The following is a 55,226-nucleotide window of genomic DNA, read 5'->3' as shown; positions in this document are numbered from 1 at the left end:
GCATCCGCATCCGCCTGGCCGAAGCCGCGCGCTTTTTCCGTGACGAAATCGAGCAGCCTGATGCGCTGATTGCCGACCTGCGTGAGCAATATGAACCGCAGCAATGGCCCGCCTGCGCTAACCGGCTGGACATCGCCGCCCAATGGATGGATGAAGCCGCCGTCTCGACGATCCACAGTTGGTGCCAGCGCATGCTGCGCGAACATGCGTTCGACAGCGGCAGCCTGTTCACCCAGACCCTGGAAACTGACCATAGCGACCTGCTGGGCGAAGTGCTGCGCGACTACTGGCGATTGTTCTGCTACCCAATGCACGACGATGCCCTCAACTGGGTGCGCAACCATTGGGGCGGCCCCGCGGCGCTGATGCCACGGGTGCGTGCGTTGTTCGGCAGCGAGCGGCCCACCGACGAAACCCGCGAGCCAGCCGAACTGATCACCGCCTGCCTGCAAGAACGTCGTGCCGCGCTGGTTGCTCTCAAGGCACCCTGGCAACAATGGGCCGCCGAGCTGCGGGATATCTGCCTGCAAGCCGTGGCCGCCAAGGCGGTCGATGGGCGCAAGATGCAAGCGCGCTACTTCGAGCCCTGGTTCGAAAAGATCAGCGCCTGGGCCGCTGACGAAACCCTGGAACAACTGGACATCGGCACCGGCTTCACCCGCCTGACGCCTGACGGCATGGCCGAAGCGTGGAAAGGCGAGCCGCCGCAGCACCCTGGCATCGAGGCCATGGCCAGCCTCAAAGCCAGCCTCGACGCCTTGCCAACGCCCGACGCGGCGGTGCTGCAACACGCTGCCGGCTGGGTCGGCAAACGCTTCGAGGAAGAGAAACGTCGCCGCGCCGAGATGGGGTTTGACGACATGCTGATCCGCCTCAACGCCGCCCTCCAGGCAGACGGTGGCGAGCGCCTGGCCAGCGTGATCCGCGAGCAATTCCCGGTGGCCCTGATCGATGAATTCCAGGACACCGACCCGGTGCAATACAGCATCTTCGACAGCATCTACCGCATCGAAGAAAACCACCTCGACAGCGGCCTGTTCCTGATCGGCGACCCCAAGCAGGCGATCTACGCCTTTCGCGGCGCCGACATCTACACCTACCTGCGCGCCCGGCAATCCACCACCGGCCGTCATCACACCCTGGGCACCAACTTCCGCTCCAGCCATGCGATGGTCGAGGCGGTGAATCACGTGTTCCAGCGTGCGGAAACCGGTCGTGGTGCGTTCCTGTTCCGTGAGCCCAATGGGGATAACCCGGTGCCGTTTCACCCGGTGCTGTCCCAAGGCCGCAGCGAACACCTGCAGGTCGACGGCCAACCAATGCCGGCCATGAACCTTTGGCACCTGCCCACCGACCAGCCGATTTCCAACGTGGTTTACCGTCAACACCTGGCCGCCGCCTGCGCCACGCAAATCGTTGCGCTGCTCAACGGTGGGCAGCAAGGCACGGCGGGCTTTGTAATAGAGGGTAACCTCAAGGGCGTGTTGCCGTCAGACATCGCCATCCTCGTGCGCGATGGCAAGGAAGCCCAGGCCGTGCGTGCCGAACTGGCCAGCCGTGGCGTGCGCAGTGTGTACCTGTCGGATAAAGACTCGGTGTTTGCCGCCCAGGAAGCCCATGACCTGTTGGCCTGGTTGAAGGCTTGCGCCGAACCCGATGTCGAACGCCCGCTGCGTGCCGCCCTGGCCTGCGTCACCCTGAATTTGTCCCTATCGGAGCTGGAGCGTCTGAATCAGGACGAACTGGCGTGGGAATCACGGGTGATGCAGTTCCGTGGCTACCGTGCCATCTGGCGTACCCAAGGCGTGTTGCCGATGCTGCGTCGCCTGCTCCACGACTTCAAGCTGCCGCAAACCCTCATCGCCCGCAGTAATGGCGAGCGGGTGCTGACCAACCTGTTGCACCTCAGTGAATTGTTGCAACAGGCCGCCTCGGAACAGGATGGCGAGCAGGCGTTGATCCGTCATTTGGCCGAGCATCTGGCGCTGTCGGGACAGGCCGGTGAAGAGCAGATCCTGCGCCTGGAAAGCGACGAGCAACTGGTCAAAGTGGTGACCATCCACAAATCCAAGGGCCTGGAATACGACCTGGTGTTCTTGCCGTTCATCTGTTCGGCCAAGCCTGTGGACGGCAGTCGCTTGCCGCTGCATTACCACGATGGACAGGGCAAGTCCCACGTCAGCCTGCGACCCACGGCCGAGCTGATCGCCCAAGCCGACGATGAGCGCCTGGCCGAAGACCTGCGTTTGTTCTATGTGGCCTTGACCCGCGCCAAACACGCCTGCTGGCTAGGCATCGCCGACCTCAAGCGCGGCAATAACAGCAGCTCGGTCTTGCACCTGTCGGCGTTGGGCTATTTGCTTGGTGCTGGCGCGTCGTTAGGCGAATCAGCGGGTCTGGCGCGCTGGTTGCTGGACTTGCAGCAAGGCTGCGCGGCCATCGGTTATGACCATGTGCCGGACGCCCAAGACATCCTGTTCCACCCGCCGCGCAATCAAGCGACCCTGCTCGCACCATTGCTGCCTGAACGTAAGGCCACGGAAAACTGGTGGATTGCTTCCTACAGTGCCTTGCGCATTGGCGACAGCATGAGCGCCGCCAGTCTTGAAGCACCGGAAAGCCCCCAGGCCCAGAAACTGTTCGATGACGAACGCCTCGACCCCGATGCGCCACGGGAAGTGGTGGCGTCCGGCGGTGATATTCATCGTTTCCCACGCGGTCCTAATCCAGGCACCTTCCTCCACGGCTTGTTGGAGTGGGCCGGTGAAGAGGGTTTCAACGTGACGCCCGAGGCCATCGAAAAAGCCGTGGGCGCACGTTGTAACCGCCGCAACTGGGAAGGCTGGATCGTCACCCTCAGCGGCTGGCTGGGTCATCTGTTGCAAACGCCGTTGCCGCTGTACAACGACCACGTGACCTTAAGCGGCCTTCAGCAGTACCAGATCGAAATGGAGTTCTGGTTCGCCAGTCACACAGTCGATGTGCTGGCCCTCGACAAACTGGTGTGCCAGCACACCCACGGCGGTGTTTCCCGTGTGGCCGCTGAGCCGGTGCTGCTCAACGGCATGTTCAAGGGGTTTATCGACCTGACGTTCGAACACGATGGCCGCTACTACGTGGCGGACTACAAATCCAATTGGCTCGGCCCCGACGATTCGGCCTACACCCAGCAAGCCATGGAGCACTCGATTCTTGAGCATCGGTACGACCTGCAATACGTACTTTACCTGCTGGCCCTGCACCGCCAGCTCAAGGCGCGCCTGCCTGATTATGACTACGACCAGCACGTCGGCGGCGCCCTGTACCTGTTTCTGCGTGGCACCCAGTCGGTGAGCCAGGGGGCGTATTTTACCCGGCCGCCCCGCGAGCTGATCGAAAGTCTGGATCTGCTGTTCCAGGGCAAGCCTATCCCGCCCAAGGTCGAGCCCGTCTGGGAACAAGGAGTGTTGCTATGAGCCTGTCGCCGTTACCGCTAGAGGAGCTGGCACCGCTGAGTCGCGCCACCGACCTGGTGCAGTTGCTTGAGCGTTGGGTCGAGCGTGGCTGGTTGCGGGCCCTGGACAAAGCCTTCGTCGGCTTCCTGCATGAGCTTGACGCCCAGGCCGACCCCTTGGTCTTGTTGGCGGCCGCCTTGACCAGCCATCAACTGGGCCATGGTCACGTCTGCCTTGACCTGTTCGAAACCCTCAAGGCGCCGGACTTCGCCCTGTCATTGCCGCCCGAAGGCGACCTGCACACTGGCGCCATGCTGCTGCCGTCGCAATTGCTGCACGACCTGGACGGTGCCCATTGGTGCCATGCCCTGGCGTGCAGCCCATTGGTAGCGCTGGCGGTCGATGGCAGCGACGCGGCCCAGAGTCGTCCGTTGGTGTTGTCTGGCAAGCGCCTGTACCTGCGCCGCTACTGGACCTACGAGCGACGTATCGACCGCGCCCTGCGCCTGCGCCTTGCGAACGTGGAGCCCGCAGCTGCCGATTTGCCACAACGCCTCAACCGCCTGTTCGACCAACCGGCGCCCGACGGTGTAATTGACTGGCAAAAGCTTGCCTGTGCCCTGGCAACCCGCGGCGCCTTCAGTATCGTCACCGGCGGCCCCGGCACCGGCAAGACCACCACCGTGGTGCGCCTGCTCGCGTTGTTGCAGGCACCCGCTGTGGAGTCCGGCAGCCCGTTGCGTATTCGCCTGGCTGCGCCCACCGGTAAAGCCGCTGCGCGCCTGACCGAATCCATCAGCCAGCAAGTGCTGTCACTGACAGTGCCCGACGACGTGCGGGAAAAAATCCCGACCCAGGTCACCACGGTTCATCGCCTGTTGGGCAGCCGTCCGGGCACCCGCCACTTCCGGCATCACTTGGGTAATCCATTGCCGCTGGACGTGCTGGTGGTGGATGAAGCCTCGATGATTGACCTGGAAATGATGGCCAACCTGCTCGATGCCTTGCCGCCCCATGCGCGTCTGGTATTGCTGGGCGACAAGGACCAGTTGGCGTCGGTGGAGGCCGGTGCGGTACTCGGCGATTTGTGCCGTGACGCCGAAGCCGGCTGGTACAGCCCGCAGACTCGGCAATGGCTGCAAGCGGTCAGCGGCGAAGACCTCAGTGCCAGCGGCCTGCAAGAAGACCTCGACGCCCGTCATCCCCTGGCCCAGCAGGTGGTGATGCTGCGCTATTCGCGTCGTTTCGGCGAAGGCAGCGGCATCGGCCAGCTGGCGCGCCGGGTCAACCAGCAGAATGCCGAAGAGGCACGTCAGTTGCTGGCCGCGCGCCGTCATGACGACCTGTTTTGCCTAAGCCTCAAGGGCGAGCATGACCACGCCCTTGAGCGCTTGGTGCTGGACGGGCAGGGCGACGGCGCCCAGGGTTATCGCTACTACCTGAACCTGCTGCAATCGGCACGTCCACCTCTGGATACGCCGCGCGATGACCCGGCCTGGACCTATTGGGCGCAACAATTGTTGCAAGCCTTTGATGCGTTCCAATTGCTCTGTGCCGTGCGCAAAGGGCCCTGGGGGGTTGAAGGGCTGAACCAGCGCATCACCGCGGCCCTGCGCAAAGTCCGCCTGATCGAAGGCGACGAGCAGTGGTACGAGGGCCGTCCGGTCTTGATGACCCGTAACGACTATGGCTTGGGCCTGATGAACGGGGACATCGGCATCGCGCTGAAACTGCCCGAAAGCGATGGCGGCCCCCACGTGCTACGCGTGGCCTTCCCACGTAACGATGGCCAGGGTGGCGTACGTTTCGTGCTGCCCAGCCGCTTGAATGATGTCGAAACCGTGTATGCGATGACCGTACACAAATCCCAGGGCTCGGAGTTCATCCATACGGCGCTGATCCTGCCGGATGCTTTGAACCCGGTGCTGACCAAAGAATTGATCTATACCGGTATTACCCGCGCCAAGCGCTGGTTCAGCTTGATCGAGCCCCGGGGTGGCGTGTTTGAAGAGGCGGTACGGCGCAAGGTCAAGCGTTTGAGCGGGTTGATGCTGGAGTTGGACGCCGCACCGGAAAAAACTGACTGATAGGTCATGAAATATTTCTGATTCAGATGTCTGATTTTTCTGAAAAAATAGTAGGCCCCGTGCCAGCCGTGCTGCGCGGGGGGTCCCGCCGCTGTGCTATCGTTGCGGCATCACCCTGGAAAATACCTGAGAGAAGTGCTGCATGAACGTGGCTGTCTCGCCCACAGAGCGCAGTTTGAGCTGGAGACGCATGTTGCGGGTGGCGGTTCTGTGCCTGCTCGCGCCGCAGGTATGGGCGCAGACGCCCAGCCTCGCCGAGCAGCGCGCCCAGGCGGTCACCCAGGTCGTGCTGGGTATTCTCAGCTACGCGCGGTGGCCGGTGGAGCCTGCGCAATTGCGGCTGTGCATTGTCGGGCCGACTCAGTACACCGATGACCTGGTCAAAGGCACTACCCAGGCCACCGGTCGTCCGGTGCGGGTGCGGCGCCTGCTGGTCGATCATCCGGATATCGTCAATGCCTGCGACGCCATCTACATCGGCAAAATCACGCCTGACGAACGCAACCGCCTGTTTACTTCGTTGATTGGCCACCCTGTGCTCAGCATCAGCGAAGGGGGCGACCAATGCACGGTGGGCAGCCTGTTCTGCCTGCGGGTCAGCGATGAGCAGGTGTCATTCGAGGTCAATCTGGATTCCGTCGCCCGCAGCGGCGTGCGTATCCATCCCAGTGTGTTGCAGTTGTCTCGCCGTCGAGCGCCTGGCTCATGAGCCGCGATAAAGTGCGGCCGACCCTGCGTTCGGTGATTGCCCGCGGGCATATGATCCTGGCGCTGGTAGCGGTGACCCTGGCCAGTGTTTCCCTGACCCTGCTCGGCGTGCTGGCCCTGCGGGTTTACGCCGAGCACAACCTGCACCTGATCGCCCGCTCCATCAACTACACCGTGGAAGCGGCCGTGGTGTTCAACGATAGCGCGGCGGCCACCGAAGCCCTGAGCCTGATTGCCTCCACCGAAGAAGTGGCCCAGGCAGAAGTATTTGATATCAACGGCAAGCTGCTGGCGCGCTGGGTTCGCCCGGAAACCGGCATGTTGTCACGGGTCGAGCTGCAAATAGCGCACGCCCTGCTCGAACAGCCCATCAGCCAGCCGATTCTGCGCCAGGGGCAAACTGTCGGCAGCATCCACCTGGTCGGCCACGGTGGCAGCCTGTTGCGCTTTTTGCTCAGCGGTCTGGTCGGGATTTTGATCTGCACAGCGCTCAGCGCCTGGGTGGCATTGCACCTGTCGCGGCGTCTATTGAATGGCATCACCGTGCCATTGCAACGCTTGGCCGCCGTCGCCCACGCCGCCCGCAGCGAACGAGACTTCGACCGCCGCGTACCCTCGGCGCAGATCGCCGAGCTCGACAGCCTGGGCAGCGACTTCAATGCCCTGCTCGGTGAGATGGAGGCTTGGCAAAGCCACCTGCAAAGCGAAAACGAAACCCTGGCCCACCAGGCCAGCCACGACAGCCTCACCGGCCTGCCCAACCGCGCGTTCTTCGAAGGCCGGCTGATCCGCGCCTTGCGCAGCGCCGCCAAGGTCAACGAGCGGGTGGCGGTGTTGTTCCTCGACAGCGACCGCTTCAAAGACATCAACGACAGCTTCGGTCACGCCGCTGGCGATGCCGTGCTGGTGGCCGTTGCCGACCGCGTGCGGGCGCAACTGCGCGAGGACGACCTGGTGGCGCGCCTGGGCGGTGATGAATTCGCGGTATTACTGGCGCCCCTGCACAAGGCCGAAGACGCCCATCGCATCGCCGACAAAATCATTGCCAGCATGGACATGCCGATCCCCCTGCCAGGTGATACCCAGGTGTTGACCTCCCTCAGCATCGGTATTGCCATTTATCCCGAGCATGGCGCCACTCCCGGCACCTTGCTCAACGCCGCCGACGCGGCGATGTACCAGGCCAAACGATTGTCCTCGGGCGGCCAGCAAACGGCGGAGTCGGAGCATCCCGTCGTCAACGTTCAACACAGGAGTTGATTCCCTTGTTCGCTAACACACGCATTTTATTTGTTTCTTTACTCGTCGCTTTCCTGGCCCTCAGCGGCTGCCAGACGCCACCCAAAGGCCTGACCCCGGCGCAAGTCGCCGTGCTCAAACAACAAGGCTTCGAGCTGACCGATGAAGGCTGGGCCTTCGGCCTGTCCGGCAAAGTGCTGTTTGGCAGTGACGTCGAAACCCTCAACAAACCCAGCACCGACATCGTCGAACGCATCGGCCAGGCCCTGGTAGGCGCGGGTATCGAGCGTGTGCGTGTCGACGGCCACACCGACGCCTCCGGCAAAGAACCCTACAACGTGGCCCTGTCCCTGCGCCGCGCCAAAAGCGTGGGCAAGGTGCTGACCCGCGTGGGCATGAAAGAAGAAAACATCCAACTGCGCGGCCTGGGCAGCAGCGAGCCGGTGGCGCCGAATACGACCACAGCAGGCCGCACCGAGAATCGCCGGGTGTCAATTGTAGTAATCGCAGACTAAGCGGGTTCTGCTTCCCCCAGCTGAAATGCATTCAATATGTGGGAGCTGGCTTGCCTGCGATGGCGGTTGATCGGTAGATATAGCTTTTGCTGATGCACCGCTATCGCAGGCAAGCCAGCTCCCACATTCAGTCTGCAAACCTGATCTCCCGCGTCTCCCCCATCAACAACCCCTGATTCTGCTCCGTCACTTCCCGGATGTAATCCCACAACAACGTAATCCGCTTCAACTTCCTCAAATCCTCCCGGCAATACATCCAGAACTGTCGCGTAATCGCGATCTGCTCCCCCAGCACCGGCAACAACCGCGGGTCCTGCGCTGCCAGAAAGCACGGCAATATCGCCATCGACCGGCCTTGCTGCGCCGCCACGTACTGCGCGATCACGCTGGTGCTGCGCAAACTCGCGCTGGCGCCGGGCACGACGTTGGCCAGGTACAGCAGCTCCGAGCTGAACGCCAGGTCATCCACGTAGCTGATAAATGGATGCTCGGCCAAATCCGCAGGTTTGCGGATCGGCGGGTGTTGGTCGAGGTAGTCCTGGGTCGCATACAACTGCAATTTGTAGTCGCACAGTTTGCAGCACACATACGGTCCGTGTTCCGGGCGTTCCAGGGCGATGACGATGTCGGCTTCGCGCTTGGACAGGCTGATGAAGTGGGGCAGGGGCAGGATGTCCACCGAGATCGCGGGATAAGTGTCGACGAAATGGCTCAGTTGCGGGGTGACGAAGAAGCTGCCGAAGCCTTCGGTGCAACCCATGCGCACATGGCCCGACAGTGCCACGCCCGACCCGGACACCTGTTCGCAGGCCATGTGCAGTGTGCTTTCGATGGATTCGGCATAACCCAGCAACCGCTGGCCTTCGCTGGTGAGCACGAAGCCGTTGGTCCGGGATTTTTCGAACAGCAGCGTGCCGAGGGACACTTCCAGTGAACTGATGCGTCGCGACACGGTGGTGTAGTCCACCGCCAGGCGCTTGGCGGCCACGCTGGCCTTGCGGGTGCGCGCCACTTCGAGGAAAAACTTCAGGTCATCCCAGTTCAGGGCGCCCAGGGAGGTGATGTTTTTTTGCATATTGGACCGGATTTTATGTGCGTTCTTATTAGAGATTTGCACATCTATACTCCAAAAACAGTCCGAACGCCTCATTCTTCAAGGCGATTCAACGCCTTGGTTCTCTGCATAACGATAAGATTCTGGAGACCACATGAACGCATCTGCCGATATTTCCGTGCAACAGGTCAAGTTGCTGATCAACGGCGAGTGGGTCGAGTCCAAAACCACCGAGTGGCAAGACATCGTCAACCCGGCCACCCAGCAAGTGCTGGCCAAAGTCCCGTTCGCCACTGCCGATGAAGTCAACGCCGCCATTGACGCTGCCCATCGCGCTTTCCAGACCTGGAAGCTGACACCGATCGGCGCGCGCATGCGCATCATGCTCAAGCTGCAAGCCTTGATCCGCGAACATTCCAAGCGCATTGCTGTAGTCCTCAGCGCCGAGCAGGGCAAGACCATTGCCGATGCCGAGGGCGATATTTTCCGTGGCCTGGAAGTGGTCGAGCACGCCTGTTCCATCGGCACCCTGCAAATGGGCGAGTTCGCCGAGAACGTGGCCGGCGGCGTGGATACCTACACCCTGCGCCAGCCTATCGGCGTGTGCGCCGGCATCACCCCGTTCAACTTCCCGGCGATGATTCCGCTGTGGATGTTCCCGATGGCGATTGCCTGCGGTAACACCTTCGTACTCAAGCCTTCCGAGCAAGACCCGTTGTCGACCATGCTCCTGGTGGAGCTGGCGCTGGAAGCCGGCGTACCGGCGGGCGTGCTCAACGTGGTGCACGGCGGCAAGAGCGTGGTGGATGCACTGTGCACCCACAAAGACATCAAGGCGGTGTCCTTCGTCGGCTCGACGGCCGTCGGCACCCATGTCTATGACCTGGCAGGCAAGCACGGCAAACGCGTCCAATCGATGATGGGCGCCAAGAACCACGCGGTGGTGCTGCCGGATGCCAACCGCGAGCACACCCTCAACGCCCTGGTCGGCGCCGGTTTCGGCGCGGCGGGCCAGCGTTGCATGGCCACCTCGGTGGTGGTGCTGGTGGGGGCGGCCAAGCAGTGGCTGCCAGATCTCAAGGCGTTGGCACAAAAGCTCAAGGTCAATGCAGGCAGCGAAGCCGGCACGGATGTCGGCCCGGTGATTTCCAAGCGCGCCAAGGCACGCATCCTTGAACTGATCGAAAGCGGCGTGAAAGAAGGCGCCAAGCTGGAGCTGGATGGCCGCGATATCAAGGTGCCGGGCTTCGAACAAGGTAACTTTGTCGGCCCGACTCTTTTTTCGGGCGTGACCACCGACATGCGCATCTACACCGAGGAAATCTTCGGCCCGGTGCTGGTGGTGCTGGAAGTCGACACCCTCGATCAAGCCATCGCCCTGGTCAACGCCAACCCGTTCGGCAACGGCACAGGTCTGTTCACCCAGAGCGGTGCGGCGGCGCGTAAATTCCAGAGCGAAATCGATGTGGGCCAGGTCGGCATCAACATCCCCATCCCGGTGCCAGTGCCGTTCTTCAGCTTCACCGGCTCCCGCGGTTCCAAGCTCGGCGACCTGGGCCCTTACGGCAAGCAAGTGGTGCAGTTCTACACTCAGACCAAAACCGTCACCAGCCGCTGGTTTGATGACGACACGGTCAACGATGGCGTCAACACCACCATTAACCTGCGCTGAACCTGGGAGACGATCATGAAGATTGCATTTATCGGCCTGGGCAACATGGGTGCGCCCATGGCCCGCAACCTGATCAAGGCTGGGCACGCGCTTAACCTGTTCGACCTGAACCAGGCGGTACTCAAGGAACTCGCCGAACTGGGCGGCACCATCAGCAGCTCGCCGTGTGATGCGGCCCAGGGCGCCGAACTGGTGATTACCATGCTGCCGGCCGCCGCCCACGTGCGCAGCGTGTGGCTGAATGAAGACGGTGTACTCGCCGGCATCGGCAAAGGCATCCCCGCCGTGGATTGCAGCACCATTGACCCGCAAACCATCCGTGAAGTAGCGGCTGCGGCAGCCAAACAAGGCGTGGACGTGGCCGATGCGCCGGTCTCCGGTGGCACCGGCGGTGCCCAGGCCGGGACGCTGACCTTTATGGTTGGCGCCAACCCGGAACTGTTCGCCACCCTGCAACCGGTGCTGGCGCAGATGGGCCGCAATATCGTGCACTGCGGCGATGTCGGCACCGGGCAAATCGCCAAGATCTGCAACAACCTGCTGCTGGGTATCAGCATGGTCGGCGTCAGTGAAGCCATGGCCCTGGGCGATGCACTTGGCATTGATACACAAGTGCTGGCCGGCATCATCAACAGCTCCACGGGGCGCTGCTGGAGTTCCGATACCTACAATCCTTGGCCAGGCGTGATCGAGACCGCGCCATCATCGCGTGGCTATACCGGTGGTTTTGGTGCCGACCTGATGCTCAAGGATTTGGGCTTGGCCACCGAAGCTGCACGCCAAGTGCACCAGCCGGTGATCCTCGGCGCAGTGGCCCAGCAGCTGTATCAATCGATGAGCCAGCGTGGGGAAGGGGGCAAGGACTTCTCGGCGATCATCAACAGCTATCGCAAGCCCAAATAAATACCTGTGGCGAGGGAGCAAGCTCCCTCGCCACAGCTTTTGCTGGGTCAGGCAAACACAAAATACTTACGCACCGTCTCGACCACTTCCCACGTTCCTTTCATCCCCGGTTCCACCACAAAGATATCCCCAGCCCGCAAGTGGATCGGCTCCATGCCTTCAGGCGTGATCACGCAGTAGCCTTCCTGGAAATGGCAGTATTCCCACTTCACGTATTCCACGTACCACTTGCCCGGCGTGCAGATCCAGGTGCCCATGATCTTGCTGCCGTCTTCGCTGGTGTAGGCGTTGAGGTTGACAGTGTGCGGGTCGCCTTCGAGCTTTTCCCATTTGCAGGCATCCAGGACCGGCAGTGGGTGGGTGTCGCGCAGTACGGTGATGGGCTTGGTCATGATGACTCCTAGGCAGGGAAGGGAAAGCTCAACCCTAAGGCCTCGGGCGTTGCGCCAGTGGTCTGAACTCGACATTGGGATGCCCAGAAGCGCAGTCACCTGAACACCGCAGTCCCCTGTGGGAGCCGGGCTTGCCCGCGATGACGCTGGCACAACAAGCATCTCCATTGCCTGACACTCCGCTATCGCGGGCAAGCCCGGCTCCCACAGGAGGTCTTGGTGTATCTGAGCGACAGATCTGTGCATCAAACCGCTGTTTCCTCGCAGTAACTGCGAAATATTTCCCGTAGCGCGCCAGAATTCGCAAGAAAATTCAGAGCTGGCCCTCGTATCATTCACCCCAGTACCCCGTGAGAGCCTTGCAATGAAACCAATAAAAACGTGGTGGGATATCAGCCCGCCCTTGAGCACGGCCACCCCGACCTGGCCGGGCGATACACCGTTCCAGGAAGAGCGCGTGTGGCAGTTCGGCCCGGAGTGTCCGGTAAATGTGGGGCGCGTCACCCTGTCGCCGCACACCGGTGCCCATGTGGATGCGCCGCTGCATTACTGCGCCGATGGGGCGCCGATTGGCGAGGTATCGCTGGATGTGTACATGGGCCCGTGCCGGGTATTGCATTGCCTGGGCAGCGGCGCTCTGGTGCAGCCCCATCAGTTGCAAGGGCGTGTGGATAACCTGCCGGAGCGCGTGCTGCTGCGCACTTATCCACAAGCGCCACTCACCGACTGGGATTCGAACTTCACCGCCATCGCCCCCCAGACCATTGAGCTGCTGGCCAGCCTGGGGGTGCGCCTGATCGGTATCGATACACCGTCCCTGGACCCGCAACAATCCAAGACCATGGATTCCCACAACGCCGTGGCGCGCCATGGCATGGCGATCCTCGAAGGCATCGTGCTCGATGACGTACCGGAGGGCGACTATGAACTGATCGCGCTGCCGCTGCGCTTCGCCAACCTGGACGCGAGCCCCGTGCGCGCCATTCTCCGCCCGCTCAAGGAGCCCACGCGATGAGCCAATGTCCTTTCTCAGCTGATTACCAACCGCCGGAAGAATGGCATAACGCCGAACTGAATTTTTCCGAGTCCATGAGCTATGGCGATTACCTGGACCTGGGCAAAGTCCTCAGCGCCCAGCACCCGCTGTCGCCGGATCACAACGAAATGCTCTTCATCATCCAGCACCAGACCTCGGAGCTGTGGATGAAATTGATGCTGCACGAACTCAAGGCTGCCAGGGAACATGTGCGCCTGGGTGAGCTGCCACCGGCGTTCAAGATGCTGGCGCGGGTGTCGCGGATCTTCGATCAACTGGTGCACGCCTGGGCGGTGCTGGCGACCATGACCCCGTCGGAATACAAGGCGATTCGCCCGTTCCTGGGGCAGTCGTCGGGGTTCCAGTCGTTTCAGTACCGCGAAATCGAATTCATCCTCGGCAACAAAAGCCCGGCGCTGCTGCGGCCCCATGCCCATCGCCCGGAGTTGCTGCAGCAATTGCAGGTGGCGATTGCCACGCCGTCGTTGTATGACGAGGCCGTAAACCTGATGGTCAAGGCGGGGTTGGCGATTGATCCCAAACGCGCCGAGCGCGACCCGACCGCCGCCACGGTGCACGATGACTCGGTGGAAGCTGCCTGGCGCGAGGTATATCGCGACCCGAGCCGTTACTGGGATTTGTATCAGTTGGCCGAGAAGTTTATCGACCTGGAAGATTCGTTCCGCCAGTGGCGCTTCCGGCATGTCACCACGGTGGAGCGCATCATCGGCTTCCAGCCGGGTACTGGTGGTACTGAAGGCGTGGGGTACCTGCGCAAGATGCTCGACACGGTACTGTTCCCTGAACTCTGGCGAGTACGTTCCACGCTCTAATAAAAAAGCCCCGGATTACCGGGGCTTTTTTCTAGGTGAAATACAGTCAATTGTGGGAGCTGGCTTGCCGGGTCGCCGCATCGCTGCGATGGCGGTGTATCAGTCGGCTCATCCATTGGCTGACACGCCGCAATCGCGGGCAAGCCCGCTCCCACAGGGGTTACTGGGTTACGGCAACCTTCCCGCTTCTGATCCGAAACCGATAGGCGATGTAGATAATCCCCACCCACACCGGCATCGCATACACCGACTCGCGAATCCCCGGAATCGCCAGCATCACGCCAATGATCATCACCATGAACGCCAGGCACAGGTAGTTGCTGAACGGGAACCAGAAGGTCTTGAACGACGGCGTCACGCCTTGCTCGCCCATGGCCTTGCGGAACTTGATATGGGTCAGGCTGATCAATGCCCAGTTGATCATCAACGAAGCAACCACCAGCGCGAACAGCAACTCCAGTGCACTGTGCGGCGCCACGTAGTTGACCACCACGCACAGCATGGTCACCAGCGCCGAAATCGCCAGGGCCCGCAGCGGCACGCCTTGTTTGTTGAGCTTCATCAGCGCCTTGGGCGCATCCCCTTGTTCGGCCAGGCCGAACAGCATGCGGCTGTTGCAGTACACGCCGCTGTTGTACACCGACAACGCCGCGGTCAGCACCACGAAGTTGAGGATTTGGGCGGCGGTGTCGTTGCCGATCAGCGAGAAGATCTGCACAAACGGGCTGCCACTGTAGGCATCGCCCGACGCGCCGAGGGTTTGCAGCAGTTGATCCCACGGGTACAGCGACAACAGCACGGTCAGCGCACCGACGTAGAAAATCAGAATGCGGTACACCACCTGGTTGATCGCTTTGGGGATCACCTTGCGTGGTTCGCTGGCTTCGGCGGCGGTGATGCCGACCAGTTCCAGGCCACCGAACGAGAACATGATGAAGGCCATGGACATCAACAGCCCCATGCCGCCATTGGGGAAGAACCCACCGTGGCTCCACAGGTTGCTGACCGAGGCTTGCGGGCCGCCGGTGCCGCTGAACAGCAGGTAGCAGCCGAGCACGATCATGCCGACAATCGCCACCACCTTGATGATCGCAAACCAGAATTCGGCTTCACCGAAGAACTTCACGTTCAGAGTGTTGATCAGGTTCACCGCGACGAAGAACACCAGCGCGCTGACCCAGGTTGGAATCTCCGGCCACCAGAACTGGATGTACTTGCCGACGGCCGTCAGTTCGGCCATGCCCACCAGCACGTAGAGCACCCAATAGTTCCAGCCCGCCAGGAAGCCCGCGTAACCGCCCCAGTATTTATGTGCGAAGTGGCTGAAGGACCCGGCCACCGGCTCTTCGACGATCATCTCGCCGAGCTGGCGCATGATCAGGAACGCGATAAACCCGGCTACCGCATAACCCAGGATCATCGACGGCCCCGCCGACTTGAGTACCCCGGCCGAGCCGAGGAACAAGCCTGTACCAATCGCACCTCCCAAGGCGATCAGCTGAATGTGCCGGTTCTTCAGGCCTCGCTTGAGGCCCACCGGGTTAACCATGTCATCCGCCATTAACATTCCCTTCTACTTGTTTTTCTCAAGGGTGATTGCACGCCGCATCGGCCCCTCAGAACTGCTGAGGGTCAGATATTACTCTGCGTAAACTTTTCGTAATACAACTGAACGCCATCAAGTGTCTGATCCGCCAGCCATTGTTGGATGGATTCGACCATTGGAGGGGGGCCGCACACGTACATATCCGCCGATCTGTCCCGCAATTCGGCCAGGTCGAAATGTTCGGTCAGGTAGCCGCGTTTGCCCGTCCACTCGACTGAGGCGTCGCTCAGCACTTCGGTGTAGCGAAAGTTCGGGATTTTCGTCGCGTAGGCTTGGATACGTGCCGCTTCACATAAGTCTTCGGCGCCGCGAACGCCGTAATACAGATGCACAGGTTGTGTGCAGCCGTTGACGACCAGCTCATCGAGCATGCCCAACAACGCCGACAACCCGGTGCCGCCCGCCACCAGTACCAGCGGTTGGGTGACGTGCCGCAGATAAAACGCACCCAAGGGCGCCTCCATCAGCATTTCATCACCTACCTGGCAGCGTTCACGCAGGTAGTTGCTCATGACTCCGTCGGGCAGCAGGCGTACCAGGAACTGCAACTGATTACCCGGCCGGTTGGCGAAGGAGTAGGAGCGCCAGCTATCGGTGCCGGGCACTGACAGACGCGCATATTGGCCCGGCAAAAAATCCAGTGGCTGGTCCAGTTGCACCTGCAAGATGGCGGTGCTGGTCGAGACCTGCTGCACCGCGCTCACCGTGCCGCGTACCTGCACGGGCCCGGGGGCGTTGCACAGGCTCGAATCAAAGTCGAAATAAAAGGTGGCGTCGGACTTCACCCGAGTCTGGCAACTGAGCATCTTGCGCTGTTGCAGGTCGAGGCTGGAGAGCGCTTCCTCGTCGACGTAGTCCTGGGTGTACTCACCGGATTCGCAACGCCCCTGGCAGGTGCCGCACACACCTTCGCGGCAATCGAGCGGGATCTTGATGCCGTTGCGCAGGGCCGCGTCCAACAGGATTTCATGGGCGCCCACCGGGAAGAACAGGGTCTTGCCATCGGCAAAGCTGAAGGCCACTTTGTGATTCATTCACATGACTCCGTGGATAGGTATGAACCCCTTGTAGGCGCGAGCGAGCTCGCTCCTACAAGGGATGCGGCACCATTACAGGTGATAGAAATCCAGCACCGAATTGATGGTGTCGTTGAGCAGCAAGGCGTGCTTGCGCATGATCAGCCAGCTGTCGCCCGCAGGCTTGAGGCGGTACGTGGCATGCCCATAGAACTGCTCGGACGTGGCGAGGCGATAGAAGAGCGTGTGCCAGTTCAAACGCACCTCCAACGTGTCGTCGGCCTGCTCGGCAATGCGTACGTTATTGATCAGGTGCAAGGTGCGCGGCATCGGCGTGGCAGAGGCGGCTTTGCCGGTGCGCAGGCGGAACACACGGTCCTCCAGGCCCGAGCGGTTGGCGTAGTAGATCAACGACATCTCGCGCTTGGGGTCTTGGGTGTAGACGTGTTCGGAATCCCATTGCGGCAGGTGGAATTCGCTCTGCGGGTCGAACAACTGCACGTAGGCGTCCCAGTCCTGGGCGTCGCACAGTTCGGACTTGCGGTAGAAGAACTGCTCGATCTGGTACTGCAATTGCGCATTCATCACTTCACCTCCCGCAGTGTCAGCGCTTGTCGCTCCAGGCCCTTGAGCAGGAACTGCTGCCAGTTGCGATGCTGGTTGACGTACAAACCTTCGTGGGTGAACTCGGTGCCGGTCATGGCTGGTTGGATGCCAATGGCTTCGCTGTTGGGCGTCGGCCCAGTCTCCCAGCGATGGCTGCCTCGTGAGATATCGCTCCAGCGCTCCAGGCGGCCCTGGAAACCGCGCTGGGCTTCGCGAAACTCCACCAGGTCATCCGGCGTGCCCATGCCCGAGACGTTGAAGAAGTCCTCGAACTGGCGAATCCGGTTTTCGCGGTCGGCGTCGGACTCACCCTTGACCCCCAGGCACTGGCTGATGATCTCGGTCTTGTTCCAGGCCACCGGGCGGATGATGCGCAACTGCGAGCTGATCTGGTCGAGAAAGAACAGGCTGGGGTAGATATTCAGGTTGCGCAGGCGGTGCATCATCCACTCGGCCTTCTGCTGGCCGTGTTCTTCTACCAGGCGCGGCATGATGGTGGCGTACCCGGAGCGTACGCTGGGGTTGGGCATGTCGCTGAACAACACACTGTGGCCGTTATTGAAGGCGAACCAGCCGTCATCGGTATTCGCGTCGCCGGCGCCGAGCTTGCTGTAGTCCAGCGTCGTGCTGGAACCCGCGCCGTTTTCGGTGTTGACCTGCTGGCGATGCTGCACGGTGGCCACGTAGTTGTAGTGCACGGTGCTGACGTGATAACCGTCCAGGCCGTTTTCGTTTTGCAGCTTCCAGTTGCCGTCGTAGGTGTAGGCGGACTTGCCCGGCAGCACTTCCAGCTCACCGGTGGCCGATTGCGCCACCATCATGTCGAAGAACACTTTGGCGTCGCCGAGGAAATCTTCCAGGCTGTTAGTGCCGTTCACGTCCAGGCTGATAAACACAAAGCCCTTGTAGCTGTCGATGCGCGCTTTTTTCAGGCCGCGGGTGGCCTTGTCGAAACCTTCCGGGTATTCCCCCGGCGCCTTGACCTTCACCAGTCGGCCATCGCTCTTGTAGCACCAGGCGTGGAACGGGCAGGTGAAGGTGGACTGGTTGCCCTTGCCCACGCGGGTGAGGGTAGTGCCGCGATGCTGGCAGGCGTTGATCAGCGCGTTGAGCCGGCCTTCGCCGTCGCGGGTGATGATCATCGGCTGGCGCCCGGCGCGCATCGTCACGAAGTCGTGGTTATGGGCCAGTTCGCTTTCGTGGCAGGCGTAGATCCAGTTCTTCTCGAAGATCAGTTCCATCTCCAGGTCGAACAGCTCGGGCTCGGTGAACATGTCGCGGGCGATGCGGAACACTTCATCCGCCGGGCGAAAGTCCAGGCAACTTTCGATAAAGGATTTCCACTGCTCGACGGTTCTTGCACCACTCATGGGAGGCACCTTTTGATCATGGCTAAACGGTGAGCCATTAAGCGGCTGCGATGCGGTGGCGGGCTATCCGCTTAATGGGGGAACGCAGGCCGCAAAGTTGGGCAGCAAATACCCATGGCGGTGCGCGCAGGTGACGGCATGCGCTACTGTGATGGTGGGCGATGGTCGTAAAGCCCTGGGATTTATCCACATAGTCGACCGTTACTATCCACCCAGTGGCCACGCTGCTGGCGTGGCCTGGAACTTGCTGTCGAGGTTCAACGACGCGCCGCCAGAGCGCGCAAATGCCTAACCGCCGTGGGTGCACCCTGATGAGTAGCCAGACACGCGATATTCATATTCAACGCTTCGACCTGGAAGGCGCGCGCAGCTGGATGTCCGGCATCTGCGGGCCCCATCGCCTGGCGACGGCCACCCCCGAGCGCCTGCGCTTTCACCACAGCGCCAACGTGTTCAAGTCCCGCGCCACCACCCTGGGCGTGATCGAATACGGTACCGATGTGACCATCGACATCGAAGACGCCGAGCACTTTCGCAGCTACAGCTTGAGCCTGCCGCTGGTGGGCGAGCAGGAGCTGAGCAAGAACGGTGAGCGCCTCAGTTCCAACCGCGACCAGGGCGTGATCATTTCACCCAATGAGCATCAGGTGCTGGCGATTTCCGGTGACTGCCGCAAGTTGCAGGTGGTGATCACCCGCGCGGCGATGAGCGAGTCACTGGAAGGTTTGCTGCAACGGCCCATCGATGCACCGCTGCGGTTTGAGTCGGTGATGGATGCTGTGGACGGAGCACCGGCCTCGTGGTGGCGCATGGCGCGATACTTCATCGCCGAACTGGAATGCAGCAGTGAGTTATACGAGCAGGCGGCGTTTACCCGTGACCTGGAAAGCTCGCTGATCAAGGGGCTGATCCTGGCCCAACCGAATAACTACTCTGAAGAGTTGCGCGAGGTGTTGGGGGTAAAACTGCCGCACTACTTGATCCGTGCGCGGCAATTCATCCATGACAACGCCCGTGAAGTGCTGCACCTGGAAGACCTGGAAGCGGCGGCGGGCGTGTCGCGGTTCAAACTGTTCGATGCGTTTCGCAAGTACTTCGCACTGTCGCCCATGGCGTATCTGAAGAAGCATCGGCTGGGGGCGGTGCGCCAGGAAATACTGGAGCAGGGCTCAATGCGCACTATTTCTGAAATCGCCCTGGGCTGGGGGTTTACGCACCTGGGGCGGTTTTCGGCGGAATACCGCAAGCTGTTCGATGAGTCGCCCAGCCAGACATTGCAACGCAAGCGCCTGCGCATTACTTGAACTCGGGTGAGGATCAACAGGTGGGAGCTGGCTTGCCTGCGATAGCGGCCGGCCGATCAACACGATGCCAACTGATCCGCCGCCATCGCAGGCAAGCCAGCTCCCACATGGAGTATGGGGTGCCTGGAGGATCTCAGATCAACTCCTCAACCAGTTGCAAGCAATGAGTCAGCCCCGGCGACCGGTCATTCACCCGCCGGCTGAGGATGATCGGCGAACTCGCCGTCGCCTCCACCACCGGCGTATAGCCAATATCCGCCCGATGCAGCACCTGCACCGACGCCGGCACCAGCGTCACGCCCATACCGGCGCCCACCAGGCCGATAGCGGTCTGCAATTCGTTGGTCCACTGCGCCACCTTCACGCTCAAGCCATGGGCGTCGAACAGCGCGATCACATGGTCGGCATAGCTGGGGCGCGGGTTGCCGGGGTAGAGCACGAAGGGTTCGCCGGCCAATTGGGCGAGGGTGGCCGGAGCGCCCAGCAACGGGTGACCGCTGGGCAGCACCGCCACCAGGCGGTCTTCCACCAGTACGCGCTGGACAATGGCCGGGTCGTCGATGCGAATACGCCCGAAGCCCACGTCAATGCGGCCAGCCTTGAGCGCTTCGACCTGCTGCAAGGTGGTCATTTCCGACAAACCCAGCTCCAGCTCCAGGGCGTCGTGGGTGCGCAGGCGCCGAATCAGCTCCGGCAGCACGCCATACAAGGTCGACGGCGCGAAGCCGATGCCCAGCCAGGTTTTCTCGCCTTGGCCGATGCGCCGAGTGGTGTCGCAGACCTTGTCCAGTTGTTCGAGCAGTACATTGGCGTGCTCATAGAAAAAACGCCCGGCTTCGGTCAGGCGCAAAGGCCGACTGCGCTCCAGCAGCACCACCCCCAGTTCATCCTCCAGCTGCTGGATCTGCCGGCTCAAGGGCGGCTGGGCGATGTGCAGGCGTTCGGCAGCCCGGGTGAAGTTAAGGGTTTCGCCCAGCACCTGGAAATAGCGCAAGTGACGCAGTTCCATATCGACTCCTTTCATACCTTGAGGGTATCGCACCAGACCAATTCTATATTGGAACCCCAAAAAAATGCGGCACAGAATCGACGCAAATCTATAAAGAACCCAACGGGTATTGCCATGCCGATTTGCGCCATCGAATCGATCGACACGCTTATTGTTGATCTGCCCACCATTCGCCCGCACAAGCTGGCGATGCACACCATGCAAAACCAGACCCTGGTGATCATCCGCCTGCGTTGCGCCGACGGCATTGAAGGCATCGGCGAAGCCACCACCATTGGCGGCCTGAGCTACGGCAATGAAAGCCCCGACAGCATCAAAATCAATATCGACCGCCACTTTGCGCCGCTATTGATCGGTCAGGACGCGAGCAACGTCAATGCGGCCATGTTGCGCCTGGAACGCAGTATTCGCGGCAACACCTTTGCCAAGTCCGGTATCGAAAGCGCCTTGCTCGACGCGCTCGGCAAACGCCTCGGGCTGCCGGTCAGCGAGCTGCTGGGCGGGCGTGTGCGTGATGCGTTGCCGGTGGCCTGGACCCTGGCCAGCGGTAATACCGAACAGGACATCAACGAGGCCGAGAAAATGCTCGACCTGCGCCGTCACCGCCTCTTCAAATTGAAGATTGGCGCCGGTGAAGTCAGCCGCGACCTGGCCCATGTGATCGCAATCAAGAAAGCCCTGGGCGAGCGCGCCAGTGTGCGCGTCGACGTCAACCAGGCCTGGGATGAAGCCGTGGCCCTGCGGGCATGCAAGGTGCTCGGCGACCACGGTATCGATCTGATCGAACAACCGATCTCGCGCAACAACCGTGGCGGCATGGCCCGGCTCAACCTGTCGAGCCCGGTGCCGATCATGGCCGATGAATCTATCGAATGTGTAGAAGACGCCTTTAACCTGGCCCGTGAAGGCGCGGCCACGGTGTTCGCCCTCAAGATCGCCAAGAACGGTGGCCCTCGCGCTGTATTGCGCACGGCGGCGATTGCCGAAGCGGCCGGCATCGGCTTGTACGGCGGCACCATGCTCGAAGGCGGCATTGGCACCCTGGCCTCGGCCCATGCCTTTCTCACGCTGAACACCCTGGCGTGGGGCACCGAATTGTTCGGCCCGCTGTTGCTCACCGAAGACATCCTCACCGAGCCACCGGTGTACCGCGATTTCCAGCTGCATGTGTCCACTGCGCCGGGCCTGGGCCTGACGCTTGATGAAGAGCGCCTGGCGTTCTTTCGCCGTGACAAACACTAAGAGGCCTCTGCCATGTTGTTCCACGTAAAAATGACCGTGAACCTGCCCCTCGATATGCACCCCGAGCGTGCCGCCAGCCTCAAGGCCGAGGAGAAAGCCTTGGCGCAGCGCCTGCAACAAGAGGGCAAATGGCGCCACCTGTGGCGCATCGCCGGGCATTACGCCAACTACAGCGTGTTCGATGTCGACAGCGTCCAGGACCTGCACGACCTGCTGATGCAACTGCCATTGTTCCCCTACATGGCCATCGAAGTGAATGCGCTGTGCCGCCATCCGTCGTCGATCCATGCGGACGACCGCTGAGCCGGCTTGCACCTATAACTACAAGATGAGGAATGCACCATGTCCATCCGCCTGTCCCAGACTGCCCATGCTCAACGCTTTCTCGAAGAAGCCAGCGGCAACCTCAATGACGCGGGCAACCCACGTACCAAGGCGCTGATTTACCGGATCCTGCGCGACACCGTGAACATCATCGAAGACCTGGAAGTGACCCCGGAAGAATTCTGGAAGGCGGTCAACTACCTCAATGAACTGGGCAAAAACCAGGAGGCCGGTCTGCTCGCTGCCGGCCTGGGCCTGGAGCATTATCTGGACCTGTTGATGGACGCCGCCGATGAGCAGGCAGGCAAGTCCGGCGGTACACCGCGCACCATCGAAGGCCCGTTGTATGTGGCCGGCGCGCCGCTGTCCCAATACGAAGCACGGCTGGATGATGGTCAGGACGACGCGGTGCCGTTGTTCATGCGCGGGCAAGTGCGCGATACCGCAGGCAAGCCATTGGCGGGGGCGATTGTCGATGTGTGGCAGGCCAATACCGGCGGCACTTACTCGTGGTTCGACCCGAATCAATCTGAATTCAACCTGCGTCGCCGTATCGAGACCGACGCCCAGGGCAACTACCGTTTTCGCAGCATCGTACCTTCGGGCTACGGTTGCCCGCCGAGCGGGCCGACGCAACAGTTGCTCGACCAATTGGGGCGCCACGGGCAACGGCCGGCGCATATCCACTTCTTCATCTCGGCGCCTGGGCACCGGCACCTGACCACGCAGATCAACCTGTCGGATGACCCGTACCTGCACGATGACTTCGCCTATGCCACCCGCGATGAACTGATTGCCGAGATCCGCTTCAGCGACGATCCGCAACTGGCGCGGGAATTTGGCGTGCAAGGACGGTTTGCGCAGATTGATTTTGACTTTGAGTTGCAGGTGGCGGATGCGCCAATAGAACAGCAGCGCATGCAACGAGTGCGTGCTCTGGAAGACTGATCAACTCGGTCAACTGTGGGAGCTGGCTTGCCTGCGATAGCGGTGGAACATTCACTACCGCTATCGCAGGCAAGCCAGCTCCCACATTGGTTTTGGGGTGTTTGTGTTATTTGCGCACGACCAGGTCCAACACCTCATCCCGGTCCTTGATCTTCTGCAGCACTATCTCCGAACGGATATCCATCACCCCCGCCGTGCGGTTCAGGTGGTTCACGATAAAGTCCGAAAAGTGCTTGAGGTTACGCGCCTGCACCCGCAGCACATAGTTGCTGGCGCCGGTGATCACATAGGCGCTCGCCACCTCTGGCCAGCCTTGCACCTTCTTGATGAACGTCTCATGCCAGTCCTCCACATCCTGGCGCAACGACAGGTGCACGATGGCTTCCAGCTCGATCCCCAACTGCTCGGCGTTCAATACCGCGCGGTAGCCGCTGATGATTCCCTCGCTCTCCAGCAGGCGCAAACGGCGCAGGCATGCAGACGGCGACAGCGCGACTTTTTCCGCCAATTCCTGGTTGCTGATGCGGCCATCCTGTTGCAGGAAATGCAGGAGGCGCAGGTCGGTGGCGTCGAGAATCATGCTTGGAAGATATCCGCGTGTTTGGAGGTTAAATTCGAATTTCCTACAGCTTAAATAGCCGTTTACCCACCACTTTGCACGAAAATTCTCTAAAAGTTCGTTCATTATTTGGTCCATCCTCACCTATAAAAACCAGGACGACCCATGACCACTCGAAGCCATTGCCAAGCCCTCGACGCACAGGACCCTTTGGCCCCCCTGCGTGCCCAATTCGCCTTGCCCGAGGGCGTGATCTACCTCGACGGCAACTCCCTCGGCGCTCGCCCGGTGGCGGCGCTGGAACGCGCACAACAGGTGATCGCCGAGGAGTGGGGCAACGGCTTGATTCGTAGCTGGAACAGCGCTGGCTGGGCGCAGTTGTCCCAGCGCCTGGGCAATCGCCTGGCGCCATTGATTGGTGCGCGTGACGGCGAGGTAGTGATCACCGACACCACCTCGATCAACCTGTTCAAAGTGCTCAGCGCCGCCTTGAGTGTGCAGCGCCAACGTACACCTGCGCGCAAGGTCATCGTCAGCGAAGCGAGCAACTTTCCCACCGACTTGTACATCGCCGAAGGCTTGGCCGAATTGCTGCAACAAGGCTATTCCCTGCGCCTGGTGAACAGCCCGGCCGAACTGCCCCAGGCCATTGATGCGGACGTGGCGGTGGTGATGCTCACCCACGTCAACTACAAGACCGGCTATATGTACGACATGGCGGCGCTGACCGCACTGAGCCACGAGTGCGGCGCGCTGAGCATCTGGGACCTGGCGCATTCGGCGGGCGCGGTGCCTGTCGATCTGCACCATGCCGGCGCGGATTATGCGATTGGCTGCACCTACAAATACCTCAACGGCGGCCCGGGCTCCCAGGCGTTTGTGTGGGTCAACCCGGCGTTGGTGGATGTGGTGCGCCAGCCGTTGTCGGGTTGGTTCGGGCATACCCGCCAGTTCGCCATGGAGTCCACCTACGCCCCCAGCGCCGGCATTGCCCGCTACCTCTGCGGTACCCAACCGATTACCTCGCTGGCCATGGTGGAATGCGGCCTGGATATTTTTGCCCAGACCGACATGGCGCGCCTGCGGACTAAGTCCCTGGCCTTGACTGACCTGTTCATTGCGTTGGTCGAAAGCCGTTGCGCCGCCCATGGCCTGGAACTGATAACCCCGCGTGAACACACCCGGCGCGGCAGCCACGTCAGCTTTGAACACCCCGAAGGTTACGCGGTGATCCAGGCCTTGATCGCCCGAGGCGTGATCGGCGATTACCGTGAACCGCGGATCATGCGCTTTGGTTTCACGCCGCTGTACACCAGCTTTACCGAGGTGTGGGACGCCGTGGAAACTCTCGGTGAAATTCTCGACAACGCCACCTGGGACCAGCCGCAATTCAAAGTCCGCAACAGCGTTACTTAAGGGCAACACAGATCAAATGTGGGAGCTGGCTTGCCTGCGATAGCGTCGGTGCATTCACTACCGTTATCGCAGGCAAGCCAGCTCCCACAGGTTCAGCGTCAGCCACCATCACAATAATAAAGGGGCACACCCGTGACCACGCCAGACAACGGCTTTGCAGAGATTACCCACCGCGAACTGGGCCTGAGGCGCCAGCTCACTTCCGGCCAGATGAGCATGATCGCCATCGGTGGCGCCATCGGCACCGGGCTGTTCATGGGCAGCGCCTACGCCATCGGTTATGCCGGGCCGAGCGTGCTGGTGAGCTACGCCATCGGCGCGTTGATTACCTTGCTGCTGATGGGCTGCCTGGCGGAGATGACGGTGGCCCATTCCACCTCCGGCTCCTTTGGCGCCTATGCCGAGTTCTACATCAGCCCGTTGGCCGGGTTCCTGGTGCGGTATGCCTACTGGGCGGCGATTGTGCTGGCGGTGGGGGCCGAGGTCACGGCGGTGGCGATGTACATGAAGTACTGGTTTGCCAACGTGCCGGAGTGGGTGTGGATCGTGTCGTTTTCCAGTGTGCTGATCCTGCTCAACGCGATCAGCGTGAAGACCTTCGGCAACTTCGAATACTGGTTCTCGACGATCAAGATCAGCGCTATTGTCGGTTTCATCATACTGGCAGTGTATGTGGTGTTCGGCTCTGGTAACCCCGACTACGGCGTGCAGAACTACACGGCCCACGACGGCTTTTTCCCCCATGGCTTGAGTGGCATGTGGATCGCGGTGATCGTGTCGATCTTCAGCTACCTCAGTGTCGAGATGATCGCCGTGGCCGCCGGTGAAGCTGCCGACCCGGAGCAGGCAGTGAAGAAAGCCTTCCGCGCTACCATCGTGCGGCTGGTGGTGTTCTATCTGCTGACCCTGGCGCTGATGCTCGCCATCGTGCCCTGGAACCAGGCCGGCCAGGCCCAGAGCCCGTTTGTCACGGTGATGCAGACCATCGGCATTCCCGGCGCCACTGGAGTGATGAATTTCGTGATCCTGATCGCGGCGCTGTCGGCCATGAACAGCCAGCTCTACATCACCACGCGCATGATGTTCAGCCTGTCCCGCGCCGGCTTTGCGCCCAAGTCCATGGGCGCGTTGAGCAAGAACGGCATTCCGCTCAACGCTTTGCTGCTGTCCAGTTCGGGTATTGCCCTGGCGACGTTGCTCAACGTGGTGTACCCGGAAAGTTCGTTCACCCTGATGATGGCGATCTCGATGTTTGGCGCGATCTTCACCTGGTTCATGATCTTCCTCACTCACCTGTTTTTCCGCCGCTATCGCAAGCGTCATGGCGGGGCGAAGTTGTCGTTCCAGTTGCGGCTGTTTCCCTACAGCACGTTGCTGGGGTTGGTGCTGATGGGGGCGGTGATGATCACCACCTACTTCACCGACGCCTTCAAGATGACACTGGTGTTTGGCGTGCCGTTCCTGCTGATTCTGTCGGCTGTGTATTACGGGTTCTTCCGCAAGGGCAGGGCCAAGGCGTCGAACAAAGCCCTGGCATAACCCGGCAGTTGCTCGAACGAGCGTGCGCATAACAGCAGTTTGCGGCAGGCCCACTCCTCTTGCAGGGGGTGGGCCTTGAAACGACGTTCTGATGGCCAGCGCGCCAAGGCGGCCTGAGGCACGATGCCCAGGCCCGTGCCGCCGGCGACCATGCGAATCACCCCATCAAAACCGTCGGCGCGAATGCGCGTCTGCAAGCGAAAGCCAGCGTGCAGTGCCTGTTCTTCCAGGTAAACCGCCAACGCGCTGTTCGCCCCCAGGCCCACGTAGTCGTATTGCAGGCTCTCGATAAAACTCGGTTTGGTCAACGGGTGGTCCAGGGGCATGATCAGCACCAGCGGGTCGTCGCGAAACGCCAGGGTCTGCAAGCCGTGGGTGTCTACCGCATCGGAAATAATCCCCAGGTCGGCGGTGCCCTGGCGCAAGGCGTGGGTGATGCGCAGGCTGGGCAACTCTTGCAGGTCGATATCGAGGTTGGGATGCTCGCGCAAAAACTGCGCGAGCAGCTCCGGCAGGTATTCGCTGAGGGCGGTGGTGTTGCACAGCAGGCGTACCTGGCCTTTGACGCCATTGGCGTATTCGGCCAGGTCTTGCTGCAGATGGTCGGCCTGCTGCAACAGCAGGCGAGCATGCCGGGCCAGGGCTTTGCCCGCGGGTGTTGGGGTTACGCCACGGCGGCCGCGCTCGAGAAACGCGATGCCCAGTGAAGACTCCATGGCTCGGATGCGTGCGCTGGCGGCAGCCAGGGACAGGTGGCTGCGGGCCGCGCCAGCGGTGATATTGCCGCTGTCCAGGATGTGCAGGTAGAGGCGCAGGTCGATGAGGTCAAAGTGCATGAAGTTTCCCAGTGACTGGAAGGGCCTCATCGCAGGCAAGCCAGCTCCCACACTTGAATGTATTCACAATTCCAAATGTGGGAGCTGGCTTGCCTGCGATAGCGTCATCAGCCTCACGCAAAACAAGAGGCTGGCTCAGTATATGGCGAATTTTCAGCCACTCTCCAGCCCTGCACAATCGATGCATGAATGCCTTCCTCTCCTTCTACCAAAACCTCGGTCCCGCACTGACAGCGCTGGTCATCACTACCTTCCTGCTGGCCGGTACGGTGAAGGGCGTCATCGGCCTGGGCTTGCCCACTGTAGCCATGGGCATGCTTGGCCTGGCTATGCTGCCGGCGCAGGCTGCGGTATTGCTGATCATTCCTTCGACGGTGACCAACCTGTGGCAACTGTCCTTTGGCGGGCACTTGGGTGCCTTGCTCAAACGCCTGTGGCCGATGCTGTTGCTGATTTTCCTCGGCACCGGGTTGGGCACCTTGTGGCTAGGCATGGGTAGCGGACCTTGGGTGGTGCGTGCCCTGGGCGCGGCTTTACTGGTGTATGCGCTGAGCGGGTTATTCCTGCCGACCTTCAAGGTCGCGCCCCGAACCGAGCGCTGGCTGGGCCCCATGTGCGGGGTGATCACCGGCATCATTACCTCGGCCACCGGTGTCTTCGTGATCCCTGCGGTGCCGTACCTGCAGGCGCTGGGCTTGAGCCGTGACCAGTTGGTGCAGGCGCTGGGGCTGTCGTTCACCGTATCGACGTTGGCACTTGCCGCCGGGCTGGCTTGGCGCGGTGTGCTGGGCGGCGGTGAAATGGGCGCGTCATTGCTGGCGTTGGTGCCGGCATTGCTAGGGATGTGGCTGGGTCAGGTGGTGCGCCGACGCATTAGTGCGCTGTGGTTCAAACGTGGATTTTTCACCGGCATGGCGTTGCTGGGAGGCCATTTGTTGCTGGCTGGTTAATAATGAGCGGGCACGTGTCAGCCGATAAATGAAGGACCGCCCGTGAAAGCCCGTTCCGATGAGCTACAGATCTTCGTCAGCGTGATTGAATGCGGCTCGATTTCGGCCGCCGCCGAAAAGGTCGGGCAAACGCCATCGGCAGTCAGCCGCACCTTGTCGCGCCTGGAAGCCAAGCTCGACACCACCTTGATCAACCGCACCACGCGGCGCATGGACCTGACCGAAGAGGGCAAGTACTTCTTCGAGCAGGCCAAGCTGATCCTGGCGCAGATGGATGAGCTGGAAGAGCACCTGTCCTCGCGCCAGAAAAAGCCGGCCGGGCGCCTGCGTATCAACGCCGCCGTGCCGTTCATGCTGCATGGGATCGTGCCGTACATCGCCGAATTTCGCAGCCTCTACCCGGATATCCAGTTGGAGCTCAACAGCGATGATTTGATCATCGACCTGCTGGAGCAAAGCACCGACATCGCCATTCGCATCGGCGCCCTTGCCGACTCGACCCTGCATGCGCGGTTCCTGGGCAGCACGCCGCTGCATGTCCTGGGCAGCCCCGACTACCTCAAGCAGTACGGCACGCCGACGACCGTTGCCGAGTTGGCTGATCACACCTTGCTGGGCTTCACCCACACTGAGACCCTCAACCACTGGCCGCTGCGTCACGGCGAAGGTGACCGCTGGCTGATCCAGCCCAGTGTGAGCGCGTCCAGTGGCGAAACCGTGCGCCAGTTGGCGCTGCAGGGGCAGGGCATTTGTTGCCTGTCGAATTTCATGACCGTCGCTGACATCGACGCCGGCCGCCTGGTGCCCATGCTGGAGGCGTCCAACAGCGGTTATCGCCAGCCGATCCACGCGGTGTTCTATCGCAACTCGCAATTGGCACTACGCATCCAGTGTTTCCTGGACTTTATTCAGGCCAAGCTGGCGCGCTATGCGCGCTGATTCGTGACCTGAGCGCAAGAGTGAATTGGGCCGCACGGGCTTATTCGGCAGCAGTGGGAGCTGGATACTGGGCGCATCACTTACCCAGTCAGGAGCAACCTCCATGAATGTATTCGTTACCGGTGCAGCAGGGTTTATCGGCGGTTCGATCGCCACCGGCCTGGTCAACGCCGGCCATCACGTCACCGGCCTCGTGCGCAGCGCCGAACAAGCCGCCGAAATGACCGCCCTGGGCATTACGCCGGTGATCGGCACCCTCGACGACGCAACCGTATTGACCGAGCAGGCACAGAAGGCCGATGCGGTGATCAACGCCGCCAGCAGCGACCATCGCGCCGCTGTGGAAACCTTGCTGGCCGCCTTGAAAGGCTCGAACAAGCCGTTCCTGCATACCAGCGGGTCGAGCATTGTCGGTGATGCGTCGGGCGGCAAGGCCAGTGAGGTCATCTACTTCGAAAGCAATCTGCCTGAGCCGACCGTCGACAAGGCTGCCCGCGTGGCTATCGACAACCTGATCCTCGCGGCGGCCACTGACGGCATCAATTCGGCGGTGATCTGCAACACCCTGATCTACGGCCACAGCCTGGGCGTGAAGCGTGACAGCGTGCAATTGCCGCGCTTGCTCAAGCAGGCGCGCAAAAGCGGGGTAGTGCGCCATGTGGGCAGCGGGCAGAACATCTGGTCCAACGTGCATATTGAAGATGTGGTCGCCCTGTATCTGCTGGCGCTGACCAAAAACGTTCCGGGTACTTTCTACTTTGTGGAAAGCAGCGAAGCGGCGTTTATCGACATGACCACGGCGATTGCCCAAGCGCTGAACCTGGGCAAACCACAGGATTGGCCATTGGCCGATGCTGAGGCCGAGTGGGGGTATGAAATGGCCAATTACGGGTTGGGCTCCAACAGCCGCGTGCGCGGTAAACACGCTCGTGAACTGTTGGGCTGGGCGCCGAAGCGTACGTCGGTGGTGGAGTGGATTCGCAACGAGATGATTTGATGTTCGCTTAGCACCGCGGCGTGGCCATCGCGGGCAAGCCCGGCTCCCACATTTTTAAGGTGTGACCCCTATCAAATGTGGGAGCTGGCTTGCCTGCGAAAGAGGCGACTCGGTACCTCGGAGCTGACACTTCACTAGCCCCACCCGACGCAATTCCGTACCATTCCCCGCCTTATCCCCCGCAATTCCCTGGTACTCCATGAACCTCACCCGTCTGCGCGCCGACGCCCTGGCCGGCCTCACCACGTCTTTCGCCTTGCTGCCCGAATGCATCGCCTTTGCCCTGGTGGCCCACCTCAACCCGCTGATGGGCCTCTACGGTGCTTTCATCATTTGCACCCTCACCGCCTTGTTCGGCGGCCGCCCGGGCATGGTCTCGGGCGCCGCCGGTTCGATGGCGGTGGTGATCGTTGCGCTGGTGGTGCAACACGGCGTGGAATATCTGCTGGCGACGGTACTGCTGGGCGGGTTGATCATGGTCGTCTTCGGCCTGCTGCGCCTGGGCAAGCTGGTGCGCATGGTGCCGCATTCGGTAATGCTCGGCTTCGTCAACGGCCTGGCGATCATTATTGCGCTGGCACAACTGGAGCATTTCAAGAGCGGCGAACAGTGGCTCAGCGGTACGCCTCTGTATGTGATGGCGGGGTTGGTGGCGGTGACCATGGCGATTGTCTACCTGCTGCCACGCCTGACCCGCGCCGTGCCGCCCGCATTGGTGGCGATCCTTGGCGTTGGTCTGGCGGTGTACCTGCTGGGCCTGCCGACCCGCACGTTGGGCGATATGGCACATATCGCCGGTGGCTTGCCGACCTTCGCCCTGCCGCAGATTCCCTGGACCCTGGACACCCTCGGCATCATTGCGCCCTACGCGTTCCTGATGGCGATGGTCGGCCTGCTGGAAACCCTGCTGACCCTCAACCTCACCGACGAAATCACCGAGACCCGTGGCTACCCCGACCGTGAAAGCATGGCCCTGGGCGCGGCGAATATGGTCTCGGGCCTGTTCGGCGGCATGGGCGGTTGCGCAATGATCGGGCAAACCGTGATCAACCTCAGCTCCGGCGGGCGCGGGCGTTTCTCCGGGGTGTTTGCCGGGGTGATGATCCTGCTGTTCATTCTGTTTCTGTCACCGCTGATCGAGCGTATTCCGCTGGCGGCGCTGGTGGGGGTGATGTTTGTGGTGTCGCAACAGACCTTCGCCTGGGCGTCGCTGCGGGTGATCAACAAGGTGCCGCTCAACGACGTGCTGGTGATCATGGCGGTGACGATCATTACGGTGTTCACCGACCTGGCCACTGCGGTGCTGTGCGGTATCGTTATCGCCGCGCTGAACTTCGCCTGGCAGCAGGCGCGCGAGCTGTACGCCGATGAACATCTGGAGGCTGATGGCAGCAAGCTCTATCGGCTGCATGGCACGTTGTTCTTTGCCTCAACCACGCCGTTTTTGAATCAGTTCGATCCGGCCAACGACCCGGCTCAGGTCACGCTGGATTGCCGTCACCTGAGCTTTGTCGACTATTCGGCGATTGCCGCCCTGATGACCCTGCGCGAGCGCTACACCAAGGCCGGCAAGCATTTGCGTGTGCTGCATTTATCCGAGCGCTGCAAAAAACTGCTCAAGCGCGCCAAGGTTCACCACGACTGAGCGAGCTTGCTCGCGAAAATCGACAACGATAACGCGGGGATTCTGATACTGCGCGGCGTTCTCGGGTTTTTCGCGAGCAAGCTCGCTCCTACAGGATGCGAGGTCGCGGTTATGGCCCTACCAGGTCTTCCAGTTCCTGGGCGCGGGTTTGGGTCATGTCCAGCACGCAGCCGGAGCCGTTGACCTGATCAAGGGTGCCGCCGGTGGCACTGCCAGCGAAGGCGCAATTGGCGTCGCGGTATTTGATCCACAGGCGCTGCACGTCTTGCAGTTGCTGTTTGCGCGGGCCTTCCTGGGCGGCGAGGGCGGTTTTGTAGGCACGGTTCAGACGGTCGTCCTGCACCTTGGTTTGCCTGGCGTTGCAATTGACCATGTCGGCGGTGGTATTGGCGCTGTCCATGCATTTTTTCAAGGCAGGGTTGTCGGCGGCATAAGCGCTGCTGCACAAGAGCAGGACGCTGGCGGCAATTGTGGTGCGAATCATGATCGGGTTCCTGGGCAATGGATGCGCAGTCTATGACTCAAGGGCGGCGTTTGAGTTTCCGCCTTCACTGATCTTCATGTAAGAACACCCTCCGAATTTTCATCCACCCACGTCGGGCATATCCCCAAGCGACAGCGCTTATCCGTGGGCGAAAATTACTTTCATAAAAATTGAAAATGCTCCTCGGGAATGATTTATGAGTTTCACAACCAATTCGACGTGACCCTTTCCGAGGAGTACCGCATGGCCGCATCACCGGGCTTCGGGCTGTTGGCATACGCTGCCATCGCCATCATTGCATTGATCGTGCTGATTGCACGCTACCGACTCAACCCCTTTATCGTGATTACCCTGGTGTCCATCGGCCTGGCGCTGATGGCCGGAATGCCGGCGGACACCATCATGGGTTCGTACGAGGCGGGTGTCGGCAAGACCCTGGGGCATATCGCCCTGGTGGTGGCGCTGGGTACCATGCTCGGCAAGATGATGGCCGAGTCCGGTGGCGCCGAGCAGGTGGCGCGCACGCTGATCAACCGCTTCGGTGAGCGCAATGCCCACTGGGCGATGGTGTGTATCGCGTTCCTGGTGGGGCTGCCGCTGTTTTTCGAAGTCGGCTTTGTGTTGCTGGTGCCGATTGCCTTTACCGTGGCGCGGCGCGTGGGCGTGTCGATCCTGATGGTCGGGCTGCCGATGGTCGCTGGCCTGTCGGTGGTGCATGCGTTGGTGCCGCCGCACCCGGCGGCAATGATGGCGGTGCTGGCCTATAACGCCTCGGTCGGGCAAACGGTGCTGTATGCGATCCTGATTGGCATCCCCACGGCGATCATTGCCGGGCCCGTCTACGCCAAGTTCATCGTGCCGCACATTCAGTTGCCGGCGCAAAACCCGCTGGAGCGTCAGTTCATCGAGCGTGAACCGCGTACGCGCCTGCCCAGCTTTGCGCTGACTATGGGCACCATCCTGTTGCCGGTGGTGTTGATGATGATCGGCGGCTGGGCCAACGTGATTTCTACGCCGGGCAGCGGTTTCAACCAGTTCCTGTTGTTTATCGGCAACTCGGTGATCGCCCTGTTGGTGGCGACCCTGGTGAGTTTCTGGACCTTGGGCCTGGCCCAGGGCTTCAACCGCGAGTCGATCCTCAAGTTCACCAACGAATGCCTGGCGCCGACCGCCAGCATTACCTTGCTGGTGGGCGCGGGCGGTGGGTTGAATCGCATCCTGGTGGACGCTGGTGTTACCCATGAAATCCTTGGCCTGGCTCATGCGTTCCAGTTGTCGCCGCTGGTGATGGGCTGGCTGTTCGCCGCGTTGATGCGCGTCGCCACCGGCTCGGCCACGGTGGCCATGACCACCGCGTCCGGGGTGGTCGCGCCGGTCGCCTTGGGCCTGGGTTATCCACACCCTGAATTGCTGGTGCTGGCGACTGGTGCGGGCTCGGTGATCTTTTCCCACGTTAACGACGGCGGCTTCTGGCTGATCAAGGAATACTTCAATATGACGGTCATCCAGACCTTCAAGACCTGGACCGTACTGGAGACCCTGATTTCGCTGGTCGCCTTCGGTCTGACCTACGGCTTGTCCCTGGTGTTATGAGCCTGATTCTATAACCGGAGCCTGCATGGACATCCTCTACCAGATCCGCGCCCGCCAGGACTCGTTCAGCGCCGGCGAAGGGCGTATCGCCAAGTTGATGCTTGAAGATGTGGGCTTTGCCGCCTCGGCCAGCCTGGAGGCGTTGTCCCAGCGGGCCGAGGTCAGCACCGCGACCTTGTCGCGTTTTGCCCGCAGCGTTGGCTGCCGTGACTTGCGCGATTTGCGCCTGCAGCTGGCCCAGGCCAGTGGTGTGGGCAGCCGCTTCCTGGACCCGGCGGGGTTGCCGGAACAGTCGGCCTTTCATCGGCAAATTCTGGGCGATATCGAAGCGACGCTGCGCCAGCATTTGTCAGGTTTTAACCAGCACAGCTTTGTCGATGCGGTCAGTTTGCTGGGCAAGGCGCGGATGATTCATGCGTTCGGCATGGGCGGCCCCTCCAGCCTGTGCAGCGATGAATTGCAGGTGCGCCTGGTGCGTCTGGGCTACCCGATTGCGGCCTGCCATGACCCGGTGATGATGCGCGTCACGGCCGCGACCCTGGGCCCGCAACATGCCTTGATTGTCTGTTCCCTCACCGGCCGCACACCTGAATTACTGGATGTGGTGAAACTGGCGCGCAACTACGACGCACGGATCATTGCCATCACCCTCGCGGACTCTCCCCTGGCCGAATTGGCGGATGTCCTGCTGCCGCTGCAACCGGCGGAAACCAGTTTTATCTACAAACCCACCGCCGCCCGCTACGGCATGCTGCTGGCCATCGACCTGCTCGCCACCGAGCTGGCGCTGGCCCTGCCGGACGACAACCAGGAACGCCTGCGCCGGATCAAGCTGGCCCTGGATGATTACCGCGGCGGCCCTGACAGCCTGCCGCTTGGAGACTGATATGACGTACGACACGCTGATTCGCCAGGCGCTGATCATCGATGGCAGTAACACCCCAGGGTATGTCGCCGATGTGGGCGTGCACGCAGGGCGCATCCGCACGATTGGCGACTTGTCCACAGCCCGGGCCGAGCAAGTCATCGACGCCCATGGCCGCGTATTGGCGCCGGGTTTTATCGACGTGCACACCCACGATGACACGGTGGTGATCCGCCAGCCGCAGATGCTGCCCAAGCTCAGCCAAGGCGTGACCACGGTGATTGTCGGCAACTGTGGCATCAGCGCCTCGCCGGTGAGTTTGCGCAGCGACCCGCCGGACCCAATGAACTTATTGGGCAAGCGTGAGCAGTTCTGTTATCCGCGGTTCAGCGATTATCGCAACGCAGTGCAAGGCGCCGATCCGGCAGTGAACGTTGCCGCCCTGATCGGCCACACGGCGCTGCGCAGCAACCATATGGATGACCTGCATCGCACCGCCACGCCCTATGAAATCGCGGCCATGCGCGTGCAGTTGCAAGAGAGCCTGGAGGCCGGTGCCCTTGGGTTATCCACAGGCCTGGCCTACGCCAGCGCATTCAACGCCGAGACTGATGAGGTGTTGCAGCTTGTTGAAGAACTGACGGCCTACGGTGCGGTGTACACCACGCATTTGCGCAGCGAGTTCGAGCCGGTACTGGAGGCAATGGATGAGGCGTTTCTGATCGGCCGACATGCCAGGGTGCCGGTGATTATTTCCCACCTTAAATGCGCGGGTGCCGGTAATTGGGGGCGCAGTCCGCAGTTGTTGGCGGCTCTGCAAGCTGCAGCGGAAAATCATCCGGTGGGCTGTGATTGCTATCCCTATGCTGCCAGTTCCTCGACCCTGGACCTCAAACAGGTCACCGACGCGTTTCGCATCACCATCACCTGGTCGACACCGCACCCGCACATGGGCGGGCGCGATTTGCAGGACATCGCTGGCGAGTGGAACGTTTCGCTGTTGGAGGCCGCTCGCCGTTTACAGCCGGCAGGGGCGGTGTATTACGGGATGGATGAAGCCGACGTCCGGCGCATCCTTGCGCATCCGTTGTCGATGGTGGGCTCGGACGGCTTGCCTGAAGACCCGTTTCCTCATCCCCGCTTGTGGGGGGCCTTCCCACGTGTACTCGGGCATTTCAGTCGGGATGTCGGCTTGTTCCCTTTGCACACGGCGGTGCACAAGATGACCGGCTTGTCGGCGGCGCGCTTTGGGCTGGCCGAGCGTGGCGAGATCCGTGAAGGCTACTGGGCTGACCTGGTGTTGTTCGACCCCCTGCGGGTGCGGGATGTGGCGGATTTCACCGCACCGCAGCGCGCAGCTGAAGGGATTGATGGCGTGTGGGTCAATGGCGTATTGAGCTATCGCGATGGGCAGGCGAACGGCGCGAGAGCAGGCCGGTTCCTGGCGCGTAGCGGGGATTTGCGTGGTGGGTTTACGGCTCTATAGTGGGGCTTCTTTTATACGGAGCTGTCGCCATGCACTTAGGAAAAGTCGTCCCCATTCTGCGGATTTTTGACGAGGTCAAAGCCTTGGAATTCTACGTCGACTTCCTGGGGTTCAAGGTCGATTGGCAGCATCGTTTCGAGGCGAATTTCCCGTTGTACCTTCAGGTCTCGCTGGGGGAGTGCGTGCTGCATTTGTCCGAGCATCATGGTGATGCTTCGCCGGGGGCGGCGGTGCGAATTCAGGCCCAAGGGGTCGATGCGTATCAGCAGCAGTTGCTGGGCAAAGAGTACCGATATGCCAAGCCTGGGGTTGAGGACACGCCCTGGGGTTCGCGGGAGATGAGTATCCGTGACCCGTTTGGGAATCGGCTGGTGTTTGTCGAGGACAGCGAGGTCTGAAGGGTAAATGGCAGGCAAAAAAAAACCGCCTTAGTAGGGCGGTTTTTTATTGCAAACCCAGTGAGTGGCTGGGGTTTGCTATCTCAAAGGACGCATTGACCCGCAGGTGGATACTAACTGCCGGTCACGTCGTCACGCAAGACGGAACGATGGCCGGCATGGATCCTTTAGGCATCTTTCTCTTGCCTGATTTTGACTGCAAAAGCTTGCAATGAATCTATCGGCGATACTGGATATTTGACCACTGTTAGACACACCTTAGACGGGAATGTTGGTTAGGATCTTCCCCGTTCTGCGTTTGTCGCTTTTGGGGGGCCGGGTACGCGCGCGAATTCTGGACTGACCGCCACGGGCTAGTAATCCGTGCCGGATTGATGCGGAAGGCCTACTAGCCCGGCCACCTCAAAGGACGCATTGACCCGCGTCCAAAGGCTCACGTGTTCCGGTAAGTGCGCTGGAGGTAAGGCCCAACTCTAGGAGGGCCGAGTATGTCTAAGTTTGCACGACGTACGTGGAACCTCGTAGTGAATGCTTTACGTGTTTATCACGTGTGGACATTCCTGCGGGACAGCTTTGATGACCAATAAGGTCTGAGAAGTGGAGCCGCCTCGGCTTAAATTGAGGCGGCTTTTTTTGGTTTTTTAAACCCGGAAATGACTGACCATCTGCTGTAACTGGCTACCCAATCGAGCCAGTTCCACACTCGACTTGGCCGTCTCATCACTGGCAGTCGCGGTCTGCTCGGACACATCCCGCACATTCACGATACTGCGGCTGATCTCTTCCGCCACGGCGCTTTGCTGTTCGGCGGCCGCTGCAATCTGCTGGTTCATCGACTGGATATTCGACACGGTGCGGGTGATGTTTTCCAGGGATACCCCAGCCTTGCGCGTCAGTTCGACGCTGCTGTCGGTGAGGCTGCGGCTGTTGTTCATCACGCTGGCCACTTGTTGGGTGCCGTTCTGCAAGCCGGCCACCAGGCCTTCGATTTCCTCGGTGGATTTCTGTGTACGCTGGGCCAGGCCGCGTACTTCGTCGGCGACCACCGCGAAGCCACGCCCGGCCTCACCGGCACGCGCGGCTTCAATCGCGGCGTTCAGGGCCAGCAGGTTGGTCTGTTCGGCCACCGCCTTGATTACGTCCATCACGCTGCCGATCTTGTTGCTCTCTTGTTGCAGGTGCGTCATGGCGTCGGTAGAGCGGGCGACTTCAGCCGCCAGGCGTTCGATCTGGGCGATGGCTTCGGCCACCACCTTGTCGCCTTCGCGGGCCTGGCCGTCGGCGTCGGAGGCGGCTTGGGACGCCTGCTCGGCATTGCGCGCAACTTCCTGCACGGTGGCGGTCATTTCATGCATGGCGGTGGCGACCTGATCGGTCTCGATCTTCTGGCTGTTTACCCCGGCGCTGGTTTGCTCGGTTACGGCCGATAGCTCTTCAGCGGCGCTGGCGATCTGGGTCACGCCATCGCGGATGCCGCTGATCAACTCGCGCAGGGTCGTGCCCATGCGCTGGATGCCTTGTTGCAGCACGCCCAGCTCATCACGGCGGGTTACCTGGATGTTGTGGCTCAAGTCGCCCGAAGCGATGCGCTCTACCACCGCCAGGGTGTCCTGGATCGGGCGGGTGATCTGTCGGGTGATGACCCAGGCGGCAATTACGCCAACCAGCAAAGCCAGCAAGGTGCTGATCAATTGCAGGCTGCGGGCCTGGGTGCTTTCAGCGTCGCGACGTTCCAGTTGAATGTCGTACAGCTTGTCGCTGATGGTCACGATATCGGCGCCCTGGGTGGTCATTTCGGCGCGGGCGGTGACGATGTTGGCGTTGGCTGCCTTGTAGCTCTGCACGGCGCTGCGGTAGGCACCGAGGGCGGTTTCCAGGGCCGACAATGCGCTTTGCTGACCGGTACCGAACGCCGCGCTGAGGTCCTTCAAACCGGCGACGGCTTTTTCCAGTTGCGCCGCAGCGCGGGCTTCGGTTTCTGCGTTGGGACTATTGGTATAGCCGCGCACTTCGTAGCGAGCTTGCTGGAACTCATTCTTGGCTTGGGTCACGGCCAGAAATTGCGTGAAGCGTTCCGGGCTATCCGGCGCCTGTTGCACACTGGTTTGCAGCGCATTGATTTGCGCGTTGGCGATATCGGCCTTGGCGCCCATGACGTCGCGCGCAGCGTTGCCATTGCGGTAGGCCTCGCGCATTTTGTTCAAGGACTGGCGGTAGGCGGTAATGATGGCTTTCTGGTCATTGAGCAGCTTGAGGTTTTCCGGGCTCTTGAAGCTATCCAGCAGCTTCTGTTGCTGAGCGGCGAAGGCATCGAGGCTGGTCTGTACGTTCTGCGCCACGGCTTCGTCGCCATTGGCCAGCATGTATTGCAAGCGCACGATGCGCAGCTTGGTCAGCGAGGCGTTGAGCTGGGTGATATCGCTCATCCAATTGCTACGGTCGATCAAGCCGCCGAGGCTGGTCCAGCCCGTGAGCGCCAGGACTGAAGTGAGGACCAACACCAGGCCGAAGCCCAGGCCGAGTTTGAGATTGACGCTGATGTTACCGAACCAGCTGTTCATCGAAAGCTCCTTGAAGAGTGATGTCTGTCTGCTGGACGGTGTGTTGTTGTTTGAGCCAGCCAAGATGTGTAGGGCTGTATCGGCGGCAAGGGACAATTCTGAAATACTTTTATTGCCGGGCGACGAAGGGCCATCGGCACGCTAATGCGATGCCGGGGTGGGGCTGATCATGGGCCGCTCTTGTGTGCTAGTCTGCGGGCCCTTTTAGTTCTGGGCAGCGCGGGAAACCGTGGTGTCCTACAGCGGAGCCTCTTCATGTCCGAAGTTAATCTGTCCACCGACGAAACCCGCGTCAGCTACGGTATCGGCCGTCAGTTGGGCGACCAACTGCGCGACAACCCGCCACCGGGCGTGAGCCTGGACGCAATCCTGGCCGGTCTGACCGACGCGTTTGCAGGCCAGCCAAGCCGTGTTGACCAAGAGCAAATGGCAGCCAGCTTCAAAGTAATCCGCGAAATCATGCAAGCCGAAGCCGCTGCCAAGGCTGAAGCTGCTGCGGGCGCTGGCCTGGCTTTCCTGGCAGAAAACGCCAAGCGTGATGGCATCACCACCCTGGCTTCCGGCCTGCAATTTGAAGTGCTGACCGCCGGTACCGGCGCGAAGCCGACCCGTGAAGACCAAGTGCGCACCCACTACCACGGCACCCTGATCGACGGCACTGTGTTCGACAGCTCCTACGAGCGCGGCCAACCTGCGGAATTCCCGGTGGGTGGCGTGATCGCCGGCTGGACCGAAGCCCTGCAACTGATGAATGCCGGCAGCAAATGGCGCCTGTACGTGCCGAGCGAACTGGCTTACGGCGCTCAAGGCGTTGGCAGCATCCCGCCGCACAGCGTTCTGGTATTCGACGTCGAGCTGCTCGACGTTCTGTAAGACCTGCTGATTACCTGTTGGGACGAACGCGTTCGCCCCAACAGGCATTTGCCAGTTTCTTCATGGATGGAACTTGCCATTCAAGTCGGTCGCCGGGCGCAACGCGCGTGCATAGCAGAACAGAAACAGATTCCTTACCACCTCCTTCAGCACCCCAGGCTCACTGGAACTCAGGCCATTCACGTCCAGATCGCCTTGGTCCTGTAGCTCGTTCAGCGCTTCTTCCTCAAGCACCGCACAGACTTCACCGGTTTCCCGATGCAGGATTCGCAGGTAAGGGTGGGGGCGATCCAGCCAGGCATCTATCAAATAAGTCATGGTCGTTCTCCTTGATGGGTTTCAATGAGAATAATTCTTATTCGTAGAATAGCAAGCGTCTATTGGCAGTTTCTGGGTTTTTCTGTGTGGGTATTGCGTTCGATCAACGCAGAGGGCGAAACGCCATCCCGCGGCGGGCGCGGGATGGAATGCAGCAGGATCAGACTTTGCGTACGAACTCGGACTTGAGTTTCATCGGGCCGATCCCGTCGATCTTGCAGTCGATATCGTGGTCGCCGTCGCACAGGCGGATGTTCTTGACCTTGGTGCCGACCTTGACCACCAGGGAAGTGCCCTTGACCTTGAGGTCCTTGATCACGGTGATGGTGTCGCCGTCCTGCAGGACATTGCCCACAGCGTCTTTCTTCACGGTTTCATCACCAGCCACTTCGGCCTCGCCAGTGGCGGACCATTCATGGGCGCATTCCGGGCAGATCAGCTGGGCGCCGTCTTCGTAGGTGTATTCGGAATTGCATTTCGGGCAGGGAGGCAACGTGCTCACTAAAGCTCCTAGAAAGTCAGGGATGGCTAAAAGTCGCACATTATATAGGGTTTTAAACGCGGATGGGGTTGGACTCGTCCTAATGTGGGAGCTGGCTTGCCTGCGATAGCGGCAGTGAGTTCACTCCAGTCATCGCAGGCAAGCCAGCTCCCACATTAAACAGCGCGGAATCAGTGAGTACGGGCGACCGCAAACTCACTCAGCTCAACCAGGGCATCCCGGTATTCACTGGCCGGCAGCGCTTGCAGGCATGTGATCGCCCGCGCCACGTAGTCACGCGCCAGTTGCGCGGTGTACTCCAGGGAACCCGAAGCTTCTACAGCGGCACGGATGGCTTCCAGGTCTTCGATCCCGCCTTTCTGGATCGCCTTGCGCACCAAGGCGGCCTGTTCCGGCGTGCCTTCGCGCATGGTGTAGATCAGCGGCAAGGTCGGCTTGCCCTCGGCCAGGTCGTCACCGACGTTCTTGCCCAGGGTTTCGGCGTCGCCCTTGTAGTCGAGCAGGTCATCCACCAGTTGGAACGCCACGCCCAGATGATCACCAAAGGTACGCAGGGCTTCGGCCTGTTCGGCGGTGGCGCCACACAGCGCGGCAGCACTGTGGGTAGAGGCTTCGAAGAGCATCGCGGTTTTGCCGCGAATTACTTCCATATAGGTTTCTTCGGTGGTGCTGGCGTCGCGCACCTTGGACAGCTGCAACACTTCGCCTTCGGCGATGATGCGCGTGGCCTGTGAAAGAATCTTCATCACCGGCATCGAGCCCAGCTCGACCATCATTTCGAACGAGCGCGAATACAGGAAGTCGCCCACCAACACGCTGGGCGCATTGCCCCACATCGCGTTTGCAGTCTCGCGACCACGGCGCATGCCGGACATGTCGACCACGTCATCATGCAGCAAGGTGGCGGTGTGCAGGAATTCGATCGTGGCGGCCAGCAGGCGCAGGTCATCGCCTTGGCGGCCCAGGGCCTTGCCGCACAGCAACACTAATAAAGGACGCAGGCGTTTGCCGCCCGCCGACGTAATATAGTCGCCAATTTTGGAGACCAGCGGCACTTTAGACGTCAGCTGCTGTTTGATGATGCCGTCGACGGCGCTAAAATCGTCCGCGACCGCGCGGTAGAAAGCTTGGGGTTGCATCAGCGACAGTCGCTCCAGAAGGGTTGCGCGGCATGCTAGGACCCTGACCCCCGGGTGTCAAGGCGCGATAGACGGCCCCTTGCAAGCCTCCCATAGCTTGCGTACAATCGCGCACCCTGAACTTCCTGGGCAGCACCTGCCTTACGCAATTGCATTCGGGACGTCCATCCCATGCAGCCATGCCAGCCAATACCTCTTCTTATAAAGCGCTGGGTGAGCAGGATTATCGGAGAAATACCATGTCGTACGCAGTAATTGTTACTGGTGGCAAGCAATACAAAGTCGCCCCAGGTGAATACCTGAAGATCGAGAAACTGGAAGTCGCTACTGGCGAATCCGTTACTTTTGATCGCGTTCTGTTGGTCGCCAATGGCGATGACGTGAACATCGGCGCTCCAGTTGTTGCTGGCGCTACCGTTGTGGCTGAAGTGATCTCCCAAGGTCGTCACGATAAAGTCCGCATCATCAAGTTCCGTCGTCGTAAGCACCACATGAAGCGTATGGGCCACCGCCAGTGGTACACCGAGATCAAAATCACCGGTATTCAGGCTTAATTTCAGCCTAATTCCTCACTAGGAGAATTGACTCATGGCACACAAAAAAGCTGGTGGTAGTACCCGTAACGGTCGCGACTCAGAAGCCAAACGCCTTGGCGTGAAGATGTATGGCGGCCAGAAAATCATTCCGGGCAACATCATCGTGCGTCAGCGCGGCACCCAATTCCACGCCGGTTACGGTGTTGGCATGGGTAAAGATCACACCCTCTTCGCTAAAATCGAAGGCGTGATCAAGTTCGAAGTAAAGGGCGCGTTCAACCGCCGTTACGTGAGCGTTGTCGCAGCTTAATTGCGAGATCGCTGGAAAAGCCCTGTCTTGCGACGGGGCTTTTTCGTTTGTGGAGTGAGTCTCTTGCAAAGCTGTCTGTGATGAGCTCAGGCGCTGGTTTGCGGTCGCTGATTGAGGTCGCTGCGCTCATTTTTGCAAGAGTCTTATGTCTTGGTTTCTTAAGCTCGTCCATGCGGCGAGAGGCGTTTTGTTATGAAGTTCGTTGATGAAGTTTCCATCCGAGTAAAAGCAGGCGACGGCGGTAACGGTTGCATGAGTTTCCGTCGCGAAAAATTCATCGAAAACGGTGGCCCGAACGGCGGTGACGGCGGTGACGGCGGTTCCATCTACATGATGGCCGACGAAAACCTCAACACCCTGGTCGACTACCGTTACACCCGGCACTTCGATGCCGAGCGTGGCTCCAACGGCGGCAGCACCGACTGCACCGGTAAAAAAGGTGAAGACCTGGTACTGCGCGTACCGGTCGGCACCACGATCATCGACTCCGCGACCCAGGAAGTGATTGGCGACCTGACCAAGGCCGGCCAGAAACTGATGGTTGTGCAGGGCGGCTGGCACGGTTTGGGTAACACCCGATTCAAGTCCAGTACCAACCGTGCACCACGCCAGACCACGCCGGGCAAGCCGGGCGAGCAGCGCGACCTGAAGCTGGAAATGAAAGTACTGGCGGACGTGGGCCTGCTGGGCCTGCCGAACGCGGGTAAAAGTACCTTCATTCGTTCGGTATCGGCCGCCAAGCCGAAAGTGGCCGACTACCCGTTCACGACCCTGGTGCCAAACCTGGGCGTGGTCAGCGTAGACCGCTGGAAAAGCTTCGTAGTCGCCGACATTCCTGGCTTGATCGAAGGCGCTTCCGACGGCGCGGGCCTGGGTATTCGCTTCCTCAAGCACTTGTCCCGTACCCGTTTGCTGCTGCACCTCGTCGACATGGCACCGCTGGATGACACCAGTGCCGCCGATGCCGCCGAAGTCATCGTCAGCGAACTGACCAAGTTCAGCCCGGCCCTGGCCGAGCGCGATCGCTGGTTGGTACTGAACAAGTGCGACCAGATCCTTGAAGAAGAGCACGAAGAGCGCGTCAAGGAGATCGTTGATCGCCTGGAGTGGGAAGGCCCGGTCTACGTCATCTCGGCCATCGCCAAAGAAGGCACCGAGCGCCTGACCCGCGACATCATGCGTTACCTGGAAGACCGTGCCGACCGCCTGGCGGCCGACCCGGTGTACAAGGCCGAACTCGCCGAACTCGACCAGCAGATCGAAGACGAAGCCCGTGCCCAGTTGCAGGCCCTGGACGACCAGCGCGCCCTGCGCCGCAGCGGCGTGAAGTCAGTCCACGACATCGGCGACGATGATTGGGACGAAGAAGACGTGGATGATGAAGATGGCCCGGAAATCATTTACGTGCGTGACTGATCCGTTGCGATAAACTTGAACGCCGCTCCCTGGAGCGGCGTTTTGGTATCCGGGTATAACGTTATGGGCAGCGCTGGGTCGCGCGGCCCTCACTCTAAGGTTGAAGATGATGCGGAGCAAAGTGACAGGTGCGCAGCGCTGGGTCGTGAAAATCGGCAGTGCGCTGTTGACGGCGGATGGCAAGGGTCTGGACCGCGCAGCCATGAGCGTCTGGGTCGAGCAGATGGTGGCCTTGCATGAGGCAGGCGTTGAGTTGGTATTGGTGTCGTCCGGAGCGGTTGCCGCCGGGATGAGCCGTCTCGGCTGGACCGCGCGACCCAGCGCGATGCACGAACTGCAAGCCGCTGCCGCCATCGGCCAGATGGGCCTGGTGCAAGCCTGGGAGTCCAGCTTTGCCGAGCACGGTCGCCACACGGCGCAGGTGCTGCTGACCCACGACGACCTGTCCGACCGCAAGCGCTACCTCAACGCCCGCAGCACCTTGCGCGCGCTGGTGGAGCTCAAGGTCATCCCGGTCATCAACGAGAACGACACCGTGGTCACCGACGAAATCCGCTTCGGTGACAACGACACCCTGGCCGCCCTGGTGGCTAACCTGGTAGAGGCCGACCTGTTGGTGATCCTCACCGACCGCGATGGCATGTTCGACGCCGACCCGCGTAACAACCCCGATGCCCAGCTTATCTACGAAGCCCGCGCCGACGACCCGGCGCTGGATGCGGTCGCCGGCAGCGTCGGCGGTGCCCTGGGCCGCGGTGGCATGCAGACCAAACTGCGCGCCGCTCGCCTGGCCGCGCGTTCCGGTGCCCACACCATCATCGTCGGCGGGCGCCTGGAGCGCGTGCTGGATCGCCTCAAGGCCGGTGAGCGCATTGGTACGCTGCTGTCGCCGGAACGCGGCATGTTGGCCGCGCGCAAGCAGTGGCTGGCCGGGCATCTGCAAACCCGTGGCACCTTGGTGTTGGACGCGGGAGCCGTATCGGCCTTGTCCCAGGGCAACAAGAGCCTGCTGCCGGTGGGTGTGAAGTTGGTACAGGGCAGCTTCCGCCGTGGCGAGATGGTGGTGTGCGTTGCGCCAGACGGTCGCGAGATCGCGCGCGGCCTGGCCAATTACAGCGCCCTGGAAGCACAGAAGATTATTGGACAATCCTCCGACGCCATTGTCGGACTCTTGGGTTATATGGCGGAACCGGAACTGGTTCACCGCGACAACCTGATCCTGGTTTAACCATAGGAAATACACGATGCGCGTGATAAAGGGATTGCTCGGCCTGCTGTTGGCCATGCCGCTGCTGGCTTCGGCCGAAGAAGTCGGCCAGGTGTCGACAGTGTTCAAGTTCGTCGGCCCCAACGACCGGATTGTGGTTGAAGCGTTTGACGACCCCAAGGTCGATGGCGTGACGTGCTACTTGTCCCGCGCCAAGACCGGCGGGGTAAAGGGCGGGCTGGGTCTGGCCGAAGACCGTGCCGAGGCCTCGATCGCTTGCCGCCAGGTGGGCCCGATCCACTTCAAGGGTGAACTCAAGGACGGCGACGAAGTGTTCAAGGAGCGCACCTCGCTGGTGTTCAAGACCATGCAGGTGGTGCGTTTCCTCGACAAGAAGCGCAACACCCTGGTGTATCTGGTCTACAGCGACCGCTTGATCGAAGGCAGCCCGCAGAATGCGGTGACGGCGATCCCGATTTTGCCCTGGCCGACCGCTCAGTAACCTGCAGGCGAGTTTCGTCACCGGCGTCTATGATTGCAGCCTTTCGGGTTGTAAGCTCCGAAGGGCTGCAATGCAAAGAACATGGGATATCTGGAGTTCGTCATGAGTGCTTTCCACGATCTGAAACTCAAAGCCTTGGACGGACAAGCGCTACCGCTGGCGCCTTTCAAGGGCCAAGTCGTGCTGGTGGTGAATGTGGCGTCCAAATGTGGTTTGACCCCGCAATACGCGGCGCTGGAAAACCTCTACCAGCAGTACAGGGACCAAGGGTTCACAGTGCTCGGCTTGCCATGCAACCAGTTTGCAGGCCAGGAGCCCGGCACCGAGCAGGAGATTCAGCAGTTCTGCAGCCTGAACTACGGCGTGACCTTTCCACTGGGCAGCAAGATCGAGGTCAACGGCCCTGATCGGCACCAGCTGTACCGCTTGCTGGCGGGCGAGGGCGCTGAGTTTCCTGGGGATATCACCTGGAACTTCGAGAAATTCCTGTTGGGTAAGGATGGCCGGGTACTTGCGCGTTTCTCGCCCCGTACGCCCCCAGAAGATCCCTCCATCATCCAGGCCATCGAAAAAGCCCTGAGTTGACGCCTACAGGTATTCGGGCGCTTCTATACCTTAATCATTTAGATCAATAGTACTTTGAGAGACGCTCTGCTTTCCATATTATCCACGTCATAAATTTCTCAGCCGTGGAGCGCTCCATGCCCGTCCAAGCCTTGTTCAAACCCTTCCAGCTCGGTGCATTGCAACTGTCGACCCGCGTGGTCATGGCGCCCATGACCCGCTCGTTCTCCCCAGGTGGCGTACCCAACTCGAAAGTCATTGAGTACTACCGTCGCCGTGCCGCTGCCGGTGTGGGCTTGATCATCACTGAAGGCACCGTGGTCGGGCACCCAGCCTCCAACGGCTACCCCAACGTGCCGCATTTTTACGGTGAAGCCGCCTTGGCCGGCTGGAAGAAAGTGGTCGATGCAGTCCACGCCGAAGGCGGCAAGATTGTCCCGCAACTGTGGCATGTGGGCAGTGTGCGCCGTATCGGCACTGAACCTGACGCCAGCGTGCCGGCTTATGGCCCGATGGAAAAGCTCAAGGACGGCAATGTCGTTGTGCACGGCATGACCAAACAGGACATCACGCAGGTGATCAACGCCTTCGCCCAAGCGGCCAAGGATGCCCAGGCGATCGGCATGGACGGCGTGGAAATCCACGGTGCCCACGGCTACCTCGTCGACCAGTTTTTCTGGGAAGGCAGCAACCAGCGCACCGACGAATACGGTGGCAGCCTGGCCAACCGCTCGCGCTTTGCCATCGAACTGATCCAGGCGACCCGCGCCGCTGTCGGCCCGGATTTTCCGATCATCTTGCGTTTCTCCCAGTGGAAGCAGCAGGACTACACCGCGCGCCTGGTACAAAGCCCTGAAGCGTTGGGTGAGTTCCTCAAGCCATTGTCTGACGCTGGCGTGGATATTTTCCACTGTTCCACCCGTCGTTTCTGGGAGCCGGAATTTGAAGGCTCGGACCTCAACCTGGCCGGCTGGACGCGTCAGCTCACCGGCAAGCCAACCATCACGGTGGGCAGCGTGGGCCTGGATGGCGAGTTCCTGCAGTTCATGGTCAACACCGACAAAGTCGCCCAGCCTGCCAGCCTGGAGAAACTGCTGGAGCGCCTGAACAACGATGAGTTCGACCTCGTGGCAGTGGGCCGTGCATTGCTGGTGGACCCGGATTGGGCGGTGAAGGTGCGCGAAGGGCGTGAAGGCGACATCCTGCCCTTCAGTCGTGAGGCGCTGACGACCTTAGTGTAAGGACTCGGACTCCCTGTGATGGGGCACAGGGAGTTCTGTTGCTTTAGTGATTAATACTCTGGCCGCTTATTCAGCTCTTTGTGATGATCAGTCTTGAGCCCATCTTTGTGCCCAGGCTGGCCGTAGGTTGGCGGTTCTGCACGGGATTGATCCAGCCATTGTTGCTGGCGTGTCCACTCCGCGGTTGGCATGTTGACGCCATTGCGTACACCCATTCCATAAATTGGCATTGTTCATTATCTCCATATTCAAAGGGCCTGCTTGATCGGCAGGTCTCTATGATTGGCGTTACGCAACCGTTGGTTCCCGGTTTAAATACCAGGCAAAACTTGAGTGGCCGGTAGCAGGCTGGCCATGCGTTTGATCATTGACCGATTGTTCAGCGCACGTAAGGTTGCGTTGGAAGGTCAAAACTCTCCCCGCACACCCCACGTAACTGATGCTCGAATTGCTCGACAATCGCTGGCCAGCCTTGGCGGCTTGCGTGTTGACGGGCATTGAGGCGCATACGGCGTAAACCTTCTGCGTCCTCCAGCAGCCAATTGGCGGCATCGCAAAACGCATTTTCATCCCCCGGCATCGCCAGCACCCCGTTATAGCCATGACGAATATGCTGGGTGGCGGCTGCCTGGTCGTAGGCCACAACTCCCAGTCCTGAAGCCATGGCCTCCAAAACCACATTACCGAATGTTTCGGTCAGGCTGGGGAACAGGAACACATCGCCGGATGCGTAATGACGAGCCAGTTCTTCACCGCGCAAGGCACCGCAGAAAATGGCGTCGGGAAGGTCTTTCTCCAGCATGGCTCGTTGCGGCCCATCACCAACGATGATCAGTTTCATCTGACGCAGTGGGTATCTGTCTTGCAAGGTCTCGAAACAGCGCTTGAGCAGTCCCAGGTTCTTTTCCTGAGCCAGTCGTCCTACATGCAGTACTGCGATTTGCTCATTATTCAATGCCCAGCGTTCGCGCAGAGTGCTGTCGCGTTTGGCGGGGTGGAACAGTTGGCTGTCGACGCCTCTGGCCAACATCCCCAAGCGCTCAAAATGCCGACGCTCCAGTTCCAGACGCTGACTGGCGCTCGGTACCAGGGTCAGGCTCGAGCGGTTGTGAAACCAGCGCAGGTAATGGGTGACCACGCGACTGAGCAGGCTCAAGCCGTACTGGTTCGAATACTGCTGAAAGTTGGTATGAAAGCCGCTGACGACGCTGATTCCCAACCGCCGCGCCGCCCGCAAAGCGGACAATCCCAGCGGCCCTTCGGTGGCGATATACAACACATCCGGGCGCTGCCGGCTCCAGCGTCGGAGCAGTTTTCGCATCGACGATTGGCCCCATTGCAGCCCTGGGTAACCGGGTAATGGCCAGCCGCGGCACAGCAGCAGTTGATCGTCACTTGATCGGCTCTTATCGGTGTTCTGACGTGGGCGCACCAGTTCGACCTGATGGCCGCGTGAGCGCAAACCCTCGCACAGGCGGCCAAGGGTATTGGCCACCCCGTTGATTTCCGGCGGGAAGGTTTCGGTAATGAGGGTGATGTGAAGCGAGGCTGTCGTCATGACCCACAGTGTCGGCGTGGGCCATGTCGCCATTGTGTCAGTGCGATGATGGATTTATGACTTGGCCACCGCTTGCTGCGCCATCGCCTCGGCGCCTTGTTCACGCACCCAGAACAACGTTGCGCCGGCCACCGCCGCTGGCATCATCAACAGGTTGACCACCGGCACCAGCAGTACCAGGTAGACAATGCCGCCAAAACTCATGCTCTGCCAGCGTTTCTGGCGCAGCCATGCGAGCATCTCGTTCCAGCCCAGCTTATGGTTATCGGCCGGGTAGTCGATGTACTGGATCGCCATCATCCAGACGCCAAACAGCAGCCACAACGGCGCCGCGATCAGGTTGACCACCGGGATGAACGACAGGATAAACAGGCCGATGGCACGTGGCAGGAAGTAACCCAGCTTGCGCATCTCCCGCGCCAGGGTGCGTGGGACCATGGCGGCCAGTTCGGCCCAACTGAACGGCGGGAAGTCGTCGGTGCCACGTACCACGACCTCGACCTTCTCGGCGAGAAACCCGTTGAACGGCGCGGCGATGATATTGGCGAGCATGGTGAACGTGAAAAACACCATCAGCACCACCAGCACAACAAACAGCGGCCACAACAGGTAATTCAAAAAGCCTAGCCAGTGGGGCAGCGTCGGCATCAAGCTATCGACCCACAGGCTGAACTGATGGCCGGCGAAATAGATCAACCCGACGAACAGCACCAGGTTGATCGCCAACGGCAGCAACACGAACAGGCGCAGGCCAGGGCTCAACACCAGTTTGAGGCCTTCACGCAGGTATTGCGGGCCGGAAAGAGCAGGGGCGGGCATGGAATACTCCGAGCAAAATGGCGAACGCGCCGACCTTACCGGCTTTGCACCTGTTGTGAAAGCGCGGGCAGGTAGGCGACATCCAGGGTTACAAAGGTGTCGATTAACTTAATTGCGCGCATAGAGAACACCTATGAGCTGGATTGTTAATGCGTATTTCCTTAATCTTGCCCCCCTCGATACGCTGCACCCATTATTTTCAGGACCTGGCGAGTCAAAGCCTTCCCCAAGTGCTTCGCGGTCCTTTTTTATTCCCGCCGCCCTGTGGTTTGGGCGGTCGGTAGGAGTGAGTCATGTCTGATACCCGTCATTCCCGAGTGATTATTCTCGGTTCCGGCCCTGCCGGTTACAGCGCCGCTGTCTACGCTGCCCGGGCCAATCTCAAGCCGCTGCTGATCACCGGCATGCAGGCGGGCGGTCAGTTGACCACCACTACTGAAGTCGACAACTGGCCTGGCGATGTCCACGGCTTGACCGGCCCGGTGCTGATGGAGCGGATGAAAGAGCACGCCGAGCGCTTTGAAACCGAGATTGTCTTCGACCATATCAACAAGGTCGACTTCTCGAAAAAGCCTTACAGCCTGACCGGTGACAGCGGTGTGTATACCTGCGACGCGCTGATCATCGCCACCGGCGCCAGTGCGCGTTACCTGGGCCTGCCGTCGGAAGAAGCATTCATGGGCAAGGGCGTTTCGGCCTGCGCCACTTGCGATGGTTTCTTCTACCGCAACAAGCCGGTTGCCGTGGTCGGTGGTGGCAACACTGCTGTGGAAGAGGCGCTGTACCTGGCCAACATCGCCAGCACCGTGACCCTGGTTCACCGCCGCGAGACCTTCCGCGCCGAGAAGATCCTGATCGACAAGCTGCACGCCCGTGTCGCTGAAGGCAAGATCATCCTCAAGCTCAACGCCACCCTGGATGAAGTCCTGGGCGACAACATGGGTGTGACCGGTGCCCGTCTGAAAAACAACGACGGCAGCTTCGACGAGCTGAAAGTCGACGGTGTGTTCATCGCCATCGGCCACACCCCGAACACCTCGCTGTTCGAAGGCGTGCTGGAAGCCAAAGACGGGTACCTGGTGGTGCAAGGTGGCCGTGAAGGCAATGCGACCGCGACCAACATCGAAGGTATCTTCGCTGCCGGCGACGTGGCAGACCACGTCTACCGCCAGGCCATCACCTCGGCCGGCGCCGGTTGCATGGCGGCCCTGGATGCCGAGCGTTACCTCGACGGTTTGAAGGACGCTTCGTTCTAAACCTGTGAAATTGAAAAAACCGGCGAAAGCCGGTTTTTTTATGCCTGCGATCTAGCCGAGACACCGCAAAACAAATGTGGGAGCTGGCTTGCCTGCGATAGCGGTGTGATAGTCACCACCGCCCTCGCGGGCAAGCCCGGTTCCCACATTGAGCGGGGTTGATTATTAAATCAGCGGCGAGTCAGAGGCTGTTCAGCAAACTTCACTGCGGCCAGCCCATGGGCAATCAACGCTCGGATATTGCCATGGTCACTGCCCTCAGGCGTCGCCACCACCGACCGATAATGCTCACCAAACGCTAGCAGTGCTTCCTTATCACTCAACCCTTCCAGCAGCGCCAAACCCAGGGTCTTGCACGAACCTTCGTTCTGTCCGGCAGCGTTTTCCACACCGCCGTTGGTGAAAGCTTGCGGCTGGTAGTTGTAACCGGCCGCGACGAACGCCAGGGTGTCGGCAAAGAGGTGTTCGCCACTGTTGAGGCTGGCGCGCAGGGTGTTCAAATCAGTCATGAGGCTTTCCTTTGGCAAACGCGGCCTGTTGGTCGGCGTTGGCTTCTTGCTGGTATTGGGCTTTCCACTCGGCGTACGGCATGCCGTACACCACTTCACGGGCCTCATCGAGGCTGACCTCGATCTGGCGTTCGTCGGCCTCGGCCTTGTACCACTTGGACAGGCAGTTGCGGCAGAAGCCGGCGAGGTTCATCAGGTCGATATTCTGCACATCCTTGCGGCTGTCCAGGTGGGCCACCAATCGGCGAAAGGCGGCGGCTTCGAGTTCGAGGCGTTGTTGGTCGTTCATAGGGCTCACTTGGTATCAGCGGCTGGCGGCCAGAGTGATCGAAACCGACTCGGCAAAGCGCAGCGCGTGGGGCTTGTCCACTTCGACTTCGGCGTACAGCACCGATTCGTTGCTCATCACCAGGTCCAGCAGTTCCTGGGTCAGGCGCTCCAGCAGGGCAAAGCGATTGCCTTCGACGTGAGCGATGATGGCCTTGGTGATGGTGCGGTAGTTCAGGGCGTGGTCGATGTCGTTGTCACGCACGGCTTCCTGGGCGGCATACAGGATGGTCAGGTTGATCAGCACATCCTGTTTGTTGAGGATTTCGTCCTCGTTGATGCCGATAAAGGTGCGCAGGCACAGGTCCTTGACCCGGATACGCGCCATGCCTGGTTGAAGTTGTGGCATTGCTACTTGCTCCGTCCAATCAGTTGCAGGAACTCCATGCGGGTGGTGTTCGACTCGCGAAAGGCGCCGAGCATCACCGAGGTGTTCATGGTTGAATTCTGTTTCTCCACGCCGCGCATCATCATGCACATGTGCTTGGCTTCGATCACCACCGCCACGCCGGCGGCCTGGGTCACGTCCTGGATGGCGTCGGCGATTTGCCGCGTGAGGTTTTCCTGGATCTGTAGGCGCCGGGCGAACATGTCGACAATGCGCGCCAGTTTTGACAGGCCCAGCACCTTGCCGGTCGGAATATAGGCCACATGGGCCTTGCCGATGAAGGGCAGCAGGTGATGCTCGCACAACGAATACAACTCGATGTCCTTGAGGATCACCATCTCGTCATTGTCGGACGCGAACAGTGCGCCGTTGACGATTTCTTCCAGGTTCTGCTCATAGCCATGACACAGGTACTGCATGGCCTTGGCGGCACGCTTGGGCGTGTCGAGCAGGCCCTCGCGCTGCGGGTCTTCGCCCAGGATCTCGCGGTAATGGTGGGGCAGGGATAAGGTCATACAACATCCTCGCAAACGGCTTACTTGATATGCCGCCCGCCGTTGACGGTCAGGGTGGTACCGGTGACATAGGGATTGTCCAGCAGGTAACGCACGCTCTGGTAGATCACCTCGGGTCCGGGCTCGATGCCCAGGGCCGACTTGGCCAGGACTTTGGCGCGATAGGCCGCGTCATCGCCTTCGTTGAACATCACCATCGCCGGTGCGATGCCGTTGACCTTGATCAGCGGCGCGAACTGTGCGGCAAACGATAACGTGAGGCTGTCCAGCCCGGCCTTGGTGGCGCAATAGGCGATGTGCTGCCGGCTGCCCTTGCGCACCACGTCGTCGCTGATATGCACGATATCGGCGGGTGTCGAGCGTTGCAGCAAAGGTGAACAATGCAGGTTGATCAGGTACGGCGCAAGCATGTGCACGCTGAACATGTCGATAAAGGCACGGCTTTCGTCGCCCGGGGTTTCGGCGACCCAGGCTGAAGCGTTGTGGATGATTGCTCGCAGGCTTTGAGTATGGGTTTTGACTGCGGCAATGAAAGCCAGCACGCCGGCTTCGCTGGAGAAATCGGCAAACACGCCGATGGCACCGCGCTCACGCAGCGCCAGCACGCCGGGGCGTTCGCTGCGGTAGCTGAACATCACCGCTTGGCCTTCATCCAACAGGCGCTCGGCACAATGCAGGCCGACACGCTGGCCGGCACCGGTGATCAGGATCGGAGCGTTGGTTGCATTCATGGGAGGCTCAAGTCGCTAGCAGGCTCAAACTATACCAGCGCGCCGGCCTCCCTGTACTCAAGCGGCGGCTTCAGTGACTTTGCGAGGGGGCGAAGGGTGCAGCCAGTTCGTCAGCAGATGGGTCGACAGCGGTATAAAGAAATAAACCATCAACGGGGTGAGTGCTGCGGTGCTCACCAGTACGCGGCTGAACAGGTCCAACTCGCTGAGCAGCGAGCCCAGGCCGAAGTTGAACAGCAGCGATACCGGGAAAAAAGCCAACCAGATGGCCACCGCCTGTTTCCAGCGTGGCGGGCGGGCACCCACTGCGCCAAACCAGCCATCGATACCGCTGACGCGGTGTTCCGACGGGTCGGCAAACAGCTCGCTGCCTCGGCTCAGCCACGCGCTGCGCGACGCGGAGAATTCCCAGGCATGCAGGGTTTTTTCATCGGCAAAGCGGAAGATGATCTGGAACTCATCATCATGGGGTGGCGGGGCCAGCACGCCGGAACCCAGGTAACCGGGGAAGTCAGTCGCCAATTGCTCGCCTTCACGCAGCCAGGCCATCAGTTCTTCGTAGCGACCTTTGGCCACGCGGCGCGCAACCATCAAGGTGACGGGTGAGGTAGACATCGTATATCTCCAAATCAGCAAGTGCGCCGAGCCGGGTAGGCTGTGCACGAACGAGGCTGCGGGGTGGTGCAGCGACGCAAAAGAACAGGCAAGGATTATTCCGGATTTGCCCAAATACGCCAGAAACTTCGGATGGATCGCCGTAGATCTTGAATCATGCAGTTCAATCGGCGTTAAATGGTGTTCAAATTCATACAAGTTTTTTGACCGCTGATGCCCGAAATCACTGCGCCTCTTCGCGAAACGACAGCCGACAGCCACTCTGACTGCGAGGGGCTGTTTCCGATTCGTGAAGTGGCAAGACTCACAGGTGTAAACCCGGTGACCTTGCGGG

The 55,226-nt window shown here is 60.7% G+C and carries 55 protein-coding genes and 1 pseudogene (2 of these 56 running past the window's edge); 33 read left to right on the top strand and 23 right to left on the bottom strand.

Features of this window, described 5'->3' with window-relative positions:
• The 5 genes from recB to BOP96_RS16715 all read left to right on the top strand — a co-directional run.
• Positions 1–3,455, top strand: the 3' portion of a protein-coding gene (gene recB / locus BOP96_RS16735) for an exodeoxyribonuclease V subunit beta (protein ID WP_073453392.1). The gene continues 217 nt to the left of window position 1, outside the view; 3,455 of the gene's 3,672 nt are visible here — the last part of the coding sequence; its start codon lies off the left edge, out of view; the stop codon is at positions 3,453–3,455.
• Positions 3,452–5,521 carry an exodeoxyribonuclease V subunit alpha gene (gene recD, locus BOP96_RS16730; RefSeq protein ID WP_073453390.1) on the top strand — a complete coding sequence of 690 codons (2,070 nt, stop codon included), beginning with the start codon at positions 3,452–3,454 and terminating at the stop codon, positions 5,519–5,521. The genes recB and recD overlap by 4 nt, the downstream gene beginning before the upstream one ends.
• 142 nt (positions 5,522–5,663) lie before the next feature.
• Positions 5,664–6,230 carry a YfiR family protein gene (locus tag BOP96_RS16725; RefSeq protein ID WP_014719921.1) on the top strand — a complete coding sequence of 189 codons (567 nt, stop codon included), beginning with the start codon at positions 5,664–5,666 and terminating at the stop codon, positions 6,228–6,230.
• Positions 6,227–7,489, top strand: coding sequence for a diguanylate cyclase domain-containing protein (locus BOP96_RS16720; RefSeq protein ID WP_020302524.1), 1,263 nt, complete (start codon positions 6,227–6,229; stop codon positions 7,487–7,489). The genes BOP96_RS16725 and BOP96_RS16720 overlap by 4 nt, the downstream gene beginning before the upstream one ends.
• 5 nt (positions 7,490–7,494) lie before the next feature.
• Positions 7,495–7,983, top strand: coding sequence for an OmpA family protein (locus BOP96_RS16715; protein ID WP_014719919.1), 489 nt, complete (start codon positions 7,495–7,497; stop codon positions 7,981–7,983).
• A gap of 127 nt (positions 7,984–8,110) precedes the next feature.
• Here the strand turns inward: BOP96_RS16715 and BOP96_RS16710 are convergent, their stop codons facing one another.
• Positions 8,111–9,058: a LysR family transcriptional regulator gene (locus BOP96_RS16710; protein ID WP_073453388.1), complete on the bottom strand. Its 948-nt coding sequence runs from the start codon at positions 9,056–9,058 to the stop codon at positions 8,111–8,113.
• A gap of 133 nt (positions 9,059–9,191) precedes the next feature.
• Here BOP96_RS16710 and BOP96_RS16705 point away from each other — a divergent pair, with 133 nt between their 5' ends.
• Positions 9,192–10,709, top strand: a complete 1,518-nt coding sequence (locus BOP96_RS16705) for a CoA-acylating methylmalonate-semialdehyde dehydrogenase (protein WP_014719917.1) — start codon at positions 9,192–9,194, stop codon at positions 10,707–10,709.
• Between the two features lie 15 nt (positions 10,710–10,724).
• Positions 10,725–11,612, top strand: coding sequence for a 3-hydroxyisobutyrate dehydrogenase (mmsB, locus tag BOP96_RS16700; protein WP_073453385.1), 888 nt, complete (start codon positions 10,725–10,727; stop codon positions 11,610–11,612).
• 47 nt (positions 11,613–11,659) lie between these two features.
• Here the strand turns inward: mmsB and BOP96_RS16695 are convergent, their stop codons facing one another.
• Positions 11,660–12,004 (bottom strand): cupin domain-containing protein, encoded by a 345-nt coding sequence (locus BOP96_RS16695; protein WP_019817873.1) that lies wholly within the window; start codon positions 12,002–12,004, stop codon positions 11,660–11,662.
• A gap of 364 nt (positions 12,005–12,368) precedes the next feature.
• Here BOP96_RS16695 and kynB point away from each other — a divergent pair, with 364 nt between their 5' ends.
• Positions 12,369–13,019, top strand: coding sequence for an arylformamidase (gene kynB, locus BOP96_RS16690; RefSeq protein WP_060768079.1), 651 nt, complete (start codon positions 12,369–12,371; stop codon positions 13,017–13,019).
• Positions 13,016–13,873, top strand: coding sequence for a tryptophan 2,3-dioxygenase (kynA, locus tag BOP96_RS16685; RefSeq protein WP_014719914.1), 858 nt, complete (start codon positions 13,016–13,018; stop codon positions 13,871–13,873). The genes kynB and kynA overlap by 4 nt, the downstream gene beginning before the upstream one ends.
• A 160-nt stretch (positions 13,874–14,033) precedes the next feature.
• On the opposite strand, the gene BOP96_RS16680 is transcribed toward kynA, so the two are convergent.
• From BOP96_RS16680 to antA, 4 genes are all read right to left on the bottom strand, one after another.
• Positions 14,034–15,434 (bottom strand): amino acid permease, encoded by a 1,401-nt coding sequence (locus BOP96_RS16680; RefSeq protein WP_060768078.1) that lies wholly within the window; start codon positions 15,432–15,434, stop codon positions 14,034–14,036.
• Between the two features lie 71 nt (positions 15,435–15,505).
• Complete coding sequence (gene antC / locus BOP96_RS16675) at positions 15,506–16,513, bottom strand: anthranilate 1,2-dioxygenase electron transfer component AntC (protein ID WP_020302519.1); 1,008 nt, start codon at positions 16,511–16,513, stop codon at positions 15,506–15,508.
• A gap of 75 nt (positions 16,514–16,588) precedes the next feature.
• Positions 16,589–17,080, bottom strand: coding sequence for an anthranilate 1,2-dioxygenase small subunit (gene antB, locus BOP96_RS16670; protein ID WP_014719911.1), 492 nt, complete (start codon positions 17,078–17,080; stop codon positions 16,589–16,591).
• On the bottom strand, positions 17,080–18,471 hold the full coding sequence (antA, locus tag BOP96_RS16665; RefSeq protein ID WP_060768077.1) for an anthranilate 1,2-dioxygenase large subunit: 1,392 nt from the start codon (positions 18,469–18,471) through the stop codon (positions 17,080–17,082). Before antA ends, antB begins: the two co-directional genes overlap by 1 nt.
• Positions 18,472–18,782: 311 nt before the next feature.
• Between antA and BOP96_RS16660 the strand changes: the two genes are divergently transcribed.
• Entirely contained in the window at positions 18,783–19,775 is a 993-nt protein-coding gene (locus BOP96_RS16660; RefSeq protein ID WP_014719909.1) for an AraC family transcriptional regulator, read from the top strand.
• A 133-nt stretch (positions 19,776–19,908) separates the two neighbouring features.
• Here BOP96_RS16660 and BOP96_RS16655 read toward each other — a convergent pair whose 3' ends face one another.
• Positions 19,909–20,784: a LysR family transcriptional regulator gene (locus tag BOP96_RS16655; RefSeq protein WP_073453383.1), complete on the bottom strand. Its 876-nt coding sequence runs from the start codon at positions 20,782–20,784 to the stop codon at positions 19,909–19,911.
• A gap of 114 nt (positions 20,785–20,898) precedes the next feature.
• Here BOP96_RS16655 and BOP96_RS16650 point away from each other — a divergent pair, with 114 nt between their 5' ends.
• From BOP96_RS16650 to catA, 3 genes are read left to right on the top strand one after another with little or no spacing between them, the layout of a single operon-like run.
• Positions 20,899–22,026: a muconate cycloisomerase family protein gene (locus tag BOP96_RS16650; RefSeq protein WP_020302515.1), complete on the top strand. Its 1,128-nt coding sequence runs from the start codon at positions 20,899–20,901 to the stop codon at positions 22,024–22,026.
• Positions 22,027–22,038: 12 nt separating this feature from the next.
• On the top strand, positions 22,039–22,329 hold the full coding sequence (catC, locus tag BOP96_RS16645; RefSeq protein ID WP_014719906.1) for a muconolactone Delta-isomerase: 291 nt from the start codon (positions 22,039–22,041) through the stop codon (positions 22,327–22,329).
• A gap of 39 nt (positions 22,330–22,368) precedes the next feature.
• Positions 22,369–23,298, top strand: coding sequence for a catechol 1,2-dioxygenase (gene catA, locus BOP96_RS16640; protein ID WP_060768074.1), 930 nt, complete (start codon positions 22,369–22,371; stop codon positions 23,296–23,298).
• A 106-nt stretch (positions 23,299–23,404) separates the two neighbouring features.
• Here catA and BOP96_RS16635 read toward each other — a convergent pair whose 3' ends face one another.
• Positions 23,405–23,878 carry an Lrp/AsnC family transcriptional regulator gene (locus BOP96_RS16635; RefSeq protein ID WP_003176072.1) on the bottom strand — a complete coding sequence of 158 codons (474 nt, stop codon included), beginning with the start codon at positions 23,876–23,878 and terminating at the stop codon, positions 23,405–23,407.
• 144 nt (positions 23,879–24,022) lie between these two features.
• Here BOP96_RS16635 and kynU point away from each other — a divergent pair, with 144 nt between their 5' ends.
• Entirely contained in the window at positions 24,023–25,273 is a 1,251-nt protein-coding gene (kynU, locus tag BOP96_RS16630) for a kynureninase (protein ID WP_073453381.1), read from the top strand.
• Between the two features lie 132 nt (positions 25,274–25,405).
• Positions 25,406–26,812: an amino acid permease gene (locus BOP96_RS16625; RefSeq protein ID WP_014719903.1), complete on the top strand. Its 1,407-nt coding sequence runs from the start codon at positions 25,406–25,408 to the stop codon at positions 26,810–26,812.
• Here BOP96_RS16625 and BOP96_RS16620 read toward each other — a convergent pair.
• A complete protein-coding gene (locus tag BOP96_RS16620; RefSeq protein WP_073453379.1) occupies positions 26,758–27,648 on the bottom strand; it encodes a LysR substrate-binding domain-containing protein in 891 nt (296 codons plus the stop codon). The genes BOP96_RS16625 and BOP96_RS16620 overlap by 55 nt on opposite strands.
• 185 nt (positions 27,649–27,833) lie before the next feature.
• Here BOP96_RS16620 and BOP96_RS16615 point away from each other — a divergent pair, with 185 nt between their 5' ends.
• From BOP96_RS16615 to BOP96_RS16600, 4 genes are all read left to right on the top strand, one after another.
• The gene (locus BOP96_RS16615) at positions 27,834–28,598 is read left to right on the top strand and encodes a sulfite exporter TauE/SafE family protein (RefSeq protein ID WP_073453377.1); all 765 of its coding nucleotides are present in this window, start codon (positions 27,834–27,836) and stop codon (positions 28,596–28,598) included.
• Positions 28,599–28,640: 42 nt separating this feature from the next.
• Complete coding sequence (locus BOP96_RS16610) at positions 28,641–29,537, top strand: LysR family transcriptional regulator (RefSeq protein WP_073453375.1); 897 nt, start codon at positions 28,641–28,643, stop codon at positions 29,535–29,537.
• Positions 29,538–29,640: 103 nt separating this feature from the next.
• Positions 29,641–30,534: an NAD-dependent epimerase/dehydratase family protein gene (locus tag BOP96_RS16605; protein WP_073453373.1), complete on the top strand. Its 894-nt coding sequence runs from the start codon at positions 29,641–29,643 to the stop codon at positions 30,532–30,534.
• Between the two features lie 199 nt (positions 30,535–30,733).
• Positions 30,734–32,179 carry a SulP family inorganic anion transporter gene (locus BOP96_RS16600; RefSeq protein ID WP_014719899.1) on the top strand — a complete coding sequence of 482 codons (1,446 nt, stop codon included), beginning with the start codon at positions 30,734–30,736 and terminating at the stop codon, positions 32,177–32,179.
• Positions 32,180–32,288: 109 nt separating this feature from the next.
• Here the strand turns inward: BOP96_RS16600 and BOP96_RS16595 are convergent, their stop codons facing one another.
• Entirely contained in the window at positions 32,289–32,663 is a 375-nt protein-coding gene (locus tag BOP96_RS16595; RefSeq protein WP_014719898.1) for a lysozyme inhibitor LprI family protein, read from the bottom strand.
• A 189-nt stretch (positions 32,664–32,852) separates the two neighbouring features.
• Between BOP96_RS16595 and BOP96_RS16590 the strand changes: the two genes are divergently transcribed.
• The 4 genes from BOP96_RS16590 to BOP96_RS16575 are packed head-to-tail and all read left to right on the top strand — an operon-like array spanning position 32,853 to position 37,005.
• A complete protein-coding gene (locus BOP96_RS16590) occupies positions 32,853–34,256 on the top strand; it encodes a GntT/GntP/DsdX family permease (protein WP_020302507.1) in 1,404 nt (467 codons plus the stop codon).
• A 25-nt stretch (positions 34,257–34,281) separates the two neighbouring features.
• Positions 34,282–35,142 (top strand): MurR/RpiR family transcriptional regulator, encoded by an 861-nt coding sequence (locus tag BOP96_RS16585; protein WP_014719896.1) that lies wholly within the window; start codon positions 34,282–34,284, stop codon positions 35,140–35,142.
• A 1-nt stretch (position 35,143) separates the two neighbouring features.
• On the top strand, positions 35,144–36,607 hold the full coding sequence (locus BOP96_RS16580) for an N-acyl-D-amino-acid deacylase family protein (RefSeq protein ID WP_020302506.1): 1,464 nt from the start codon (positions 35,144–35,146) through the stop codon (positions 36,605–36,607).
• A 29-nt stretch (positions 36,608–36,636) separates the two neighbouring features.
• A complete protein-coding gene (locus tag BOP96_RS16575) occupies positions 36,637–37,005 on the top strand; it encodes a glyoxalase superfamily protein (protein ID WP_014719894.1) in 369 nt (122 codons plus the stop codon).
• Positions 37,006–37,646: 641 nt separating this feature from the next.
• Here the strand turns inward: BOP96_RS16575 and BOP96_RS30900 are convergent.
• Both BOP96_RS30900 and BOP96_RS30895 read right to left on the bottom strand, forming a co-directional pair.
• On the bottom strand, positions 37,647–38,351 hold the full coding sequence (locus BOP96_RS30900) for a methyl-accepting chemotaxis protein (RefSeq protein WP_370874670.1): 705 nt from the start codon (positions 38,349–38,351) through the stop codon (positions 37,647–37,649).
• A 198-nt stretch (positions 38,352–38,549) separates the two neighbouring features.
• A pseudogene (locus tag BOP96_RS30895) lies at positions 38,550–39,431 on the bottom strand (methyl-accepting chemotaxis protein); the annotation flags it as partial.
• Positions 39,432–39,821: 390 nt separating this feature from the next.
• Here BOP96_RS30895 and BOP96_RS16565 point away from each other — a divergent pair.
• The gene (locus BOP96_RS16565; RefSeq protein ID WP_014719893.1) at positions 39,822–40,439 is read left to right on the top strand and encodes an FKBP-type peptidyl-prolyl cis-trans isomerase; all 618 of its coding nucleotides are present in this window, start codon (positions 39,822–39,824) and stop codon (positions 40,437–40,439) included.
• 60 nt (positions 40,440–40,499) lie between these two features.
• Here BOP96_RS16565 and BOP96_RS16560 read toward each other — a convergent pair whose 3' ends face one another.
• From BOP96_RS16560 to BOP96_RS16550, 3 genes are all read right to left on the bottom strand, one after another.
• The gene (locus BOP96_RS16560; protein WP_005791321.1) at positions 40,500–40,757 is read right to left on the bottom strand and encodes a PA4570 family protein; all 258 of its coding nucleotides are present in this window, start codon (positions 40,755–40,757) and stop codon (positions 40,500–40,502) included.
• A 160-nt stretch (positions 40,758–40,917) separates the two neighbouring features.
• The gene (locus BOP96_RS16555) at positions 40,918–41,259 is read right to left on the bottom strand and encodes a zinc ribbon domain-containing protein YjdM (protein WP_014719892.1); all 342 of its coding nucleotides are present in this window, start codon (positions 41,257–41,259) and stop codon (positions 40,918–40,920) included.
• Positions 41,260–41,429: 170 nt separating this feature from the next.
• Entirely contained in the window at positions 41,430–42,398 is a 969-nt protein-coding gene (locus BOP96_RS16550) for a polyprenyl synthetase family protein (protein WP_014719891.1), read from the bottom strand.
• 239 nt (positions 42,399–42,637) lie between these two features.
• On the opposite strand from BOP96_RS16550, the gene rplU reads away from it, so the two are divergent.
• The 7 genes from rplU (at position 42,638) to BOP96_RS16515 (ending at position 48,174) form a co-directional block, all read left to right on the top strand.
• The gene (gene rplU / locus BOP96_RS16545) at positions 42,638–42,952 is read left to right on the top strand and encodes a 50S ribosomal protein L21 (RefSeq protein WP_007950961.1); all 315 of its coding nucleotides are present in this window, start codon (positions 42,638–42,640) and stop codon (positions 42,950–42,952) included.
• A 34-nt stretch (positions 42,953–42,986) separates the two neighbouring features.
• Entirely contained in the window at positions 42,987–43,244 is a 258-nt protein-coding gene (gene rpmA / locus BOP96_RS16540) for a 50S ribosomal protein L27 (RefSeq protein WP_003176049.1), read from the top strand.
• Between the two features lie 192 nt (positions 43,245–43,436).
• The gene (gene cgtA, locus BOP96_RS16535; protein WP_003194084.1) at positions 43,437–44,660 is read left to right on the top strand and encodes an Obg family GTPase CgtA; all 1,224 of its coding nucleotides are present in this window, start codon (positions 43,437–43,439) and stop codon (positions 44,658–44,660) included.
• A 109-nt stretch (positions 44,661–44,769) separates the two neighbouring features.
• Positions 44,770–45,888, top strand: a complete 1,119-nt coding sequence (gene proB / locus BOP96_RS16530; RefSeq protein WP_019817476.1) for a glutamate 5-kinase — start codon at positions 44,770–44,772, stop codon at positions 45,886–45,888.
• 16 nt (positions 45,889–45,904) lie between these two features.
• On the top strand, positions 45,905–46,369 hold the full coding sequence (locus BOP96_RS16525; protein WP_014719889.1) for a CreA family protein: 465 nt from the start codon (positions 45,905–45,907) through the stop codon (positions 46,367–46,369).
• A gap of 102 nt (positions 46,370–46,471) precedes the next feature.
• Complete coding sequence (locus tag BOP96_RS16520) at positions 46,472–46,954, top strand: glutathione peroxidase (RefSeq protein ID WP_014719888.1); 483 nt, start codon at positions 46,472–46,474, stop codon at positions 46,952–46,954.
• Positions 46,955–47,070: 116 nt separating this feature from the next.
• A complete protein-coding gene (locus BOP96_RS16515) occupies positions 47,071–48,174 on the top strand; it encodes an NADH:flavin oxidoreductase (protein WP_014719887.1) in 1,104 nt (367 codons plus the stop codon).
• 379 nt (positions 48,175–48,553) lie between these two features.
• Here the strand turns inward: BOP96_RS16515 and BOP96_RS16505 are convergent, their stop codons facing one another.
• Together BOP96_RS16505 and cysZ are read right to left on the bottom strand one after the other, a co-directional pair.
• Entirely contained in the window at positions 48,554–49,732 is a 1,179-nt protein-coding gene (locus tag BOP96_RS16505) for a glycosyltransferase family 4 protein (protein WP_019817477.1), read from the bottom strand.
• Positions 49,733–49,786: 54 nt separating this feature from the next.
• Positions 49,787–50,551 (bottom strand): sulfate transporter CysZ, encoded by a 765-nt coding sequence (cysZ, locus tag BOP96_RS16500; RefSeq protein ID WP_019817478.1) that lies wholly within the window; start codon positions 50,549–50,551, stop codon positions 49,787–49,789.
• Positions 50,552–50,844: 293 nt separating this feature from the next.
• On the opposite strand from cysZ, the gene trxB reads away from it, so the two are divergent.
• Entirely contained in the window at positions 50,845–51,807 is a 963-nt protein-coding gene (trxB, locus tag BOP96_RS16490; RefSeq protein WP_003194076.1) for a thioredoxin-disulfide reductase, read from the top strand.
• 170 nt (positions 51,808–51,977) lie between these two features.
• Here trxB and BOP96_RS16485 read toward each other — a convergent pair whose 3' ends face one another.
• From BOP96_RS16485 to BOP96_RS16460, 6 genes are read right to left on the bottom strand one after another with little or no spacing between them, the layout of a single operon-like run.
• A complete protein-coding gene (locus BOP96_RS16485) occupies positions 51,978–52,316 on the bottom strand; it encodes a HopJ type III effector protein (RefSeq protein WP_014719883.1) in 339 nt (112 codons plus the stop codon).
• Positions 52,309–52,605, bottom strand: coding sequence for a DUF1244 domain-containing protein (locus BOP96_RS16480; protein WP_014719882.1), 297 nt, complete (start codon positions 52,603–52,605; stop codon positions 52,309–52,311). Before BOP96_RS16480 ends, BOP96_RS16485 begins: the two co-directional genes overlap by 8 nt.
• A 15-nt stretch (positions 52,606–52,620) precedes the next feature.
• Positions 52,621–52,992 carry a dihydroneopterin triphosphate 2'-epimerase gene (folX, locus tag BOP96_RS16475; protein WP_003194073.1) on the bottom strand — a complete coding sequence of 124 codons (372 nt, stop codon included), beginning with the start codon at positions 52,990–52,992 and terminating at the stop codon, positions 52,621–52,623.
• 2 nt (positions 52,993–52,994) lie between these two features.
• Positions 52,995–53,546, bottom strand: coding sequence for a GTP cyclohydrolase I FolE (gene folE / locus BOP96_RS16470; RefSeq protein ID WP_073453369.1), 552 nt, complete (start codon positions 53,544–53,546; stop codon positions 52,995–52,997).
• Positions 53,547–53,566: 20 nt separating this feature from the next.
• Positions 53,567–54,277, bottom strand: a complete 711-nt coding sequence (folM, locus tag BOP96_RS16465) for a dihydromonapterin reductase (protein ID WP_073453367.1) — start codon at positions 54,275–54,277, stop codon at positions 53,567–53,569.
• Between the two features lie 57 nt (positions 54,278–54,334).
• The gene (locus tag BOP96_RS16460) at positions 54,335–54,892 is read right to left on the bottom strand and encodes an antibiotic biosynthesis monooxygenase (RefSeq protein WP_073453365.1); all 558 of its coding nucleotides are present in this window, start codon (positions 54,890–54,892) and stop codon (positions 54,335–54,337) included.
• A gap of 213 nt (positions 54,893–55,105) precedes the next feature.
• Here BOP96_RS16460 and BOP96_RS16455 point away from each other — a divergent pair, with 213 nt between their 5' ends.
• On the top strand, positions 55,106–55,226 hold the start of the coding sequence (locus BOP96_RS16455; protein ID WP_032902534.1) for a MerR family transcriptional regulator. Its footprint extends 842 nt past the window's final position; 121 of the gene's 963 nt are visible here — the first part of the coding sequence; its start codon is at positions 55,106–55,108; its stop codon lies beyond the right edge, outside the window.

Origin of the sequence: Pseudomonas sp. FSL W5-0203 (genome assembly GCF_001896155.1) — a bacterium.
Taxonomy (GTDB): domain Bacteria; phylum Pseudomonadota; class Gammaproteobacteria; order Pseudomonadales; family Pseudomonadaceae; genus Aquipseudomonas; species Aquipseudomonas paracarnis.
This window is presented reverse-complemented; position numbering and strand designations above follow the sequence as displayed.

Excerpts from the sequence above, each read along its gene's own strand:
- BOP96_RS16480 (WP_014719882.1), bottom strand. The coding sequence starts at position 52,605 with ATGAACGACCAACAACGCCTCGAACTCGAAGCCGCCGCCTTTCGCCGA.
- antB (WP_014719911.1), bottom strand. The coding sequence starts at position 17,080 with ATGAATGCGCAATTGCAGTACCAGATCGAGCAGTTCTTCTACCGCAAG.
- kynU (WP_073453381.1), top strand. The coding sequence starts at position 24,023 with ATGACCACTCGAAGCCATTGCCAAGCCCTCGACGCACAGGACCCTTTG.
- folE (WP_073453369.1), bottom strand. The coding sequence starts at position 53,546 with ATGACCTTATCCCTGCCCCACCATTACCGCGAGATCCTGGGCGAAGAC.
- rplU (WP_007950961.1), top strand. The coding sequence starts at position 42,638 with ATGTCGTACGCAGTAATTGTTACTGGTGGCAAGCAATACAAAGTCGCC.
- kynA (WP_014719914.1), top strand. The coding sequence starts at position 13,016 with ATGAGCCAATGTCCTTTCTCAGCTGATTACCAACCGCCGGAAGAATGG.
- mmsB (WP_073453385.1), top strand. The coding sequence starts at position 10,725 with ATGAAGATTGCATTTATCGGCCTGGGCAACATGGGTGCGCCCATGGCC.
- BOP96_RS16525 (WP_014719889.1), top strand. The coding sequence starts at position 45,905 with ATGCGCGTGATAAAGGGATTGCTCGGCCTGCTGTTGGCCATGCCGCTG.
- folX (WP_003194073.1), bottom strand. The coding sequence starts at position 52,992 with ATGCCACAACTTCAACCAGGCATGGCGCGTATCCGGGTCAAGGACCTG.
- BOP96_RS16565 (WP_014719893.1), top strand. The coding sequence starts at position 39,822 with ATGTCCGAAGTTAATCTGTCCACCGACGAAACCCGCGTCAGCTACGGT.
- catA (WP_060768074.1), top strand. The coding sequence starts at position 22,369 with ATGTCCATCCGCCTGTCCCAGACTGCCCATGCTCAACGCTTTCTCGAA.
- BOP96_RS16710 (WP_073453388.1), bottom strand. The coding sequence starts at position 9,058 with ATGCAAAAAAACATCACCTCCCTGGGCGCCCTGAACTGGGATGACCTG.
- cgtA (WP_003194084.1), top strand. The coding sequence starts at position 43,437 with ATGAAGTTCGTTGATGAAGTTTCCATCCGAGTAAAAGCAGGCGACGGC.
- BOP96_RS16505 (WP_019817477.1), bottom strand. The coding sequence starts at position 49,732 with ATGACGACAGCCTCGCTTCACATCACCCTCATTACCGAAACCTTCCCG.
- trxB (WP_003194076.1), top strand. The coding sequence starts at position 50,845 with ATGTCTGATACCCGTCATTCCCGAGTGATTATTCTCGGTTCCGGCCCT.
- BOP96_RS16560 (WP_005791321.1), bottom strand. The coding sequence starts at position 40,757 with ATGACTTATTTGATAGATGCCTGGCTGGATCGCCCCCACCCTTACCTG.
- catC (WP_014719906.1), top strand. The coding sequence starts at position 22,039 with ATGTTGTTCCACGTAAAAATGACCGTGAACCTGCCCCTCGATATGCAC.
- proB (WP_019817476.1), top strand. The coding sequence starts at position 44,770 with ATGCGGAGCAAAGTGACAGGTGCGCAGCGCTGGGTCGTGAAAATCGGC.
- kynB (WP_060768079.1), top strand. The coding sequence starts at position 12,369 with ATGAAACCAATAAAAACGTGGTGGGATATCAGCCCGCCCTTGAGCACG.
- BOP96_RS16485 (WP_014719883.1), bottom strand. The coding sequence starts at position 52,316 with ATGACTGATTTGAACACCCTGCGCGCCAGCCTCAACAGTGGCGAACAC.
- BOP96_RS16595 (WP_014719898.1), bottom strand. The coding sequence starts at position 32,663 with ATGATTCGCACCACAATTGCCGCCAGCGTCCTGCTCTTGTGCAGCAGC.
- recD (WP_073453390.1), top strand. The coding sequence starts at position 3,452 with ATGAGCCTGTCGCCGTTACCGCTAGAGGAGCTGGCACCGCTGAGTCGC.
- BOP96_RS16620 (WP_073453379.1), bottom strand. The coding sequence starts at position 27,648 with ATGCACTTTGACCTCATCGACCTGCGCCTCTACCTGCACATCCTGGAC.
- BOP96_RS16695 (WP_019817873.1), bottom strand. The coding sequence starts at position 12,004 with ATGACCAAGCCCATCACCGTACTGCGCGACACCCACCCACTGCCGGTC.
- BOP96_RS16585 (WP_014719896.1), top strand. The coding sequence starts at position 34,282 with ATGGACATCCTCTACCAGATCCGCGCCCGCCAGGACTCGTTCAGCGCC.
- BOP96_RS16575 (WP_014719894.1), top strand. The coding sequence starts at position 36,637 with ATGCACTTAGGAAAAGTCGTCCCCATTCTGCGGATTTTTGACGAGGTC.
- BOP96_RS16615 (WP_073453377.1), top strand. The coding sequence starts at position 27,834 with ATGAATGCCTTCCTCTCCTTCTACCAAAACCTCGGTCCCGCACTGACA.
- BOP96_RS16605 (WP_073453373.1), top strand. The coding sequence starts at position 29,641 with ATGAATGTATTCGTTACCGGTGCAGCAGGGTTTATCGGCGGTTCGATC.
- BOP96_RS16550 (WP_014719891.1), bottom strand. The coding sequence starts at position 42,398 with ATGCAACCCCAAGCTTTCTACCGCGCGGTCGCGGACGATTTTAGCGCC.
- BOP96_RS16660 (WP_014719909.1), top strand. The coding sequence starts at position 18,783 with ATGAGTAGCCAGACACGCGATATTCATATTCAACGCTTCGACCTGGAA.
- BOP96_RS16515 (WP_014719887.1), top strand. The coding sequence starts at position 47,071 with ATGCCCGTCCAAGCCTTGTTCAAACCCTTCCAGCTCGGTGCATTGCAA.
- BOP96_RS16635 (WP_003176072.1), bottom strand. The coding sequence starts at position 23,878 with ATGATTCTCGACGCCACCGACCTGCGCCTCCTGCATTTCCTGCAACAG.
- BOP96_RS16580 (WP_020302506.1), top strand. The coding sequence starts at position 35,144 with ATGACGTACGACACGCTGATTCGCCAGGCGCTGATCATCGATGGCAGT.
- BOP96_RS16720 (WP_020302524.1), top strand. The coding sequence starts at position 6,227 with ATGAGCCGCGATAAAGTGCGGCCGACCCTGCGTTCGGTGATTGCCCGC.
- BOP96_RS16725 (WP_014719921.1), top strand. The coding sequence starts at position 5,664 with ATGAACGTGGCTGTCTCGCCCACAGAGCGCAGTTTGAGCTGGAGACGC.
- cysZ (WP_019817478.1), bottom strand. The coding sequence starts at position 50,551 with ATGCCCGCCCCTGCTCTTTCCGGCCCGCAATACCTGCGTGAAGGCCTC.
- antA (WP_060768077.1), bottom strand. The coding sequence starts at position 18,471 with ATGAGTGGTGCAAGAACCGTCGAGCAGTGGAAATCCTTTATCGAAAGT.
- BOP96_RS16650 (WP_020302515.1), top strand. The coding sequence starts at position 20,899 with ATGCCGATTTGCGCCATCGAATCGATCGACACGCTTATTGTTGATCTG.
- BOP96_RS16655 (WP_073453383.1), bottom strand. The coding sequence starts at position 20,784 with ATGGAACTGCGTCACTTGCGCTATTTCCAGGTGCTGGGCGAAACCCTT.
- BOP96_RS16520 (WP_014719888.1), top strand. The coding sequence starts at position 46,472 with ATGAGTGCTTTCCACGATCTGAAACTCAAAGCCTTGGACGGACAAGCG.
- BOP96_RS16460 (WP_073453365.1), bottom strand. The coding sequence starts at position 54,892 with ATGTCTACCTCACCCGTCACCTTGATGGTTGCGCGCCGCGTGGCCAAA.
- BOP96_RS16705 (WP_014719917.1), top strand. The coding sequence starts at position 9,192 with ATGAACGCATCTGCCGATATTTCCGTGCAACAGGTCAAGTTGCTGATC.
- antC (WP_020302519.1), bottom strand. The coding sequence starts at position 16,513 with ATGAATCACAAAGTGGCCTTCAGCTTTGCCGATGGCAAGACCCTGTTC.
- BOP96_RS16680 (WP_060768078.1), bottom strand. The coding sequence starts at position 15,434 with ATGGCGGATGACATGGTTAACCCGGTGGGCCTCAAGCGAGGCCTGAAG.
- rpmA (WP_003176049.1), top strand. The coding sequence starts at position 42,987 with ATGGCACACAAAAAAGCTGGTGGTAGTACCCGTAACGGTCGCGACTCA.
- folM (WP_073453367.1), bottom strand. The coding sequence starts at position 54,277 with ATGAATGCAACCAACGCTCCGATCCTGATCACCGGTGCCGGCCAGCGT.
- BOP96_RS30900 (WP_370874670.1), bottom strand. The coding sequence starts at position 38,351 with ATGACCGCCACCGTGCAGGAAGTTGCGCGCAATGCCGAGCAGGCGTCC.
- BOP96_RS16590 (WP_020302507.1), top strand. The coding sequence starts at position 32,853 with ATGATTTATGAGTTTCACAACCAATTCGACGTGACCCTTTCCGAGGAG.
- BOP96_RS16600 (WP_014719899.1), top strand. The coding sequence starts at position 30,734 with ATGAACCTCACCCGTCTGCGCGCCGACGCCCTGGCCGGCCTCACCACG.